The sequence below is a fragment of the bacterium genome (genome assembly GCA_035505375.1).
Taxonomy (GTDB): Bacteria; Hydrothermota; Tepidihabitantia; order Tepidihabitantales; family Tepidihabitantaceae; genus UBA2258.
The window spans coordinates 1-56,005 of sequence record DATJQV010000003.1 but is presented as its reverse complement, the minus strand read 5'-3'; the positions used below and the strand labels follow the sequence as shown (position 1 = coordinate 56,005).

61 protein-coding genes (1 of these 61 cut by a window edge) are annotated in these 56,005 nt (G+C 61.9%); 37 read left to right on the top strand and 24 right to left on the bottom strand.

Annotated features, from left to right (window positions below; genetic code table 11):
• The 5 genes from VMH22_00630 to VMH22_00610 all read right to left on the bottom strand — a co-directional run.
• Positions 1-192, bottom strand: the start of a protein-coding gene (locus VMH22_00630; protein ID HTW90200.1) for an ABC transporter permease. 576 nt of this gene lie to the left of the window's left edge; only the first 192 of its 768 coding nucleotides appear in the window; the start codon lies at positions 190-192; its stop codon lies off the left edge, out of view.
• Between the two features lie 5 nt (positions 193-197).
• Positions 198-1,139: an ABC transporter ATP-binding protein gene (locus VMH22_00625; protein HTW90199.1), complete on the bottom strand. Its 942-nt coding sequence runs from the start codon at positions 1,137-1,139 to the stop codon at positions 198-200.
• A 157-nt stretch (positions 1,140-1,296) separates the two neighbouring features.
• The gene (locus VMH22_00620; protein ID HTW90198.1) at positions 1,297-1,896 is read right to left on the bottom strand and encodes a class I SAM-dependent methyltransferase; all 600 of its coding nucleotides are present in this window, start codon (positions 1,894-1,896) and stop codon (positions 1,297-1,299) included.
• A gap of 155 nt (positions 1,897-2,051) precedes the next feature.
• Entirely contained in the window at positions 2,052-2,312 is a 261-nt protein-coding gene (locus VMH22_00615) for a type II toxin-antitoxin system RelE/ParE family toxin (protein HTW90197.1), read from the bottom strand.
• Positions 2,299-2,532, bottom strand: a complete 234-nt coding sequence (locus VMH22_00610; GenBank protein HTW90196.1) for a ribbon-helix-helix domain-containing protein — start codon at positions 2,530-2,532, stop codon at positions 2,299-2,301. Before VMH22_00610 ends, VMH22_00615 begins: the two co-directional genes overlap by 14 nt.
• A gap of 255 nt (positions 2,533-2,787) precedes the next feature.
• Here VMH22_00610 and VMH22_00605 point away from each other — a divergent pair, with 255 nt between their 5' ends.
• The 3 genes from VMH22_00605 to VMH22_00595 are packed head-to-tail and all read left to right on the top strand — an operon-like array spanning position 2,788 to position 3,566.
• Positions 2,788-2,985 (top strand): hypothetical protein, encoded by a 198-nt coding sequence (locus VMH22_00605; protein HTW90195.1) that lies wholly within the window; start codon positions 2,788-2,790, stop codon positions 2,983-2,985.
• A 1-nt stretch (position 2,986) separates the two neighbouring features.
• Complete coding sequence (locus VMH22_00600; protein ID HTW90194.1) at positions 2,987-3,235, top strand: hypothetical protein; 249 nt, start codon at positions 2,987-2,989, stop codon at positions 3,233-3,235.
• Complete coding sequence (locus VMH22_00595; GenBank protein ID HTW90193.1) at positions 3,222-3,566, top strand: type II toxin-antitoxin system PemK/MazF family toxin; 345 nt, start codon at positions 3,222-3,224, stop codon at positions 3,564-3,566. The genes VMH22_00600 and VMH22_00595 overlap by 14 nt, the downstream gene beginning before the upstream one ends.
• Positions 3,567-4,156: 590 nt before the next feature.
• Here VMH22_00595 and VMH22_00590 read toward each other — a convergent pair.
• Positions 4,157-4,468, bottom strand: coding sequence for a helix-turn-helix domain-containing protein (locus VMH22_00590; protein HTW90192.1), 312 nt, complete (start codon positions 4,466-4,468; stop codon positions 4,157-4,159).
• 899 nt (positions 4,469-5,367) lie between these two features.
• Here VMH22_00590 and VMH22_00585 point away from each other — a divergent pair.
• From VMH22_00585 to VMH22_00570, 4 genes are all read left to right on the top strand, one after another.
• Complete coding sequence (locus VMH22_00585) at positions 5,368-5,994, top strand: transposase (protein HTW90191.1); 627 nt, start codon at positions 5,368-5,370, stop codon at positions 5,992-5,994.
• A 138-nt stretch (positions 5,995-6,132) separates the two neighbouring features.
• A complete protein-coding gene (locus VMH22_00580) occupies positions 6,133-6,522 on the top strand; it encodes a type II toxin-antitoxin system VapC family toxin (GenBank protein HTW90190.1) in 390 nt (129 codons plus the stop codon).
• Between the two features lie 3 nt (positions 6,523-6,525).
• Positions 6,526-6,750, top strand: coding sequence for a type II toxin-antitoxin system prevent-host-death family antitoxin (locus VMH22_00575; GenBank protein HTW90189.1), 225 nt, complete (start codon positions 6,526-6,528; stop codon positions 6,748-6,750).
• Positions 6,747-6,947, top strand: a complete 201-nt coding sequence (locus tag VMH22_00570) for a hypothetical protein (GenBank protein HTW90188.1) — start codon at positions 6,747-6,749, stop codon at positions 6,945-6,947. The genes VMH22_00575 and VMH22_00570 overlap by 4 nt, the downstream gene beginning before the upstream one ends.
• 663 nt (positions 6,948-7,610) lie before the next feature.
• Here the strand turns inward: VMH22_00570 and VMH22_00565 are convergent.
• The 3 genes from VMH22_00565 to VMH22_00555 all read right to left on the bottom strand — a co-directional run bounded on the left by VMH22_00565 (position 7,611) and on the right by VMH22_00555 (position 9,338).
• Entirely contained in the window at positions 7,611-7,835 is a 225-nt protein-coding gene (locus tag VMH22_00565) for a hypothetical protein (GenBank protein ID HTW90187.1), read from the bottom strand.
• A 178-nt stretch (positions 7,836-8,013) separates the two neighbouring features.
• Positions 8,014-8,385 (bottom strand): hypothetical protein, encoded by a 372-nt coding sequence (locus tag VMH22_00560; GenBank protein HTW90186.1) that lies wholly within the window; start codon positions 8,383-8,385, stop codon positions 8,014-8,016.
• Between the two features lie 293 nt (positions 8,386-8,678).
• The gene (locus VMH22_00555; GenBank protein ID HTW90185.1) at positions 8,679-9,338 is read right to left on the bottom strand and encodes an RNA polymerase sigma factor; all 660 of its coding nucleotides are present in this window, start codon (positions 9,336-9,338) and stop codon (positions 8,679-8,681) included.
• Positions 9,339-9,725: 387 nt separating this feature from the next.
• Here VMH22_00555 and VMH22_00550 point away from each other — a divergent pair, with 387 nt between their 5' ends.
• The 4 genes from VMH22_00550 (at position 9,726) to VMH22_00535 (ending at position 17,245) form a co-directional block, all read left to right on the top strand.
• Positions 9,726-12,428 carry a site-specific DNA-methyltransferase gene (locus VMH22_00550; protein HTW90184.1) on the top strand — a complete coding sequence of 901 codons (2,703 nt, stop codon included), beginning with the start codon at positions 9,726-9,728 and terminating at the stop codon, positions 12,426-12,428.
• Positions 12,425-13,789, top strand: coding sequence for an HD domain-containing protein (locus VMH22_00545; protein ID HTW90183.1), 1,365 nt, complete (start codon positions 12,425-12,427; stop codon positions 13,787-13,789). Before VMH22_00550 ends, VMH22_00545 begins: the two co-directional genes overlap by 4 nt.
• A complete protein-coding gene (locus VMH22_00540; protein ID HTW90182.1) occupies positions 13,786-14,349 on the top strand; it encodes a hypothetical protein in 564 nt (187 codons plus the stop codon). Before VMH22_00545 ends, VMH22_00540 begins: the two co-directional genes overlap by 4 nt.
• Positions 14,350-14,452: 103 nt before the next feature.
• Positions 14,453-17,245 (top strand): DEAD/DEAH box helicase family protein, encoded by a 2,793-nt coding sequence (locus VMH22_00535; GenBank protein HTW90181.1) that lies wholly within the window; start codon positions 14,453-14,455, stop codon positions 17,243-17,245.
• Between the two features lie 835 nt (positions 17,246-18,080).
• Here the strand turns inward: VMH22_00535 and VMH22_00530 are convergent.
• Positions 18,081-18,398 (bottom strand): RNA-binding protein, encoded by a 318-nt coding sequence (locus tag VMH22_00530; GenBank protein HTW90180.1) that lies wholly within the window; start codon positions 18,396-18,398, stop codon positions 18,081-18,083.
• A 281-nt stretch (positions 18,399-18,679) separates the two neighbouring features.
• On the opposite strand from VMH22_00530, the gene VMH22_00525 reads away from it, so the two are divergent.
• From VMH22_00525 to VMH22_00515, 3 genes are all read left to right on the top strand, one after another.
• Positions 18,680-19,087, top strand: a complete 408-nt coding sequence (locus tag VMH22_00525; protein HTW90179.1) for a hypothetical protein — start codon at positions 18,680-18,682, stop codon at positions 19,085-19,087.
• A gap of 280 nt (positions 19,088-19,367) precedes the next feature.
• Positions 19,368-21,089 carry a PQQ-binding-like beta-propeller repeat protein gene (locus tag VMH22_00520; GenBank protein ID HTW90178.1) on the top strand — a complete coding sequence of 574 codons (1,722 nt, stop codon included), beginning with the start codon at positions 19,368-19,370 and terminating at the stop codon, positions 21,087-21,089.
• Between the two features lie 9 nt (positions 21,090-21,098).
• Positions 21,099-23,249, top strand: coding sequence for a PQQ-binding-like beta-propeller repeat protein (locus tag VMH22_00515; protein HTW90177.1), 2,151 nt, complete (start codon positions 21,099-21,101; stop codon positions 23,247-23,249).
• Positions 23,250-23,650: 401 nt separating this feature from the next.
• Here the strand turns inward: VMH22_00515 and VMH22_00510 are convergent, their stop codons facing one another.
• On the bottom strand, positions 23,651-24,256 hold the full coding sequence (locus VMH22_00510) for a hypothetical protein (protein HTW90176.1): 606 nt from the start codon (positions 24,254-24,256) through the stop codon (positions 23,651-23,653).
• An 85-nt stretch (positions 24,257-24,341) separates the two neighbouring features.
• Here VMH22_00510 and VMH22_00505 point away from each other — a divergent pair, with 85 nt between their 5' ends.
• The 8 genes from VMH22_00505 (at position 24,342) to VMH22_00470 (ending at position 29,797) form a co-directional block, all read left to right on the top strand.
• Positions 24,342-25,088, top strand: a complete 747-nt coding sequence (locus VMH22_00505) for a class I SAM-dependent methyltransferase (GenBank protein ID HTW90175.1) — start codon at positions 24,342-24,344, stop codon at positions 25,086-25,088.
• Positions 25,089-25,227: 139 nt separating this feature from the next.
• Positions 25,228-26,484, top strand: a complete 1,257-nt coding sequence (locus VMH22_00500; protein HTW90174.1) for an endonuclease Q family protein — start codon at positions 25,228-25,230, stop codon at positions 26,482-26,484.
• Positions 26,485-26,565: 81 nt separating this feature from the next.
• Positions 26,566-27,072: an HIT domain-containing protein gene (locus VMH22_00495; protein HTW90173.1), complete on the top strand. Its 507-nt coding sequence runs from the start codon at positions 26,566-26,568 to the stop codon at positions 27,070-27,072.
• A gap of 127 nt (positions 27,073-27,199) precedes the next feature.
• On the top strand, positions 27,200-27,895 hold the full coding sequence (locus VMH22_00490) for a TIGR02253 family HAD-type hydrolase (protein ID HTW90172.1): 696 nt from the start codon (positions 27,200-27,202) through the stop codon (positions 27,893-27,895).
• Positions 27,896-27,960: 65 nt separating this feature from the next.
• Positions 27,961-28,344, top strand: a complete 384-nt coding sequence (locus VMH22_00485; protein HTW90171.1) for a four helix bundle protein — start codon at positions 27,961-27,963, stop codon at positions 28,342-28,344.
• Positions 28,345-28,494: 150 nt separating this feature from the next.
• Complete coding sequence (acpS, locus tag VMH22_00480; GenBank protein ID HTW90170.1) at positions 28,495-28,866, top strand: holo-ACP synthase; 372 nt, start codon at positions 28,495-28,497, stop codon at positions 28,864-28,866.
• Positions 28,867-28,981: 115 nt separating this feature from the next.
• Positions 28,982-29,215: a type II toxin-antitoxin system prevent-host-death family antitoxin gene (locus VMH22_00475; protein ID HTW90169.1), complete on the top strand. Its 234-nt coding sequence runs from the start codon at positions 28,982-28,984 to the stop codon at positions 29,213-29,215.
• Between the two features lie 198 nt (positions 29,216-29,413).
• Positions 29,414-29,797 carry a type II toxin-antitoxin system VapC family toxin gene (locus tag VMH22_00470; GenBank protein HTW90168.1) on the top strand — a complete coding sequence of 128 codons (384 nt, stop codon included), beginning with the start codon at positions 29,414-29,416 and terminating at the stop codon, positions 29,795-29,797.
• A 361-nt stretch (positions 29,798-30,158) separates the two neighbouring features.
• Here the strand turns inward: VMH22_00470 and VMH22_00465 are convergent, their stop codons facing one another.
• From VMH22_00465 to VMH22_00440, 6 genes are all read right to left on the bottom strand, one after another.
• The gene (locus tag VMH22_00465; protein ID HTW90167.1) at positions 30,159-31,025 is read right to left on the bottom strand and encodes a GNAT family N-acetyltransferase; all 867 of its coding nucleotides are present in this window, start codon (positions 31,023-31,025) and stop codon (positions 30,159-30,161) included.
• A 618-nt stretch (positions 31,026-31,643) separates the two neighbouring features.
• Entirely contained in the window at positions 31,644-32,858 is a 1,215-nt protein-coding gene (locus VMH22_00460; GenBank protein ID HTW90166.1) for a hypothetical protein, read from the bottom strand.
• A gap of 537 nt (positions 32,859-33,395) precedes the next feature.
• Complete coding sequence (locus VMH22_00455) at positions 33,396-33,836, bottom strand: helix-turn-helix transcriptional regulator (protein HTW90165.1); 441 nt, start codon at positions 33,834-33,836, stop codon at positions 33,396-33,398.
• The gene (locus VMH22_00450; protein ID HTW90164.1) at positions 33,833-34,204 is read right to left on the bottom strand and encodes a type II toxin-antitoxin system RelE/ParE family toxin; all 372 of its coding nucleotides are present in this window, start codon (positions 34,202-34,204) and stop codon (positions 33,833-33,835) included. The genes VMH22_00455 and VMH22_00450 overlap by 4 nt, the downstream gene beginning before the upstream one ends.
• Positions 34,205-34,349: 145 nt before the next feature.
• Complete coding sequence (locus VMH22_00445; protein HTW90163.1) at positions 34,350-34,811, bottom strand: helix-turn-helix transcriptional regulator; 462 nt, start codon at positions 34,809-34,811, stop codon at positions 34,350-34,352.
• A complete protein-coding gene (locus tag VMH22_00440) occupies positions 34,808-35,188 on the bottom strand; it encodes a type II toxin-antitoxin system RelE/ParE family toxin (protein ID HTW90162.1) in 381 nt (126 codons plus the stop codon). Before VMH22_00440 ends, VMH22_00445 begins: the two co-directional genes overlap by 4 nt.
• A 231-nt stretch (positions 35,189-35,419) precedes the next feature.
• Between VMH22_00440 and VMH22_00435 the strand changes: the two genes are divergently transcribed.
• The 9 genes from VMH22_00435 (at position 35,420) to VMH22_00395 (ending at position 44,799) form a co-directional block, all read left to right on the top strand.
• Positions 35,420-35,722: a hypothetical protein gene (locus VMH22_00435; protein HTW90161.1), complete on the top strand. Its 303-nt coding sequence runs from the start codon at positions 35,420-35,422 to the stop codon at positions 35,720-35,722.
• 780 nt (positions 35,723-36,502) lie between these two features.
• Positions 36,503-38,971, top strand: a complete 2,469-nt coding sequence (gene topA, locus VMH22_00430; protein ID HTW90160.1) for a type I DNA topoisomerase — start codon at positions 36,503-36,505, stop codon at positions 38,969-38,971.
• Positions 38,968-39,390 (top strand): PPC domain-containing DNA-binding protein, encoded by a 423-nt coding sequence (locus VMH22_00425; GenBank protein HTW90159.1) that lies wholly within the window; start codon positions 38,968-38,970, stop codon positions 39,388-39,390. The genes topA and VMH22_00425 overlap by 4 nt, the downstream gene beginning before the upstream one ends.
• Before the next feature lie 261 nt (positions 39,391-39,651).
• A complete protein-coding gene (locus VMH22_00420; GenBank protein ID HTW90158.1) occupies positions 39,652-39,894 on the top strand; it encodes an acyl carrier protein in 243 nt (80 codons plus the stop codon).
• Between the two features lie 24 nt (positions 39,895-39,918).
• Positions 39,919-41,172: a beta-ketoacyl-ACP synthase II gene (gene fabF, locus VMH22_00415; protein ID HTW90157.1), complete on the top strand. Its 1,254-nt coding sequence runs from the start codon at positions 39,919-39,921 to the stop codon at positions 41,170-41,172.
• A complete protein-coding gene (locus tag VMH22_00410; protein HTW90156.1) occupies positions 41,169-41,954 on the top strand; it encodes an electron transfer flavoprotein subunit beta/FixA family protein in 786 nt (261 codons plus the stop codon). Before fabF ends, VMH22_00410 begins: the two co-directional genes overlap by 4 nt.
• 1 nt (position 41,955) lies before the next feature.
• Positions 41,956-42,600, top strand: a complete 645-nt coding sequence (coaE, locus tag VMH22_00405) for a dephospho-CoA kinase (GenBank protein HTW90155.1) — start codon at positions 41,956-41,958, stop codon at positions 42,598-42,600.
• A 30-nt stretch (positions 42,601-42,630) separates the two neighbouring features.
• The gene (locus VMH22_00400; protein HTW90154.1) at positions 42,631-43,680 is read left to right on the top strand and encodes a phosphoribosyltransferase family protein; all 1,050 of its coding nucleotides are present in this window, start codon (positions 42,631-42,633) and stop codon (positions 43,678-43,680) included.
• Between the two features lie 237 nt (positions 43,681-43,917).
• On the top strand, positions 43,918-44,799 hold the full coding sequence (locus VMH22_00395) for an HNH endonuclease signature motif containing protein (GenBank protein HTW90153.1): 882 nt from the start codon (positions 43,918-43,920) through the stop codon (positions 44,797-44,799).
• Positions 44,800-44,878: 79 nt separating this feature from the next.
• Here VMH22_00395 and hisS read toward each other — a convergent pair whose 3' ends face one another.
• Together hisS and VMH22_00385 are read right to left on the bottom strand one after the other, a co-directional pair.
• A complete protein-coding gene (hisS, locus tag VMH22_00390; protein ID HTW90152.1) occupies positions 44,879-46,135 on the bottom strand; it encodes a histidine--tRNA ligase in 1,257 nt (418 codons plus the stop codon).
• A gap of 148 nt (positions 46,136-46,283) precedes the next feature.
• The gene (locus VMH22_00385) at positions 46,284-46,625 is read right to left on the bottom strand and encodes a hypothetical protein (GenBank protein HTW90151.1); all 342 of its coding nucleotides are present in this window, start codon (positions 46,623-46,625) and stop codon (positions 46,284-46,286) included.
• Positions 46,626-46,963: 338 nt separating this feature from the next.
• Here VMH22_00385 and VMH22_00380 point away from each other — a divergent pair, with 338 nt between their 5' ends.
• From VMH22_00380 to VMH22_00370, 3 genes are all read left to right on the top strand, one after another.
• Positions 46,964-47,917, top strand: coding sequence for a DnaB-like helicase C-terminal domain-containing protein (locus VMH22_00380; GenBank protein HTW90150.1), 954 nt, complete (start codon positions 46,964-46,966; stop codon positions 47,915-47,917).
• Between the two features lie 124 nt (positions 47,918-48,041).
• Entirely contained in the window at positions 48,042-48,197 is a 156-nt protein-coding gene (locus VMH22_00375) for a hypothetical protein (protein ID HTW90149.1), read from the top strand.
• A gap of 102 nt (positions 48,198-48,299) precedes the next feature.
• Positions 48,300-48,443, top strand: a complete 144-nt coding sequence (locus tag VMH22_00370) for a hypothetical protein (protein HTW90148.1) — start codon at positions 48,300-48,302, stop codon at positions 48,441-48,443.
• Between the two features lie 46 nt (positions 48,444-48,489).
• Here the strand turns inward: VMH22_00370 and VMH22_00365 are convergent, their stop codons facing one another.
• The 4 genes from VMH22_00365 to VMH22_00350 form a co-directional block, all read right to left on the bottom strand.
• Positions 48,490-49,479 carry a radical SAM protein gene (locus VMH22_00365; GenBank protein ID HTW90147.1) on the bottom strand — a complete coding sequence of 330 codons (990 nt, stop codon included), beginning with the start codon at positions 49,477-49,479 and terminating at the stop codon, positions 48,490-48,492.
• Between the two features lie 108 nt (positions 49,480-49,587).
• Entirely contained in the window at positions 49,588-51,096 is a 1,509-nt protein-coding gene (locus tag VMH22_00360; GenBank protein ID HTW90146.1) for an HD domain-containing protein, read from the bottom strand.
• 103 nt (positions 51,097-51,199) lie between these two features.
• Positions 51,200-51,973 (bottom strand): cytochrome c biogenesis protein CcsA, encoded by a 774-nt coding sequence (ccsA, locus tag VMH22_00355; protein HTW90145.1) that lies wholly within the window; start codon positions 51,971-51,973, stop codon positions 51,200-51,202.
• On the bottom strand, positions 51,970-52,830 hold the full coding sequence (locus tag VMH22_00350) for a hypothetical protein (GenBank protein ID HTW90144.1): 861 nt from the start codon (positions 52,828-52,830) through the stop codon (positions 51,970-51,972). Before VMH22_00350 ends, ccsA begins: the two co-directional genes overlap by 4 nt.
• Before the next feature lie 328 nt (positions 52,831-53,158).
• On the opposite strand from VMH22_00350, the gene VMH22_00345 reads away from it, so the two are divergent.
• Together VMH22_00345 and VMH22_00340 are read left to right on the top strand one after the other, a co-directional pair.
• Positions 53,159-53,440: a glutaredoxin domain-containing protein gene (locus VMH22_00345; protein HTW90143.1), complete on the top strand. Its 282-nt coding sequence runs from the start codon at positions 53,159-53,161 to the stop codon at positions 53,438-53,440.
• Between the two features lie 42 nt (positions 53,441-53,482).
• Positions 53,483-53,653 carry a YHS domain-containing protein gene (locus VMH22_00340; protein ID HTW90142.1) on the top strand — a complete coding sequence of 57 codons (171 nt, stop codon included), beginning with the start codon at positions 53,483-53,485 and terminating at the stop codon, positions 53,651-53,653.
• A 73-nt stretch (positions 53,654-53,726) separates the two neighbouring features.
• Here the strand turns inward: VMH22_00340 and VMH22_00335 are convergent, their stop codons facing one another.
• Positions 53,727-54,728, bottom strand: coding sequence for an FAD:protein FMN transferase (locus VMH22_00335; GenBank protein ID HTW90141.1), 1,002 nt, complete (start codon positions 54,726-54,728; stop codon positions 53,727-53,729).
• Positions 54,729-55,534: 806 nt separating this feature from the next.
• Between VMH22_00335 and VMH22_00330 the strand changes: the two genes are divergently transcribed.
• Positions 55,535-55,867: a hypothetical protein gene (locus VMH22_00330; protein ID HTW90140.1), complete on the top strand. Its 333-nt coding sequence runs from the start codon at positions 55,535-55,537 to the stop codon at positions 55,865-55,867.
• Positions 55,868-56,005: the final 138 nt, after the last annotated feature.

Genomic DNA, 56,005 nt, shown 5'->3' with positions numbered 1-56,005 from the left:
CCAGTCCACCGCGCCAACCAGCAGACGTGACTTCGTAGTGAGGAGCCCGAAGCGCTGCGCGTCGGCAGGGTGCTTCTTGATAGCCATCATCAACCCAAGCATGACCGGCGGCAGCATCGCGAAGACGCCGACCAGCCAGGGCACAAGGGACCTGCGAGCTTTCAATGCTTCCGCGTAGAATGCCGCTGCCAACCCGCTCAAGCGTTCCTCTCTTCGGTGTTACTTGTAAGCCGCATGAAGTGCTGTTCGAGGTCCTCCTGCGCGACCGCCAGATGCGTCGGCGGGGCGCCCGCCTCGACGAGGAGCCTTGCGACCGAGTCAGGAGCATCAAGTGCTGTCGGTTCCCGGAGTTCGAGCAGCGGCGGGTCGGCATCACGTACCGGCTGCGGGTCAAAGCCTGCCTTCCGGAGCGCGGTGTCGGCGACGGCAAGGTTCCGCGCGCCAATGTTCAGGCGGCGATTGCGTCGCCGCTCAAGCTCATCCGCGGACTGCTCCTCAATCATCCGTCCTCGATGGACGATGCCGATGCGCGTGGCCAGGCGGTCGACCTCGGTCAGGATGTGGCTCGACATCAGGATTGTCGTCCCTCGCTCGCGCGCGAGTGTGCGCAGGAACTCCCTGATTTCGACCACCCCGGCCGGGTCAAGCCCGTTGGCAGGTTCGTCGAGAATCAGCAGTTCCGGGTCGTGGAGCAGGGCGCGGGCAAGTCCGAGCCGCTGGAGGTTGCCCATCGACAGCGTTCGTGCCGGGCGGTCCGCATACTCGCGCAGCCCCAGTTTCTCGATCGTGCGGTTCACGGCTCCCTGGTCGCGCGCACCCTGAAGCCGCCGCGCAACCTCAAGGTTCTCGCGCACCGTAAGCCCCGGATACGCGGTCGCACCTTCCACGAGGTGGCCGACCCGTCGCCACAGGTCAGTTGCCTCGGCGCGAACTCGCTGCCCGAACAGCTCAGCGTGCCCGGCGGTCGGGGAAATCATGCCGAGCAACAGACGTATGGCGGTCGTCTTGCCGGCGCCGTTGAGGCCGAGGAAACCGTAGATTTCTCCCCGCTCGATACGCAACTCGGCCCGGTCGAGCGCGAGCACCCCGCCGCGATAGCGCTTGCTCAGAGCGACAGTGCGGACAACGAAGTCACTCACAAGAGCTATTGAGTTTCGTGTAAGTAATGGCGCACGCGCCTCACCCTCACCCTTCCCTCTCCCTCAAGGGAGAGGGATAGAATGGAGAAGAGCGTTGCATTGCGCGTGCGAAGGTCAGTAGCAGTCTCCAAGTGCCGGTTATAGCACAGTCCGTGTTTCATGGTTTCGCGCTCAGCATCACCAGCACGTGCCCGAGAAATGTACGCTTCTGGGCCGCGACCGAGAGCCCGGCCGATTCGACAAGTGCCCGCCACGTCGCAAAGCTGTTTCCCTCCATGTGGTGGGTGAGTCGGGCCAACCACGCCGGCAGGGTGGCATCGGCCAGGCAGAATCGGCCGCCCGGACGCAGAACGCGAGCAATCTCGCGCACGCCCGCGGCCCGGTCCTTCCAGTGATGGAACGACATGGTGGTTATTACCACTTCCACCGACGCATCCGGCAGCGGCAGTGACTCGGCCGAGGCGGTGTGAAACGTCGCCTCGGGCATCAGTCGGCGGGCCACGTCTATCATGCCTTGAGTGGGGTCAACGCCGGTCAAGCTGGCGGCAGGCCAGCCCTCGCGGGCTTTGCGCAGCAACCGTCCCGTGCCGCAGCCGACATCGAGAACGCTGCCGGGCATGTGCTCACCATCCGGTTGCGACACCAGGGCCAGCGCGGCGCGATGCACACGGTCGAAGTACAGGTTCTGCATCCGCGACTGCTCGTAACTGCGCGACCACTCTTCGAAATCGTGCACGTCGCTGCTATCGTTCCGCATATGGTCGTCTCCTCTCGTGACTCATGCCGGCCATACCCATCAGCCGCAGCCTGCCGGCCGCTTCATCCGCTCGACCAGGCTCACCATCCGGGACCGGCCCTTCGGTCAATCTGCAATCTACAATCTGCAATCTGAAATGCCGCTGTGCCGCGCCGCTACCGGTAGACGTCCTTCCGATGACCAATCTTCACCACAAGCACTGTCCGGCGTTGGTCCTCAATCGAGTAGACGATACGGTACGCTCCACGTCGGATTCGATACTGGTCGGCTCCGGTCAGTTTCCTACATCCCTGAGGCCTGGGGTTGTCAGCAAGGGCATGAATGTGTTCAGCCAGGTTCCGTCGGAGCTTCCTACTGCCGACCGACTCCAATTCCTTCAGCGCCGACGGCTTGATGAAGACTTCATAGCCTGCCACGACGCTTCAGTTCCTTGACGGCGTCTGCAAACGGGATGTTCGGTTCGTGCGCGCGCTCCGCGAACGCAGCGATGTCCTCGGCGTCCTCCACAAGACTCGAGCTGACTGCCTCATTGATGAGTTCAGAGACGGACTGGTCTGTCTCGGCAGCCCTCAGGCGCAGCGCACGGTGCACGGCGGGGTTGAAGTATACCGTGGCCCTTCGTAAAGCAGTTCTCATGCCTCCATTGTAGCATCATAACGCCATAGCGTCAAACCGTCATCCGCCGGCCGTAGGCCGTAGGCCGCAAGCTATAAGCCGCAAGCCGTCGGCGGTCATCATCGTCTCGACCGAATCCGCTATCGGCTCACGGCTAACCGCTCCCACGTGTTTCTGATGCCGTATCCGACCGAGGCCGTAAGCTGCAGGCTGGCAGCCGTTAGCTCACCCTGCCGCGCCTTGACTCCAGTTCTCCCTGCAGCTACACTACCTCAGATGTCACCTGTGAGAACGGCCGGCCGATTGACCGAGCTTGAGACCGCGGTCGCGCAATTGTCCGAACCGGACTACGACAAGTTCCGCCGCTGGTTTCTCGAACGGGACTGGCTGGCATGGGACCGAGAGATAGAGACCGATTCGGCCTCAGGCAAGCTGGACTTCCTCGTACGCGAGGCGAAGGACGCCAGGACGTAGTATGACGCGGATAGCAGTCGAGACGACCGGCACCGTAGACAAAGAACACAAGCTCGTCCTGGACGAGCCGCTCCCCATCGAAGGGCCGAGCCGGGTCAGAGTGATTATCCTGCTCCCCGATGACACTGACATCGATGAGAAGCTCTGGCTCCAGGCCGCCCGCTCCAACCCGGCATTCGAATTCCTGACCGACCCGGCCGAGGACATCTACACCGCTGCCGACGGCAAGCCATTCAGTGACCAGCGGTAAAGTCGTCCTCATCCCGTTCCCGTTCGACGACCTCTCCGGAACCAAGGTGCGACCTGCAGTCTGCCTCACTGAACCCATCGGCCCGCACGGCCACATCGTCGTCGCCTTCATCACCAGCCGGGCTCAACCATCGAGCCTGGAAACCGACATCTCGCTCCGCCCCCAAGACCCGGACTTCGGCCGGACCGGACTGCGCGTTCCGTCCACCATTTGCCTGCACCGCCTGATGACTATCGCCGGCTCGACCGTGCTCCGCGAGCTTGGCTGGCTCACCGAATCGCGGCTCGCGGATATCCGACTGCGCCTCCGTCGGCTCTTTCAACTGGGCTAGACCGCAACCTCGCGGCCACGCCGCACCTGCGTTGGCCTCAGCGGCCTCTGTCGGGCAGTGTGGCTGACCGACTGCTCGTAGCCAATCGCCCGGCCGAGTTCATGGTGCTCTGCCAGTTCACCCCAAGGGGTCACAGGTGCACGTGCGACGACCAAAGGAAGTCGCGTACACCGCCTTAGGGGTGGAACCCCTGAGGTGCGGGGTTTGGGGTGAACTGCAGGCAGGTGCCGTCCGACGGCTCAACCGCGTGGGTGGCAGCGAGGAGTAGGGACGAGGGGCTAGGGGGCAGGGATTAGGGACTAGGGTTTGAGGACTGAGGATTGAGGATGAAGGACCGGGGACGAAGAACGAGGAACCAAGGACTGGGGACGAGGGACTAGGAACTGGGAACCATGAGCTTGGACCCGGGAACTGATAGTTCGCGTCCTCCGGCCGCGTCAATCTCGAATCGGAAATGGGTTGCCCGCGCCTAGCTGCTCACTGCTTACTGCTATCTCGCTGCTGCGGCAGCGTTACGTCAGGAATCGACTGTTGTGTCGCCGAGGATCCGCGGTTCATCTAAATGAACCGCGTGACTTTGCTCTGCAGTTCTAGCGGCGGCTGGCTGCAGACACGGCCTCCAACAGTGCCTTGAAGGCCTGCATCCTTGGATCGGCGAGGTTGGCGCGGTAGAACCGCCTTGGCCCGCGTTCCTCAGTCAGGACTACCAGTCCGACCTCGACCAGCGTGTGAAGCGCCTGGTTGACTCCGCCGCGTGACAGACCGGCGTCGTCCGAGAGTTCCACGCTGTAGTAGCTGCGCTCAGGGTCCTTGATCAGAAACGCCAGCACCGCCTGTTCCAGCGACGCGACAAACAACTTGCTCGAATCCGGCTTACGCTTGCGAATCGATAGCAGTTTCATGATGACCTCGGGTTCATTTTAGTGAACCGCGAGGTGCGGTCAACGGTGGTCATCACCTGGAAGACACATTGATGCGGACCGGAGGTGTTGCAGCAATGTCACGCGGTTCATTTCTATGAACCGCGGGGGATGGGCAGTGGGGATTGGGGACGAGGGGCTAGGGATTAGGGACTATGGATTAGGGTTTGAGGACTGAGGAATGAGGGATGAGGACAAAGGAATGGGAAATGAGGATTGAGAAAGAAGGACCGGTACTGCGGAATCAGAAGCTGGAAGATGGAAACTGAGGACGGGTTCATTTAAGTGAACCGCGTGGGATGGCCGTTGGGAGTAAGAAGCGGAAGATCGTAGGCAACAGCGCAGACTCCTGAAGAGGAACCCGCGCTTGGCCGCGTCAATCTCGAATCGGAAGTGGGTTGCCCGGGCTAATCTAGAATCTGGAATCTACGGGATGAGGACCCTATTTCTGTGTATGACAGGACGGCTTTCTTGTTGAATCTCGGTGCGTTAGCCTCGATTTTGAGGGACACTTCGCATGTATGTCTACAAGATATCCGAAGTGCCCCTATTGTCAGGCGCATGGGGTACGGTTTGGTGGACGTAGGAGACGCTGCAGCAAGTGCGGACGCACCTGGTCAGTAAGACCCAGACGTCGCGGTCCCAAACTCCGCACGGCTACCCGTGATTTGCCACGCAGAATACTCGACAAGAAACAGCCGACGAGCATGCTCGCAACGGCCTTTGGTTGCTCAGCCAGGGTTGTCCGCAAGAGACATCGCGCGGCACTTGACCGACTCAATCGGCGACCTGCGCCGCAGACTATCTTGGACGGGGATCTTGCACTACTGGCCGATGGGCTTTGGTTTGTCTTCAGGCGCAAGCTTTGGGTGCTCTATAACATGGCCGTGAAACCTGCTACGGGTGACTCCGTTTTCTTCCTGGATCCGCTTCTCATCCAGGGTAAGGAAAGCGCCGAGGGTTGGCGTTTGGCCTTCAGCACTATCCCGGAGCACATTCACGAGCATATCAGAGCGCTTGTTTCCGATGGATTCCAAGGCAGCAAGGCAATTGTCCGGGAGCACCAGTGGCTGCACCAGCGCTGTCATTTCCACATTCTCACGCGGCTATACAACCGACTCGGGAAGCGTAAGAAAAAGCTCCCCGGCCACAGAATCAGCGCGAGAATCTACCGGGCGGTGAAGGTGGTGCTCAAGACAACAAGCGAGCGTCGGGTGTTACAGAAGACAGCTCTGATAGGTCAACTCATCGCCGATCCGTGCTGTCGGCCTGGAGTCGCTGGCATCGCCCGAGAGTTCCTTAGGGATGAAAAGCTATACCGCACCTATCTGGACCATCCCGAGTTGCGGCTGCCAACGACTGACGGTGTCCTCGAGTCCTTGCACGGTCGACTCCGAGAGGTGGCTAGTCGCGTCAACCGCCCGACCGCCGTATTGCGACGCATCCGTGGCTACATCCGAGTGCATCCGACTTTCGTCTGCAAAGGGAGTGTTTATCAACAGAAATAGGGTCCTCATCCCGAATCTACAATCTGGAATCTTCAATCTTGAATGCCGTGGGGAGGTGGACTAGCCTCGCGACCCCGCCTGGTCGCAGTCCCCGCATTCTCACGTTGACAACTCGCTTGACGAGTTGTACAATAAGCCATGGACGTCGTTGCCGATGCCAGCGCGTTTCTTGCCGTGGTCTTGAACGAAGCCGCCCGCGACTCAACCATCCGGAGTACCACCGGGCGCGGAATCGTAGCCCCGGAGATCCTGCCGTATGAAGTCGGCAATGCTCTGGTCGTCGTGCGGAAGAAGGGACGTCTTACCGACAGCGAAGTGCTTCGGGCGTTCGACAGCGCGCAGCAAATCCCGGTAACACTGCTGCCGGTGACGATTCCCAGTGCTGTCAAACTGGCGATGCAGTTCGGCATCTACGCCTACGATGCCTACTACCTGCAATGCTGCATCGAAAACCGGCTGCCGCTGCTGAGCCTCGATGTCCGAATGTGCGAAGTGGCAAAGCGACTGCGGATTCAGATTGTGGAGTGAACGATGAAGACCTACACCTATTCAGAGGCCCGGAACCGGCTGGCTGAGGTACTCGATGAATCGAAACGGGGCGAAGTCATCATCCGCCGCCGCCGTGGCGAGACCTTTGCGGTGGTTCCAAAGACGCGGGTCCGCCGGTCGCCGTTCGACGTGCCCGGCGTGGGCCGGGGAATTGCGCGCCGGGAACTACTCGCCGCGATTCGCGAATCCCGAAGCCGCAAGCGATGAAGAAACAGCATTTCCCTCCCGGCTGGGACCAAGAGCGAGTTCAGCGCCTGCTGGCACACTACGAGAGCCAGACCGAACAAGAAGCGGTCGCTGAAGACGAAGCGGCATACGCGCAGCGCGGACTGACCATGGTTGAAGTCCCCAGCGCGCTCTTACCCAAGGTCCGACGGCTCATCGCGGAACACTCCTCCCGCTAGCCTGCCACGGCCGGCAGGCCGCGAGCTGCAAATTGCTAGCTGAGAGCTGTCGGCTGTCAGACCTCCCTCCCGCAACTCGACTCCTGGACTCCTGGACTCCTTGAATCCTGGAATCCTGCCCGTTCACTTAAATGAACCGCGTGGGATGGCCGTTGGGAGTAAGAAGCGGAAGATCGTAGGCAACAGCGCAGACTCCTGAAGAGGAACCCGCGCTTGGGCGAGGTCGATCAACAATCGACAATCTGGAGTCGGAAATGGGTTGCCCGCTTGGCCGCGACCAATCTGCAATCGACGATCTTGGACCCAGAATGAGAGGGTTCACTTAAATGAACCGCGTGGGGTGGGCAGTAGGATTGGGGATTGGGGGTTAGGGATTAGGAAGCAGGGACTGGGAACTAGGAACTGGGAACTGGGAACTATGTACCATGAGCCTGGACCCGGGAACTGACAGTTCGCGTCCTCCGGCCGCGTCAAACTCGAATCGGAAATGGGTTGCCCGCTTGGCCGAGCCCGGTCAGCTAGCTAACGGAGTCAGGCAGTACGGCGGTCGCCAGCGGCCTTTGGCGTTTCTATGGCGTCAGGAATCGCCCGTGTCGTCGCCGTGTCTCCAAAGCAGAAGGCCGCGCCGGAATGGCGCGGCCCTTCCTCCCTCACCAGCCCTGATTAGCTGACGGCAGCCGACCAGTAGCCGGTCCAGTACGTCTTCTTCGACGGCCCGGTGCCGCGCGAGATGGTCAGAACGGCCACCCCGCTCTGCACGACTGCCGTGGTACCCAGCAACGTCGCACCCGAAGGTGCAGACCCAGCAGCCGTGAGCGTCAGGTTAACCCCCGAAGCCCCCAGCGCCGTCTGAAGCAGGAACACTAGAGCCTGTACTATGAACAGCATAGCTATCACCTCCTTCCGCTTCGTACATCGTTCCTCATTTCTCGTTCTTCGTCAATCGGCGGGCGGAGTCGGTCGCCCGGCCCCGCCCGCTTCTCCTTCCCAACCGTCGTGAAAAATGGGGACAGTCCCTCAGAGCGCCGACGTCGGACTTGGCGCGGTACAGTCCCCATTTTTCCCGTTACGGCGCTATCGGTGCGCTGACGTTGAAGACGTCGGTGCGGATGGCCTGCAGCACCGGCCCCTGCAGGCCGCGTGCAGTCCACTTCGCGATGAGAATCGCGGCTTCCTGGGCGAACGACTCACCGGAGATGTCTTTCCGGGAGAGCGACCACATCTCGCGGCCGAAGCAGAGGTAGAACGGATACTGGATGGTCGGAACACCCGCGCCATCGCAGACCTGTTTCACCTGCAGCTCCATCGCCGCGATCATCGGGAACACGGCAGAGACGCTTGCGAGCATGTCTGCCCGCTTAGCGTCCAGCGTCGCCTTGATGCGAGTCGTATCGTACTTCGCATTCCAGTTGGCGATTCTCTTAGTAGGATCAGTCATGATCCCTTCCTTCCCGCGGGTTTCCCCGCATTCAGTCATTCTCGGATTCTGTGGGGCCTGGCCTCAGCCAAACCCCTTCACGTAGGAATACGGTAGTGACGACAGTTCTTACACGATAAAAGCCCCGGCCGTGTGGCCGGGGCGATACCGTCAGTTCAGGCTACTGCTTGCGCCCTACGCGCTTCACAGCTTGGAGAAATAGCATACCATCGAAGACGGGCAGCAGGCGACGCGCTATCCGAGGATGACGGGCAAGATGCGCGGCGACGTCCGGCTTCCGACCGGACGCAAGCTCAGCCTCGAACTCCATCATTGCCGCGATTTCGGCCCTTCCGGGAACGCGCTTCTTTCCATGAGAAGTCACTGCCATAGTAGAGCCTCCTCAGCTCGCGGATTCGGCCCAGAGCATCCCTTCCTTCGTACAGCCACTGTCGCAGCCGACGAACTGGAATGCCCATCTGCGCCGCGGCATCTTCGTGGGGGACCTCGTCGAGGTCGCAGAAGCGGACCGCGTCTCTCTGCCCCTTCGGAAGAGCATCGACCGCCGCCGTCAGCCGCTCGACCAGTCTCTGCCGCTCGTATGCCCGTGCCGGGTCCTCGATCGTAGGGAGGGACTTTGCGATGCCAGGTTCGTCTATCCAGACCATCTGCGGGGCGTTCTTTACAGAGCGGAAGTGGTCTACGGAGTAGTTCCGGGCTATCCCAATCAACCACTGCAGGGGTTCGCCCTTCTGGGGACAGTACGTATCTTTGTTCGCGACCGCCCGCTCGAGCACCGCATCCACTGCCTGCGTAAGCACTTCGCCGTGCAGCCCGAACCTCACCAGCATTGTGCGTACTACCCTGCGGCATGAGTCGTAGTTCTCCGATATGTAATCCTCGATACTCTGATAGGAATAACCGCCACTTCCCTTCGGGCACGCGGACCGGCGACGGTTCTGAGACATATCCATAACAGCACCTCTTCGCGTTTGCGAAAACTGAGCTTCTCATATCGCAACGGCTATTATGGATGTTCTTCACCTTCACCGTATCAATAAATGCCTACTCCAGTGTACCATCACCGAACATAGACGCGACATGTGTGAGCCGCCGTTGCCGGGTCATTCACAACACTGCTACGCCGCTGGGCGTTCGCACCTGGTGGGTAATACACCCAGTGCGGGTCTACCTTAAGTGTACGTAATTCCGGGCAAAGTTTACAGCGAAATATGCAGACGCCGCCGGTTCTCGGGCCGCCAGCTTGACTCCGGGTCGTTTTCTGGCTATAACCTCCCGGTGAATTCAGGCCGGAGCGCGGCTATCAGGGACATGTACCCACGCGGTTGGAGGTGAGCGATATGCCCAGAGGACGCAAGACGGAAGGTCAGGACAATGTCGGTGACTATCGGCACAAGCAGGCGAAGCGGAAGAACAATCCGCCCGCCGGAATCGCGCCGACCTATGAAACCCACGAACGTCAGGTCGAGAAGTACGCCTACGACCCGCACCTTGACCCACAACTGGTCTGGGCAGGCAAGGTCGAGCACACGTCCTTTGAGGTCGACACGGTATCGCTCCATATCCACGAGCGCGTCTCGACCCGCGCCATCCTGGAGGCGGTAAAGAAGCCCGAACCACAACTCGCCCTGTTCGGCAACAACGAGCTACCCGCTGACCAACAGATTGAGTTCTACAAGCACGACGTCGGCTGGGCCAACCGGCTGATACTCGGCGACTCTCTCCTCGTCATGAACTCGATGCTCGTGAAAGAGGGAATGGCGGGCAAGTTCCAGTGCATCTACATCGACCCGCCCTACGGCATCAAGTATTCCTCCAACATGCAGGCCCGCACCGACCGCCGCGATGTTAAGGACAAAGACGACGACCTGACCCGTGAGCCAGAGCAAATCAAAGCCTACCGTGATACATGGAAGCTCGGCATCCATTCCTATCTTGCCTACCTCCGCGACCGGCTCCTCCTCGCCAAAGACCTTCTTACCGAATCCGGTTCGGTCTTCGTGCAAATCAACGACGAGAACCTGCATCTCGCTAGAAACCTCATGGACGAGGTCTTTGGACGTGAGAACTGCGTTGCCATTGTACCGTTCGTCAAGACAAGCGGCTTCGCGGGCGAGCTAATCGATACCGTCTGTGACTACCTACTTTGGTACGGAAGGGCACGGGAGGAGCTACGGTATCGCCAAGTCTACTCGTTCAAGGAGTTCGGTGAAGAGGGCGCAAAGGGGTACGAGTGGGTCGAACTGCCTGGCGGGGACAGGCGAAGACTGACCGCACAGGAATTGACGGATAAGGGTCTACTTCCGCAAGAGAGTAGGGTATTCAAGCCAGGAGGGACGGACTCCCAAGGAGCTACCAAGACGGACGCGCACTTCGAGTTTCAGGGTGAGGTTCTTCACCCTAGCAAGAACAACCACTGGAAGACAACAGTAGATGGCTTGCAGCGTCTATCTAGGGCAGAACGACTCATCCTCATCGGAAAGACACTTTCCTATGTTCGCTACATGGACGACTTCCCCGTCTTCCCTCTGACGAACATGTGGACTGATACGGGGATCGCCGGCTACGGAGATCCGAAGCTCTTCGTCGTCCAGACCAATTCCAAGGTCATCGAGCGCTGCATCCTCATGACGACGGACCCCGGCGATCTGGTGTTTGACCCGACGTGCGGGAGCGGGACAGCCGCGTTCTGTGCAGAGAAGTGGGGTCGAAGGTGGGTAACTTGCGACACATCAAGAGTGGCATTGCAGATTGCGCGGCAGCGGTTGCTGACGGCGAAGTATGACTATTTCGAGTTGCAGGACACGGAGCGCGGGCCTGCGGCCGGGTTCAAATACGAAACGGTGCCGCACATCATGCTTGAGTCAATCGCGAAGAATCCCGAGATAGACGCGATTGCGGCCAAGTACCAGCCAGAGATAGACGAGGCGCTGAAGGCGGTGAGCAGGGCGCTGCGCAAGAAGTGGCAGGAGTGGGAAGTGCCGCGAGAGGTCGACAAGGCATGGGACAAGGACGCGAAGGAAGCGTATCTGGAGTTCTGGGACGTAAAGAGAAGCAAGCGCAAGGACATCGATGCGACGATTCGGCGGAACGCGCCGCAGGAGACTCTCTATGACAGGCCGTTCAAGAAGTCGGGCGTCGTGCGCGTGAGCGGGCCGTTCACGGTCGAGGCGATACCGGCTCCGGCGGTCGAAGCGCCGGGCGCTGCCACGCCAGTGCCGCAGTTTGAGACGAGTGAGGCTGAGGGACGTATCTCGGACAAAGCCGGCGACTACCTATCGGACATGATAAACCTGCTGAAGCAGCAGGGCGGCGTGATATTCCCGAAGGGCCGGAAGATGGAACTGACGAACATCAGGGCGGTGAGCCTCGGGTTCGTGCACGCCGAGGCGGAGACGGGGCGGAACGGGAAGACGCAGAAGGTCGCCATCGGCTTCGGCCCTCAGCACGGGCCAGTGACTGCATACCAGGTGCAGGAGTCAACGCCGGCTGCGAAAATGAACGGCTACGATGTGCTGCTATTCTGCGGGTTCAGCTTCGACCCGGAGGCGCGTGCGTTGATTCAGAAGACACCGGTGAAAGGGCTGACCGTAGAGTTCGTCAACGTCGCGCCGGATGTGCTGATTGGCGACCTGCTAAAGACCGGGCGCGCTAGCCAGATATTCACGGCCTACGGCGAACCGGACGTGCGGTTGGCCAAGGGTAAGGACGACACCTATGTTGTAGAGCTGGCAGGCGTGGATATCTACGACCCGCTGACCGGCAAGGCCGACTCGTCACCGGGCGAAGATGCGGCGGCATGGTTCCTCGACACCGATTACGACGGGATGACGTTCCACGTCTGCCAGGCGTTCTTCCCCGGCGACAAGGACGCGTGGGACAAGCTGCAGCGGGCACTGAGAGCGCAGATTGAGCCGGAGACGTTCGAGCAGATGCGCGGCACCAAGTCGTTCCCATTCCAGCCCGGCAAACACAAGCGGATAGCGGTGAAGGTCATAGACTTCAGAGGGAACGAGGTTCCGAGAGTTGTGGGGCTGAAGTGAACTTCAGCCGGCAGGTTCGGGACTCGGTCCACGGCTTCATTCAATGGTCCAAAGAGGAGCTCGACTTGGTGGAGACTCAGGCGTTCCAGCGACTCAGGAGGATTCACCAGCTCGCCTGCGCCCAGTATGTCTACCCAGGTGCCACCCATACTAGGTTTGAGCACTCCCTCGGTGTATTCCACGTCGCCGGCAGGCTGGGCCGCGAACTCAAACTGACCGAGGACGAACTGAAGCTCGTCCGTTTGGCCGGGCTACTGCACGACATCGGGCATGGCCCATTCTCGCACGTCTCTGAGGATACGCTGGAGCGATACTGCGACCGTGCCAAGCTCTGCATCGGCGAGAAGGACAAGATCCACGAGCGCGTGACTGCAGACGTGATACGCTTCGACGCCGGAATCGCCAGGCACCTGTCGGGCGCGCGTAGAGATGAGGTGGTCCGACTTCTAGACCAGGGTCACGGCGACCGTGTCCTGAAGGACATAGTCTCCGGGACACTCGACGCAGACAAGATGGACTACTTGCTGCGAGATAGTCTTTACTGCGGGGTTCGGTACGGGATGTATGATCTCGACCAACTCATCATTTCCTTAACCACAATGCCAGGTGACCGTGGTCGGGAAATGGTCGTGGACGAGGACGGCACTCACGCGGTTGAGCAGTTCGTACTCGCCAAGTACTACATATACTCGCAGGTATACGCGCACAAGGTGCGCCTAGTGACTGACGCGATGATCAACCGTGCGCTGCGGTTGGGTATTGATGAGGACGAAGTCGAGGAGTTGCGGCAAGTCTATGCTTACGATGGTTCTGAACGCTACATTGCCGAGTATCTGCAGTGGGACGATGAAAAGCTCCTGCGTGACTTCACCAACAAGGAGAAGTACGACGGGACGAAAGTCTGCGAGTTGCTTACAAGGCTCCGGCAGAGGCGTTTATACAAGCAGGCATACCATATGCAGGTGGCCAACGTTCCGGATGCGGCTACGAGGGACGCACTAGATGGCGTCGAGCCAGACGACAAACGACTTGCGGCGCTGGAGGAAGCGGTCGTCGCGGCACTTGCAAAGAAACCCCACGAGGTCATAATCTCGGTGTACGAGATCAAGAACGTGAAACGGGCAGCACATTCCGAGCGGAGCGTTCTAGTCAAATCGGAGGCCGGGCCGCGTCCGCTCGAAGAGGAGTCTGTGTTGTTCAAGTCCATAAACGAGAAGATGGCGGAGAAATATCTCGACTGCTACGTAGCGGCCGATTACTTGGACGAACATGACAAGTCCGAACTGCGAAAGAAGGTCCGAGGCGTAGTCGACGCAGAGCTCCCTCGGGTATTTTGCGAACAGGAGGAAGGTGTAAAGTGAATGCCAGTGCCAAGGCGGTGGTGCTCTTGATGATAGACGAACTGGGAGGGCGCGTCCGCTCCAAGACTCTGGTCATGAAGTACGTTTACTTCCTAAAGGAGAAGCTCGGCCTAGAGGATCTCGAGTTTCGGCCCCATTACTACGGCCCGTATTCAGAAGAGGTGGCAGATACTGTCTCACAGTTGGCGCAACTCGGGTTTGTGGATGAGAAGTGTCAGTTACTGGGCTATGACGAGCGCGGTTTCGAGCGCTGCAGATACAGCTACTCTTTGACGGAGGACGGCAAAGTCGTGGTGGAAGCAACCAAGAAGCGCCTTGGTGAGGCTGCCCGAGGGCTTACAGAAGTGATCGACGAACTCGACAAGGCGGCAAATGGCATGAACTATATGGATGTGTCGTATGCAGCCAAGACACATCTTCTCCTCAAGGAAGCTAAGAAACCGATGACCGTGGATGAGATACGCGAAGAGGCATCAAGGCTTTCTTGGAGGATGGCTGCTCACGACGTGGAGAAGTCGGTTCGGTTCCTGAAAGAGATCGGGCTGGCCTCCACAACTTGACTCCAGTAGCGGCTGCTCACGGCTGTCTGCAGTGCAGTCGCGATTGAGCCTGGCAATGCATTGATGCCAGGGTTATCAGCTTCCCCGAGGGAGTAGCAGAACAATGTCACTTCTCGTCGACAATCCAATCCTCAACTCCCCGTTCGAGAAGCCCGGCCGGTATTGGACGTACAAGGAAGGCCAGCCGGTGCTGATGGATGGGCGAAGGCCAGCCGGGTACTACCTGAAGCCGCGCACGCAGGGCGGGCAGACCGCCTTGTTCGAGGAAGAGTTCGTCCCGCTCGACACGGTGAATGGCATTCGCGACAAGGTATCAGCATGGCGGGACAAGGGCTACCCGGGCGTGACAAGTGGCATCACGCGGCAACTGCTGGGTCACTGGAAACGAACGGAGCGCGAACGGAAGCTGTTCTTCTGTCAGCTTGAGGCCACCGAAACCATGATATGGCTGACAGAGGGCCCGCAGGCTGACAAGCAGGGTCTAAGCCTGCCGAAAGACGAGAATCTCATACGCTACGCCTGCAAGATGGCGACCGGGTCAGGCAAGACCGTTGTGATGGGAATGGTAATCGCTTGGCAGGTCCTGAACAAGCTCGCGAACCCGCAGGACAAGCGGTTCTCAGACGCGGTGCTGATGCTCTGCCCGAACCTGACCATCCGTGAGCGGCTGAAGGTGCTGTTGCCTTGGCAGAAGCAGAACTACTACGACAAGTTTGACCTGCTGCCGGGCGGGATGCTGGAGCGGTTGCAGCAGGGACGGTTCTTCATTACCAATTGGCACCTGTTCAGTCCGCAGGACGACAGCCGGAAACGGAGTGTCGTTCAGCGCGGTGCCGAGAGCGATGCGGCATTCTGCCGGCGCAGCCTAAAGGAACTCGGGACCAAGAAAAACATCCTGGTAATAAACGACGAAGCCCACCACGCCTACCGGCCCAAGCCGCTAGCCGAGGAGCAGCGTGCACGGTTGTCGGCGGAGGAAGCAAAGGAACGTGAGGAGGCGACGGTTTGGGTTGGCGGCCTAGACCGCATCAACCGTGACCGCGGCATCAACATCTGCGCCGACTTCTCGGCCACGCCCTTCTTCATTCAAGGCAGCGGCTACGCGGAGGGCGAGCCATATCCGTGGATAAGTTCGGACTTTGGACTCGTGGATGCCATCGAGTGCGGCATCGTGAAGATTCCGTGCGTACCCGTAGACGATAACACCGGAGCGCCCGACCCTAAGTACTTCCGGCTGTGGCAGTATATCAATGAGCACCTGCCTGAGTCGGAGCGGGCCACGGCCCGGCGACGAGCGAAGCCTGAGTCGGTGCTGCGCGAGGCGCAGGGCGCGCTGGCCATGCTTGCGTCGCAGTGGCAGAAGAAGGCAAAGCAATGGCAGGAGGATGGCCAGCCGATTCCGCCGGTGATGATAGCCGTCTGTGACAACACTGACCTGGCCAAGCTGGTGCACGAGCACGTTGCGACCGGCGGCGTCTTGAAGGAACTGGAGAACCGTCGAGGCGGGGACGTGACCATCCGTATCGACTCGAAGCTCCTGGCCGAAGCCGAGAGCGCGGTTGAGGGGCAGTCGAAGGACGATGCGGCGGAGTCGGTACGGAAAACCGTGGACACTGTCGGCAAGACCGAATGGGAGGGAGAAGGCGACCCGCCCGGCAAGAACGTGCGCTGCGTCGTGTCGGTCTCAATGCTCTCCGAAGGCTGGGACGCGCAGAACGTCACGCAGATTCTTGGACTGCGAGCGTTCGGCTCGCAACTGCTCTGCGAACAGGTCGTAGGGCGAGGATTGCGCAGGATCAACTACGACGACTTCTCCGAGCCGGAGTACGTGGACGTGTACGGTATCCCATTCGAGGTCATACCGGTTACGAAGAAGCCGGTCAGGCAGGGCATTACCGAGAAGACGTCCACGCTTGTGATGGCGCTCAAGGAACGAAAGGGCTTTGAAATCACGTTCCCGCGAGTCGAGGGATTCGTGTTCGACGTGAAGAGCAGGATTCGGGCGAAGCTCGACGACATACCCTACCTGATGGTCGACCCGTCCAAGGAACCAACGTGGGTGGCCGTGAAGCCTGCGGGCGGGTATCGCGTCGGCCGACCTGACCGTTCTGGGCCTGGCAAGGTGGCACTGCACGACCGCAATCCGTTTCACCAGGAGAAGCGGCTCCAAGCAACCGTTTATGAGATTGCCGCTGAGCTGGCCATGCGCCTGAAGAGCAAGCACGACGACTGGGGATCACGGCAGAATCTGTTCCCGCAGGTGCTACAGATTGTGTGGAACTACGTGGAGACCAAAGTTGCGGTCGTGGATATCGATACGCCCCTCGAAGACATCGCGCTGAAACGCTACAAGCAGGAGATGGTAGACCGGCTCTCCGCAGTCATCGAACCCGACGAGGAAGCCGGAGAGCATCCGATGCTGCCGGTGATAGAGAAATTCCGGCCGGTCGGCAAGACCGGGGATGTGCTGTTCAGAACGGTGCGCCCGGCCAAGGGAACGACAAACAGCCACGTCAGCCATGTCGTGCTGGATAACGAGCGATGGGAGCAGAGCGTGGCCTTCCGCCTGGAGAAGTTGGCCGGAGAGGGCGGCATAGTGTCGTACGTGAAGAATGACCACTTGGACTTCACTATCCCATACGAATGGATGGGCCAGAAGCATGAGTACCGGCCGGACTTCCTCGTGCGCTACAAGGTAGCCGGCGGCGAGGTGAAGATCATCCTTGAAGTGAAGGGTTACGAGGACGAGCAAGACCGGCAGAAGGAAACTGCTGCCCGTCGTTGGGTCCGGGCCGTGAACCGGCACGGCGAGTTCGGCAAGTGGGCGTTCGCTTTATGCACGCAGCCGGGCTGGACCAAAGAGAAACTTGCGCAGGCAGCGGCGCAGATTCCGTGATCGCTCTCAGCCCTGTAACAAGATAGGACTTACGCCCGATGGTGCCGCGGAGTTGGTCCACGGCCAACCCGGATGCTTCGCCAAGCACCCAAGATCGCGGATTCCGCGTCAATGATCAGCCGGGGCTGCGGCCGGGCAATACTACAACGCTGTGTGATGGCGCGGGAGAGGGCATGGCGGCCATCTTGGATTGCAGATTGTCGATTGGCGATTGGGCACAGCTGCGGACGGGCACAATGGTCATTTTAGATTTTAGATTGACGATTGTAGATTGGACACGACCGCGAACGGGCACACTGGCGATCTTAGATTCTAGATTGACGATTGGGGATTGGGCGGGCTTGTATACAAATACGGCTAGAAGACATCGGGGCGGTCTTCGGGGCTATCTGCTTGTGGCTTAGGACGTTAGGCTTGAGGCCGCGCGGATGACACCCCTACCCAGGGGATTACCCCGCGGATAGTAGACAGGATTCAGTAGACAGTAGACAGGGAGGTTACCTCCACCGCAATTCCCGGATGAACCTCCACCGGAATTCGACGGGTTGGTCTACCGGTTGCCCTCCGACTTGCTCTCAGGGTTAGTCTACGGGTTGCTCCACCGGTTCCTCTCCGGGTTGGTCGGAACGTTGCGGCCCGGGTAAGTCCGCGGGTTCCTGTCCGGGTTGCTCCCGAGTTAGCTCCGGCCGTTGCTCTCCGGTTTGCCCGGAGAATTACTTTCCGAGTTGCTCTGCCCGCTGCAGCGTCTGTTTTCGACCGGCGCGGGCCGGAGGCACGATGGGCCTGAAAACGAAGCGGGCGGGTTGCCCCGCCCGTTCAGTGTGGCCTGTCGGTGCTACCAGCGGTTGCCGCTGGGGCCGTCGTTCGAGCGACCGCGACCATAGCCGCCGCGCGAACCACCTTCGGTGCGCTCGCGCGCCACGTTGACGGTGAGCGGCCGGCCGTCCATCGGATGCTGGTTCAGGGCCGCAATCGCCGCGGTCGCTGCATCGGCAGCGCTCATCTCGACGAACGCGAATCCCCGGGAGCGGTCCGTGAACTTGTCTTTCACTATACTGACTGCCGCGACTTCGCCATGCTGGGCGAACAGCTCGCGGAGCTGGTCTTCGGTTGCGCTGAAGGGAAGATTCCCTACGAAAATACGCGTACCCACTATCGAACCTCCGAACTGGTTTTGCTTGGGTCGTTGCGGGTTCTAGGAGACAGGTGAAACGAAGCTCACGAACTCATAGGCCTGAACGGGACACAAGCGGTTATGGGGCCATGTCTGGCATCATGCCGGCGGCGAGACCCCTTTGCGACCGGCACAGGATACTAGCCGGAAGACAGTCTGTGTCAACGTGGGCTCTGTCGGCTGCTTCCTCCCCGCGGGCAAGTTACTTGACAAGAGAGGCTCGGGCTGGTAAAACAATCGGGAACCCGAGGAGCGTAAGCATGAGCACATTCTGTCATTTGCGCCGTCTTGTCCTGCCGGTCGTCGTCGTCTTCATCGGCGGCATGGTAGTGAGCTGCAACAGCCGCACCGTTCATCAGGCCGAGCAGGTCGCGAGCGAGGAGGCCGCCTATGCCGCGCTGCAGTCCGCGCTGAGCCGGGCGGGCATCACATCAGCCGGCAGCATTACGGACGCGTTGCGGTCGGCCGTTGAGAAGAGAGACTTCGGCGGCGCCGCCGCAGCCCTGACCGTTGCCCTGAACGAGCACAACATCCACTCCACCCAGAAGCTGACGTCGGCCCAGGCTATCGGGCTCATGCGCCAGGCCATCCCCACCGTCCGCAACATCAGTCCGAAGGTCGGCTCCGGGCTGCAGAGTTTCTGCGACTACGCATCAGGCAAACACTAGTCGGATTCCGGCGGCACCATGCCGGCCGGCGCGCACCGGCCGGGTCCGGGGTGAGTCGGGGCGGCACAGTGTGAGAAATGGCGTCAAGGTGCAGCTTGACATCGGCCGCCGGCGGATTAACATAAGAACGACCGCAGTCAGGGACAACACCGGCGGACCGTCAGCGCCGCGTCCGCTCCGGCACCACACCTGACCAGCAGGAGAAATGCGCCACGCCCGGACGAGGTTATCCGCCCGAATGCCGGCCATGCCCGGCTCGACCCGGCAGCGGAGGTCCGGATTGACGAAGCTTGAGCGTCTAAGGAGATACATGGCCCGACATCGCACGCGACCGTTTATCCTGCCGCCGGTTGTTCTGGCGCTGGCGGCGTTCGTTTCGTGCCACAAGGCGCCCGACGCGCCGACCGTCCCGGCCGGCCCCCAGTATTGCTTCAAGGACGTGAACTACACATTCAGCACCGTTGCGACCGACCCGAACGGCGACAGCGTGGCAGTCCGCTTTGACTGGGGCGACTCCACCGGGATTGACTCGTCCGGCTGGTTCCGGAGCGGAGATACGATTGCCATGACCCACGCCTGGCAGGATACCGGCGCGTACGTGGTCCGCGCCTGGGCGAAGAACCGGAAGCAGGTCACGTCCGGCGTGTCCGGCTCAGTCGAGGTGCGGGTGGTGATACACCGGCCGCCCGCCACCCCCGCGGAACCGTCCGGGCCGGATGCGGGCGTGCAGGACTCTTCCTACGCGTTCACCGCCGTCGACTCCCAGCCCGACGGCCTTCCCATCGCGTTCCGGTTTTCCTGGGGCGACGGCGACACCTCGGACTGGAGCGTCTTCGTCGCCTCCGGTGCGTCGTCGCAGACAAGTTACAACTGGTCTTCGTCCGACACTTTCTCGGTAACCGTCCAGGCGAAGGACAGCGGCGGAGCATTGTCCCAGTGGTCCGCCCCGCACCGCATCTTCGTCCGCCCGGATACTGTCCGGTGGCGTTATCAGACCGGCCACGAGATAAAGTCCAGTCCGGCAATCGGGCCGGACGGCACGGTTTACGTCGGGTCGTACGACAGTTGCCTCTACGCAGTGAGCCCGAAGTGTATACTCAAGTGGCGGTACCGGACCGGCGGACAGGTTGATCTCTCGCCGGCCGTCGCGGCCGACGGCGCCGTGTACCTCGGATCGGATAACGGCTACCTGTACGCGTTCAATCCCGCCGGCACGCTCAAGTGGAGCCACAAGGTCGGAACGCGCGCGGACAATTCCCCGGCCGTCGGTTCAGATGGCACGGTCTATATCGGCTCAGACGACACCCTGCGGGCGTTCAGCGCGGAAGGCGCCCTGCAGTGGCAGTTTCCAACGTCGTGGCCCATTGCCAGCTCCCCGGCCATCGCGACGAACGGGACGCTCTATTTCATTTCGTACGACACGGTCTACGCGGTGAATGCCGACGGAAGCGCTCGCTGGCGCCACCGCGTCAGCCGTTTTCCCGGTCCGCCCGCAATCGCGACCGACGGGACAATCTACGCCGGGTCACGCGACACGGGCACCCTCTACGCCATCAACCCGGACGGGACCGCCAGGTGGGGATGCCCTTTGTCCGGCAACGTGAACAACGAGCCCGCGATCGGAGCGGACGGCACCGTCTACGTCGGATCCTCCGGCGGCCTGCTGTACGCGGTCAATCCCGACGGCACACTCAAGTGGTCCTACGCAACCGGCGGTTCGGTGTCGACGACGCCGGCCATCGCCGCGGACGGCACGCTGTTCTTCGGTTCGGACGACGGGTATGTCTACGCGCTCAACTCCGACGGTTCGCTGAAGTGGAAGTACCTGACCGGAGGCGCGGTCAAGTCGTCGCCGGCCATCGCGGCCGGTGGGGTCATGTACGTCGGGTCATCCGACTTCTATCTCTATGCTCTGTGGAGTCCGTCCCCGCTGGCCAGTTCGGCCTGGCCCAAGTTCCACCACGACCTGAAGAACACGGGTCGCGTCGGTGGAGGAAAGTGAGTAGGAACGATGCACAAGACAAGAACTCTGCTTGCGACCGCCCTGGCGCTGGTATTGGCCGCCGGTCCCGCGTGCAAGAAGAACCATCCGCCCGACGTCCCGGCCGTCCCGACCGGACCCCAGTTCTGTTTCGCGGACTCGGTCGGCACGTTCAAGACGGCCGCCGTTGACCCGGACGGCGACAGCGTGGCGATCCGCTTCGACTGGGGCGACTCGAAGACGTCGTTCTGGTCCGACTGGGTCGCCAGCGGCGAGACGGTCGCGCAGTCCCATTCGTGGTCCGACAGCGGGACTTTCAAGGTCCGCGCCTGGGCGATGGACAAGGGGCAGCTCACTTCCGACCTGTCCAGCGCGTCCCTGATACAGATCGCGCTGCGCCGGCCGCCCAACGCACCGGCCAAGCCGGCCGGTCCGCGCCGGGCGGTACAGAATACGCCCGACACTTTCACGACCGTCGCCATTCACCCGGACAGTCTCAACGTGGCCGTCCGGTTTGCGTGGGGCGACGGCGATACGTCCGCCTGGAGCAGCTTCGTCGCTTCCGGCGAATCGGTGCGGATGAGCCATGCCTGGTCGACGGCGAACATCTACGCGGTCACGGCCCAGGCAAAGGACACCGGCAACGCGCGGTCGCTGTGGTCGGTGCCCTGCAGCATCGATGTCCGGCCGCCGGATACGCTGCGGAAGTGGCGCTACTACGTGGGCGCGGGCGACGGGACCTACCCGGCCTCCTCGCCGGCCATCGCGGCCGACGGCACCATCTACGTCGGTTCCCTCGACAGTTCCCTTTATGCGGTCAACGCCGACGGTACGCTCAAGTGGCGCTACAAGACCGGCGGGAAGGTCCGCGCATCCCCGGCCATCGCGGCGGACGGTACGGTTTACGTCGGCTCCTACGACAGCAGTCTTTACGCGCTCAGTTCCGACGGGTCGCGCAAGTGGAGGATCATCTCCAGCCACAGGATAACGGGCGCGCCGGCGATTGCGGCCGGCGGCACAATCTACTTCGGGACGTGGCAGGGCAACTTCTATGCGGTGAACGCCGACGGTTCCCTCCGGTGGTTCCACGCGACCGGCGGCAACGTGTACGGATCGCCGGTAGTTGCCGAGGACGGCACGGTCTATGTCGGGGCCGGCGGCGTGCTGTTTGCGTTCAACCCGGACAGCACGGTCAAGTGGACCCACACCACGAGCGGCGAGTTCCGGTCCGCTCCGGCGATCGACACCGACGGCGCGGTGTACATCGGGTCGACCGACGGCGCCCTGTACGCGGTCAATCCGGACAGCACGCTCAAGTGGCAGCACCAGACCGGCGGTTCGGTGTTGTCGGCCCCGGCCATCGGGACCGGCGGGACAATCTACGTCGGGTCGCTGAACGATTCCTTCTATGCCTTCAACGCCGACGGCAGCCGCAAATGGCAATATCCGACGGGCGGGCCGGTCTACTCCGGGCCGGCCATCGCCGCGGACGGCACCGTCTACTTCGGCTCGGGCGACTCGTGCCTCTATGCGCTCAATTCCAACGGTACGCTCAAGTGGCAATACCAGGCCGACGGGATGGTGCAGTCGGCGCCCACCATCGGGGCCGACGGCACCGTCTATTTCACCTGCGAAGACGGCTACCTTTACGCGCTCAAGGGGACCAGCCCGCTCGCGACCTCACCCTGGCCCAAGTTCCACCATGACCTCAGGAACACGGGCAGCATCAACGCCGTGGGGTGGAAGCACCTGGTGATGATCGGCCAGGCTCAGCACGTATCGGACAGTTCAGGCTTCACGTTCAACATCGGCAATGACGGGACGGTCGAGGACACCATCAACTGGCTCGAGATGGCAGCCATAACCCCGGATTCCGCCTACTTGAGGGACTTCCAGATAGCCGGAAACGAAGGCATCGGCTTCCCCCTGCCCGGCGGAACGTCCGGCAAAGGCGCCGGCGATACGCTCTACTTCGCGCCGGTGACGATAGCGCCCGGACTGACGCAGCAGATCCACCTCGTCCTGCTCGACTTCCACGTCAGCCCGGTGGGCACCAGCGCGAAGGCCAGCGTCGTCGGCAAGTCATTCCAGTTCCGTTTCAGCGACGGTTCGACGATAACGACGGCCGTGCCTGCCCCGTTCCTGAGCCGGGGCCGGCCCGCGCCGCGCCGCAGCCAATAGCGATGACCGCGGCGTTGCGCTCGCGCCGGCAGCGGCCCGGGCGTCCCACCGCGGTCTCTCCATAAAAGCCATGCCGCCGCGACGTGCGCAGCGGCATGGTCGGCGGTCGAAGACTACTTCTTCTTGGCCTTTTTGGCTGTCTTCTTGACCGCCTTCTTCGCTTTCTTCACCATTCGCACCTCCTTTGGTTAGTGCATAGCCCACGCCAGCCGATCCGACGCGGACAGGTTACGGAACGGACAAATGTCATGCAGTGGAGGCAGCAGGAGGTTCGTCAAGCTGACCCGCGATTGCGGAGTCATACGATCCATCGCCAATAGCATACGAATCTCGAGTGCGATGTCAACCGATTCAGCGCAAGAATGTGGGCCGGTTCCACTGGCGCCGGCCGCGACGGCGCCTCAGCGGCGAACCCGCTCAGCCACTTCGAAGCGCGATGCCGAGAGGCGGCGCGTCCAGCGGATGACGCCCACGTCGGGCGCAAGCCAGAAGTCCGTCAGGTACGGTTCGTCCGCGTGAATCCGGATGCGGAAGCAGTTGCGGGCGCGGCCGGCCGCGGTTTCCACATCCGTCCGCTGCAGCACCTCGAACGAGACCGAGCGTTCTGCGTCGCCGTACCAGAGGGCGCCTTCGCGCGGCGGCAGTTCGATGAGCTTCAGCCAGTCCGAGCTCGGCTCGATTTCGTCCGGCTGAGCCCGGGGCAGCACGAACACCGCGTTGGTGGTCTTGCGGAGGAAAAGAGAGAGGTATGGTTCAGCGTTCCGGGTGACGCGGATTTCCCAGACTCGGCCGAGACCGGGTTGCGTCGTCGAACCCGCCACCGCAATCGCGTAGGTCAGGCTCTCGGTCCGGACGGAGTCGCTCCCGACGACTTCGTATCCGGCGGCCGCAAAGCGCAAATCCAGGTTGTCCCTGAGCGGGAAGTAGTCCGGCTTGCGGCAGGAAAGCAGCGCGAGACCGCCGAGCAGCAGCGCAATCGACCGACCGCGGGTTGGCTCGCGCGCCATCAGTGACTGATTATGGATGCAGGAAGGCAGAGAAGCAATCCGTGCGCTTGACTTCAGGGTGGTTCGGTTTATATTGGCTCCGGCCATGATGCGCGAGCCATTCAGCCGTTTCCACCGCCACTACGACAAGTTCATGGCCAAGTACGTTGACTACGACGGGTGGGCGGACTACGTCGTACGTGTCCTTGGACACTTCCACTCCGACCCGAAGACCATCCTCGACCTTGCCTGCGGCACGGGCATCCCGACCCTGATTCTCGCCCGGCGCGGATACCGGATGACCGGAGTGGACCGCTCGCCCGAGATGCTGGCAATGCTGGAGTCGAAGCGTGGGAATCTGCCGGTAGCGACAATCCACGCCGACATCCGCGACTTCGCTGTTCCCGAGCCGCTGGAAGGAGCAATCTGTCTCTACGACAGCATGAACTACCTGCTGACCGAGGATGACCTGGTCCGGTGCTTCCGTTGCGTGAGGGCGGCGGTCTTGCCCGGCGGGCTCTTTATCTTCGACATGAACACGGTCTACGGGCTGGCCGACTACTGGGGCACGCGGACGACCGCCCGGGACGTCGGCGAGATCCACTCGATATGGCAGCACGAGTACGACCAGGAGACCCGTGTCTCAACCCTGCACCTGACGTTCTGGGAGCAGCCGAAATCGGGAGGCGCACCCGAGCGGTTCGAAGAGATTCACCAGGAACGGGCGTACCACCCGGAGGAGGTCGAGCGCTGTCTCAGGGCCGCCGGTTTCACCGAGGTCCGTTTCTTCCAGCACGGTTCCTTCATCAAGCCGGGGCCGCACACCACGCGGATGATGATTGCGGCACGCTAGAAGCGAATGATCAATTGCCAATTCCCAGTGACCAATCAAGTCCGAATGCCACAAGGCGCCAATCCGACGCGTGCAACCGTAGACATCGCCCACATCCTCTTTGACTTGGCCATGCCCGAGACTAGAATGGCGAGCACAGATGCAATTCATCGCTGACCTGCATATTCACTCCCGCTTTTCGCGCGCGACGAGCCGCGACATGGACATCCCGGCCATCGCGGCTGCGGCCAAGACCAAGGGCATCAAGCTGGTCGCGACCGGTGACTTCACTCACCCCGAGTACATGCAGTCGCTCAAGCAGCACCTCAAGCCGACCGGCGCCGGCCTTTTCACCTACGACGACACGTACTTCATCCTGAACGTGGAGCTGAGCGGCATCTACAGCGCCGGCGGCAGACTGCGCCGGATTCACAACATGGTTTTCGTTCCGGGCTTCGAGACCGCCGACAAACTGACGGCCTGGCTCGACGGGTACGGCAAGCTTGCATCGGACGGCCGCCCGACGCTCGGCCTCTCGAGCTACGACCTGCTGGCCAAAGTGCTTGAGATCGATGGCCGCGCGTTCCTCGTGCCCGCGCACATCTGGACCCCATGGTTCTCGCTCTACGGCTCGAACTCGGGGTTCGACTCAATCGAAGAGTGCTTCGGCGACCTGTCCAAGGAGATATTCGCGGTCGAGACCGGGCTCTCGAGCGACCCGCCGATGAACTGGCGGCTCTCCGCGCTCGACAGCCGCACGCTCATCTCCAACTCGGACGCGCACTCGCCGGGCCGGCTGGGCCGCGAGGCCAACGTCTTTGACTGTGAGCTCTCCTACGATGCCATCCGCGACGTCCTGAAGACGAAGGACCGGAAAAGGTTCCTCTATACCATCGAGTTCTTTCCCGAAGAGGGCAAGTATCACTACGACGGCCACCGCGCCTGCAACGTGAGCTTTGCCCCGGCCCAGTCGCTCGTGAACGACAACCTTTGCCCGGGCTGCGGCCGGCAACTCACCATCGGCGTGCTCCACCGGGTCGAGCAACTCGCCGACCGGAAGCCGGAGGAAGTGCCGACCGACGTGATCCCGTACAAACACGTCGTTCCGCTTGAAGAGGTCATCGGCGAGGCGCTGGGCGTCGGTCGGGACACGGCGCAGGTGCGCAAGCTGTACGAGACGATGGTGGCCGCGCTCGGCAGTGAATTCGAGATACTCCTCAACTCACCGATTCCCGATATCGAGAACAACTCAAACGACAGAGTCGCACTGGGCATCGAACGCATGCGACGCGGTGAAGTGCAGGCGACCGCCGGCTACGACGGCGTTTTCGGTGTCATCCAGGTCCTGCCCGGAGTGCCACCGACTCCGGCCGCGCGTGACGCAGCACCGGGAACGCAGATGGGGCTGTTCGGATAATTGTGAATACTGAATTATGAAGAGTGAAAGCAGGCTGCGGGACTTTTCTCTACTCACTATTCTCTATTCACCATTCTCCTTGTGAAGACGCTCTGGGCGCCCTGGCGAGCTGAGTACATCTACTGCGCGGGCGGACAGGACTCGACCGGGCGCAAGCATTGCCTCTTCTGCAACCTGCTCAAAGCGAAGGACGACCGGGAGAAACTGATCCTGCATCGCGGCCGGCACGCATTCATCGTTATGAACCGATTCCCTTATAACAACGGGCACCTGATGGTGGCGCCGAACCGGCACGTCGCGACCTTCGAGAAGCTCAGCGCCGAAGAGGGTGCGGAGCTGTTCCGGCTGGTGCAGAAGTCACTCGCCGCTCTGCGCCGAGGGCTCAGGCCGCAGGGCTTCAATGTCGGCGCGAACCTCGGCCGCGTCGCCGGTGCCGGTGTGGCCGGACACGTCCACGTCCACATCGTTCCGCGGTGGCTCGGCGACGTCAACTACATGCCGCTGCTGGCCGAGACCAAGGTTATCAGCGAACACCTGTCTGAGACATACGGCCGGCTGCGCCGGCAATTCCGAAATCCGAAGTCCTAATGACGATTGAAGCCCGAATGACCGACTGGTACAAGTAGGAGCGGCCTTGTCGAAGACGGGCAGGCCTGGACACTTGTGGCTTTGAGCTTGATTCGGATTTCGGGCTTCGTGCTTCGGGTTTGATGCCGTGATCAAGGCCGTAGTGTTCGACGTCGACAACACCCTCGTCGATTTCCGGAAGTGGAAGAACGCAGCCGTGGATGCGGCAATCGTTGCGATGATCGACGCCGGACTCGACCTGACGGCGGAGCAGGCGCACAAGAAGATATACGAAATCTACGACCGGGAAGGCATCGAGTATCAGGAGGTATTTGACGACCTGCTGCACGAGGTCCTCGGCTATGTCGACTACCGGATACTCGCCGCCGGCATCGTCGCCTACCGCCGCGCCCGCGAGGGAGCCTTGGTCTCCTACCCGCACGTCAGCCTGGCGCTGCTCAGGCTCTTCCGCATGCACCTCAAGCTGGCCGTGGTGTCGGACGCGCCGCGGATGCAGGTCTGGATGCGGCTGGTTCAACTCGGCGTGGACATGTTCTTCGACGCGGTCGTGACCTTCGATGATACGGGCGTGCGCAAGCCGGCGCCCGAGCCGTTCCGCAAGGCGCTGGAGCTGCTGCAGGTGCGGCCCGATGAAGCAGTCATGGTCGGCGACTGGGCCGAGCGCGATATCACCGGCGCCAAGACCCTGGGCATGACGACGGTGTTCGCCCGCTACGGCGACGAGTTCGGGACGAAGGTCTCGGGTGCTGACTTTGAGATTAGTGATGTGCTTGAGCTGATACCGGTTGTGGAGAGGCTGAACTCCAGTGGAAGTCAGATGTAAGATGCTAGATGAGAGATGTCAGAAGCGCGGATGGGACAGAACCGAAGTCAGATGTAAGACGTAAGATGTTAGAAGTCAAAGGACCCGGCAAGGAAATCAGCGGCAGGCTGCTCGACTTCGCTACCAACGTCCTCGCCCTGTCCAACCGCATGGGGCGAACGGCCTCGGGTCGTTACTTGGCGAATCAGCTTGTTCGAGCTGCCTGTTCGGCAGGCGCAAACTACCAAGAGTCGAGAGGAGCGGAGAGCCGAGCCGACTTTGTGCACAAGATGCACATTGTCTTGAAGGAGCTTCGTGAGGCACACTACTGGCTCACGCTGGTGGAACGTTCCCGTCTCGTGACCGGCGAGTGCGTCACGTCACTTGTAGGCGAAGCCAACGAACTGGTCAGCATACTCGTAAGGGCCTTGGTGACTGCGAAGTCGAGAGGTGCCACTTCTGACATCTAACATCTCATATTCGAAGCGTACCCCCTGTCACCGCGAGCCTCTTCGGGAATCCGCACTTCTCACATCGAACATCTCTCATCTGACATCATACATCTCCGGCTCCTTCCGTCTTACATCTCACATCTTCCATCTCTCATCCTACTTCTCCTGATGGCCATCTTCGGAGTTGGAATAGACCTGGTTGACGTAGCGCGTGTGCGGGCTGCGCTCGAGCGGTACCCAGACCGGTTCCGCAATCGGGTGTTCACGCCTGCCGAGGTCCGGTTCTGCGAAACGCTCGGCGACAAATACCCATCCTATGCGGGCCGGTTCGCGGCCAAAGAGGCGTTCTCGAAGGCCCTTGGCACCGGGCTGCGCGGAGCAATCGGCTGGACTGAGATTGACGTGGTCGACAACGAACGGATGCGGCCGACCATCAGAGTCACCGGCCGCGCCGAGAGAATACTCGCGGGCCGAAAGGTCCACGTTTCCATCTCTCACCTGCCGGACTACGCCACCGCAATTGTGGTAATCGAAGACTAGCCGCCACGGGGCGGATTCCTACCACAAGGGCACCAAGGCGCAAAGAACTCGGGCATCCGTAACGCTGGCGGGCGCTGCGCTTGACCCAACCAACCAGTTCAATAGACTAGTTCATATGAAGACCAAGACAATCGGGGCCTTTGAAGCCAAGACGCGCCTGTCCGAACTGCTGGAGCGAGTTCGACAAGGGCAGGTGTACCGCATCTCAAAGCGTGGCCGCCCGGTTGCGGAACTGCGTCCGCTGGCGCGGCCGGGCGGGCGCCCCCGATTCGGTTCCGACAAAGGGCGGGTGACGGTTGGGGCCGACTTCGATGAGCCGCTGCTGGAAATGGAACCGTACACGAAATGAAGCCGGCAGCTCAACCTCCAAGAACGCCAAGGTGCGGACAGGACAACCGCAGATGACGCAGATGGCTCGGAGAGGAACGGAGAAACAACCGCCAAGGCCGAGGCCGGGCCGCGCCATTTCTCGATTCGTCCTTCATCCCTCATCTTTCACCTTGGTGTCTTCGTGCTCTGGTGGCGAATTCCTGTCTCGGGACTCGGAATGAAGCTTCTGCTGGACACGCATGCGTTCCTGTGGTTCGTGACTGGTGACCCGCGCCTCAGCCGACGTGCCCGCCGCGCCCTTGAGGCCGACGGCGCGGAACTCTACTTGAGCGCCGCCAGTGTCTGGGAGATGGCGATCAAGGCGAGCCTCGGGCGGCTCGTGCTGCCGGCCTCGGTTGAAGAGTACGTGGCCGAGAAACTGACTGACGGGTTCAACCTGTTGTCAATCGACTGGCCCCATGCCGCAGCGGTCGAGAAGCTCCCGTTCCTCCACCGCGACCCCTTTGACCGGCTGCTGGCAGCGCAGGCGCTTACCGAGCGCATATCGCTTGTCTCAGCCGACCCGGTATTCCGGGAATACGGCGTCAAGGTTATCTGGTAGCGCCTCGCAGTCGGGGAGGCGTGCTCGGAAGTCCACGGCAACATCTCACATCTGCTTGACTACGCCACGGCAATAGTGGTAATCGAAGACTAGCCCGCCCGCGCGTTGGCAGTCTCCTGCCGTGTCGCTGGGGATTTGTGGTTCACGATAATGAACCGCGCGAGATGGTCGGAGCCCGGTTCGCATCACAAGACGGCTGCGCGAGACCGGGGAACGGAAAACGGAGGCCCGCATTGGACAATGGCAACTGGTAACTGGACACTCGCGGCCCTTGGCCGCGCCTAACTCCTAACTGCCCTCTGCTAGCCGCGGCTGCCGCTGGCAGTCCACGCCGTCGTCTACAATCTGGAATGACGTCGCGTCAGGAATCTCTTATTGCGTCCCCGGAATCACACAGGTACTTCCCATACACCCGTTCAGCGCTTGAGTAGTGGTGATCCCGGCGGAGAGTCGGCACCATCTCCTGCCAGGCAGAGCGAACGGTGCGTTTCCATTCCAGCGGGTAGTTCACGACGATCCAGTTTCGGCCTTGAGCAAAGGCGAGCAGACTTGCCAGCAGTCGCTTCGGGTCAGGCGGAAGCTCAAGCAGGTTGATGGTCGCCGACTTCTTGTGTTCTGGATGGGTGCGGCGGGTTACGTGCAGAGGGATGCCATGCAGGACATAGCCGTTGGCATTGACCCACTCGCGTCGGGCCGGGAGTAATCTGGACCAGAACCAGCCGGGCGCGTCGTGGAAAACCGTGGTCCGGCCCCGTTTCAGGAATTCACCAAAGATGTCAGGATGATGCCTGAGCCGCGGGACGGCGAGCCGGCGACGCAGAGACCAGAGGCCGTCGTTGCAATAGATGCCCTCCAGCTTCATGCCCAGTTTCTCCGCGATTCTAAAGACCGGTCGGTGAGAAGCTCGATCATTGGTATTGAGTCCCACCCAGGATCTGCCGTCGCGGCCGGCTGTCGTTATCAGCGCCCGCGTGAACCGGGTGGCAATTCCGCGGTTGTGAAAAGACGGGGCGACCCGCATGCCATAGAGCCAGGCGTCGTCCGGGTTCAGGTAGTTGAGGCCGCAGAATGCGGCGATGCGCCCGTCGGTTCGCCAGACATAGCAGCCGCCCGGACGCTTTTCATCGAGATGCAGGCGCACGATCGTCTTCACGTAGTCGAAATTCGGCAGGCGCCGGGCAAATCGCGCGACGTCGGGCCAATAGGCACGTGTGAAAGGCTCAAACATCGGGGACATGGTAATGGGACAGATGCAGATGTCAAATGGGCAGAGCGGGCTCGCGGAGTACGGCTTGCGGTCTACGGCTCGCGGCTCATTACAATGAACCGCGTGACATGGGCAGCGGAGACGAGGTTAGAGGTAAGTGGTACGAGTCCGATACTGCCAACTGGAAACTGGGAACTGGTCACTCGCGCCGGAGGCGCGTTACGGCTCACGGCTAGGTCAGGAGTCTGGGCCGATGACTGCCAACTGCAAACCGAGCGAAGCGTCGCCCTGAGTCCCACCGAAGGACGTCTTCAGCGCTGAGCCGCCCTGCCCGCCAATCTACAATCTGAAATCCACAATCTAGAATGCTGTTGCTGATGGCCGGCAAACGCCCGCGCGTCAGGAATCTCCTGCTGCGCCATCCTGATTCGGGGGCCGCGAGCGGCTAGCTGTAAGCCGACAGCCGTAATCCCGCTCGATCAACTCGACCGTCCGGTAATGTCGCGCCTTGACGCAGTCATCTAATAGGGTGACTGTCCCTGATTCCCCCGGTCGTTTCTACCCCGCTAAGCCTATGGCCGTGCCGCGTCGCGGTGGTCTCATTGCAGCCGAGTTGGCTTGAGCAGCCGGCTCTCCGGGTCACAGTAGCCGTCGAGGCGGGCGGGAACGCACTTGCTCACTCAAAGCCCGCAACAACTCAACCCTGACTTGTGTTCTGCGCACTGCACGGGACAGGAGTGGAAGTCGCGCTTCGTTATTCAACAACTGGACCAGTGCGGCTGTCAGTCGTCGCTCCTGGGCCTCAGTGAATGACATGTCCCAGTCCTGGATGCCGCAGAGCAGGTTGTCGAGTTCCCTCTCACGTTCATGATCCTCATCGTCTTTAAGTTTGCCGCGCTCGAACATGTTACTCACGATGTCACTCACTTCGTCGAAGCGCACGCCGTTCGGCACCATCTGGTCGAGAGCAGGTTTCACATGCCGTTCGTATGCGAGTCCCAAAGGGTCTGCCGGGCACAGACCTTGCTTCGCCAGCAGCGAGTAGACAACCGCGCCGAGCATTTGACGTGCGACCATGGCGTGGTGGCGACCCTTTTTCTTCCCCAGCGCCAGGAAGTCATCCTCGCTCACCGTGCGGCCGTGGGCAATCCGGCTGCGAAGATCGTAGAACGCGTTCCACCACTTCTTCAGCCCCCGTTCATAGTACCGCTCGCGCCTGCCATGCAACAGGAGGCCCTTCAGTTCTTGCCGCACGGTTGCGCTGATTCCGGGCGTCTCGTCTGACTTCGGCCGACGCGCGGGAGTGAAGAGGGCCTCGAACGCCAGCGCGAGAGTCAGCACGAAGAAGACGGTGGAAACGGGGCGTTCGGTGTCCCAAAGCCAGTACGCCTCGTTGTGTAGAATGATGGCCCGGCGGATCCGCGGGAGCAATTCACCTTGGTCCAGGCTTGGCGCTTGGGCGAAGACCTTTGACAGCGCCACCAGTAGGTTTTCATTCCATTCTATTGCGTGAAATGGTGCGGCGTTGACTTTGCGAATCCGGGGGAATCTCTGGGGTCCCGGCAGGCGTGCGCGCACCTCTCTGTAGATGAAACTGTCACGGGTGCAGGAGAACCTGCTGTGGAGGGATAAGTGGCAATACATCATGATTGTCGCGAGGTCATCCAAACTGACTGCCGTGTCAGCCTCACGTACCGCCGCATGCGGCTCGCCAAAGCCCCTGCGGCTCCACGGGTACTTGTCCAACCAACGCAGATACCGGGGCCGCAGTTTGACCGGTATTCTGTCCTCGACAGCTGCTTCCCACTTCACGAAGCGCCAGCCGCCTACCTGCCCCGAAGGCGCAGAGGCCATGAATGGGAACATCACCAAGGTGGGAGATTTCGGAGTCACCTTACGCACTTCGGGCGGGGTTGCGGACAGGCGAGGCAATAAGCTTGCGGCGGGACCGGGGCCTTGCCGCACTTAAGCACCACATGCTCGATTATCGCTTAGTTAGATCATGCTGTCAACTAGCCAAAAACCCCGCTAGGACGCGCGGACCGACGAACGCTATGGCCCCTTCGGGGACAACTGCTCTCGTGAGTTCGGAGATGCCCTACTCATCTCGGGCGGGGTTGCGGACAGGCGAGGCAATACGCTTGCGGCGGGGCGCGGGTCGAGAAAAGGACTGAGGACGGAGGTAAGAAGAGGGAGGAGGTAGGAAGTAGGATCGAGGACCGAGGTCGGAGGATGGAGGATACACGTCAGGACCTTAGGACGGAGGACGAGAAAAGGAGTGAAGATGGAGGAATGAGGAGGGAGGAACCGGAGGAGTGCGGAGTAAGGAAGATAGAGGACGGAGGATGGAAGAAACGCCGACTTCGCTCCTCACTCCTCAGGCCTCATTCCTCAGCCCTCATTCCTCTCTCCTCGATCCTCCCTCCTTGGTTTGTCGGAGGCGACAAACTCATTCCGCTTGGCGCGAGCAGGTCGGTCAGCGGCAGCGAATTCGGGCCGGCGTTCGCGGCGGTGGGTTGCTGGGGCCGCAACTGCGCGCTTGCCCGAAGGAGCATCTCTGGGAACCAACTTGAGATCGACTCGCGCGTCGAACGCCAGCGCAATCTTGGCCAGGGTCTCGATGGTCGGGTTGAACGTGATGTTGAATATCTTCGTGATGTACGCACGCGAGCAGCCGAGCTTCGTCGCGAGGTCGGTCTTGGTGAGTCCGCGTTCGTCCATCAGCCGGCTGAGTTCCTCGGCAAACTCCAGCTTCAGGTACTCCGTCCAATAGACCGGGTTCTGCTCCAGCTTCTCGCCGAGCCTGCGGATCCACTCTGCCCGTTCGGTCAATCTAGAACTCCTTCGTCAATGCACATCTGATGCAGCCGTTTCACCTTGTCTATCTCAGTTCGATACGCCGCCTTGCCCGCGGGCTTCCGGGTGCCGTGGGTGCAGACCACCACGCGGGCGCCGTGGAAGAAGCCGGACAATCTCGTGCTGGATTCGCGTTCCTTCAACTCGAAGACGTTGCCTTCCAGACGTCGGACGAGGTGCTGCTCGCGGCCGACCTGTCCATGCTCGGCCAGTCGTTCCAGCATCCGGTATACGCGTGCCTGCGAGCGCGTCTGCAGGTCGCAGATGCAGTCCCGGGTAGCACAGCGTTCGTTGACCGCCAGCGCGTACACGTCTCGTGCAGCCCCGCCGAACAGCAAATCCAAGCTCAGCACAGATTAACCTTAAGGTTTACAAGGTCAAGTTCGGCTTTCGCGTGAAGGAGCGAGGAAGGAGGACGGAAGATGGAGGAATGAGGATGGAGGAAGGAGGAGTGAAAATAGAGGAAGGAGGAATCACGGACTTAGGTCCTCATTCCTTGCCGCCCTGACGCCGGGCGCGGGCTGGTTTGTCGGAGGCGATGAAGTCATGCTGCCTGGCGCGAGAGGGTCGGTCAGCAGCCACGCTCTGCGCCGGGTGGGGCGAAGCCAACTCGCTCCGTCGCACGCGCCTGCGGGTTGCGGGAACCACGGCCACACGCCTGCCGGAAGGAGCGTTCTTGGGCGCGAGGCTGAGATGAACCCTGGAGCCGAATGCCAGGGCGATCTTGGACATGCTTGTCAGGGTCAGGTTCGCAGTCCAGTGCAGAATCTTCGTGACGTAAGCAGGCGAAGTGCCGAGTCTGCGCGCAAGTTCGGCTCGGCTGACCTTCTGCTCTTCCATCAGCCGGCCCACTTCCTCGGCAAAGTCGAGCTTCAACCCCTCAGCCCAGTAGTCAGGGTCGTTTTCGAAGCCCTTCCTCATTTCCTCATACCACGCGGCCTTTTCTATCATGGCAGTACTCCTTCGGCCAGGCACAGTTCGTACAGGCGCTGAACTTTGTCTATCTCGACCTGATACCGGGCGTTGCCCGCAGGCTTCCGGGCAGCGTGTGTGCAGACAATGAGCCGGTGTCCTGATGTGAAACAGAACAGCCTTGTATTCGTGCGGTGCTCCTTTATCTCGCAGACCACGCCCTCAAGCCGTTTGAGCGTCTCATCACGAAACCCGGCCTGGCCGAGCTCGGCGAGCCGCCGGAATACATAGTCAAGCCTCTTCCGTCCCACCGGCGACAGGGCGGTAAGATACTCAGCAGTCTCGTTTCGTTCATTGACGACCAGAGCACAGACCACGAGCGCCGGTCCGGTTTTCAGTTCCTCAAGTCTCACCATGATATTAACCTATAGGTTCATACGGTCAAGTTCCGAGTTTCGGGCCGGCGACGACGGAGTCATCGGGTTTGGCCGGATTTGGCCTTGCATCAGGAGGGATGTTATGCGCGTGCCGTGCATAGTCAAGCCCGCGCGCGGAGCACGGTTGACCGTCGGGCTGGGGGAAATGCGGGGCAGATACGGGACTGAGGCCCGTTCCGGGAGCAGGTCCGCGGACAGGAGCGGAGCCTGGTGCATGGGCTGGAGCTGAGGCCGGACATCGGCCTGGAGCGGGGACTGGACCGGCGGCTGTTGCGGATGCCGGAGCGAAGCGAGGAGCGGGGGCTGGTCAGGGCGAAAGAGCAGAGCCCGGAGCAGATGCTGTTCCGTGCCACGGAAGAGGGGCCGGAGCGAAGGCCGTTGCCTACGCCGAAGCAGGTGCCGGAGCGCGGGACGGAGCGGATGTCGTTGCCGGAGCCGGTGCAGCGGCCTCAACGGGCGCTGGAGCGAGGGCCGGTCTGGGGGCAGGAACTCCCCCAACCGTCCAGGGGATAGTGAGAACTCGGACAAAGCAGAAACCAGAATTCAGAGACCAGAAACCAGAACTCTCAGCAGGAGAAAGAGTTGGGACACGACGGCGGGGGCGAAGTCAAGAGGCAGAAGCCAAGAGCCAGAAGTCAGAACCGGGGACGTGGAACGATGAACGAGTGGACTCCGGGTTCACCGAGACGGCAAAAAGAACTGAAGGTTTAGTGACACTCGCCAATCGAGCGTAACTCAATAACTCCTGGTCGGTTAAGCACTGTCGGGTCGCGGAGAATCCGCATATAGGGGTCGCCTGGGGGCTAGCCCTTTGAGGAGCATTCGAAGAAGCCATGAAACGAGCCTTGAAATGAACTTTGAGTTGAGCTTTCGGACGAGCTTTAACCCGAGCTTTCGACTGAGCTTTGAAGCAAGCGATGAAAGAAGCGATGCGCTGAACTTTGAGATGAGCAATGCACGAAGCGATGAAGTGAGCTCTGTAATGAGCAATGGAAGAAGCTGTGAAGTGAGCTTTCGAGTGAGCTTTCTTTGGTGCTTTCCGGCGAGCTCTGAGACGAGCTTTCCAGCGAGCTTTGAAGGGAGCCTTCAATGGCATTCTAGATTCAAGATTGATGATTGTAGATTCCCGAGCAGCGAGAGACAATCGCGAATCTACATAGTCTGCGCTTATGTCTCTCCGGGCTTGGCGCTCTTGTCGGTGCGTCTAGCCGGGGAGTTCCGAGGGCAGATTCCACGCGCACTCTTGTGCCCCGTAGTTGACAGTCCTTACTTTCCTATTATTCTACACGCGCAATGCCAAAGAAAAACGCGAATGCCCCGAAGCGGGCAAAGGCCGGCCGGAAGGTCGGAGTCTTACCACCAAGACACCAAGACACGAAGGCTAGGACGAAGTCAGAAGCTAGAGGCGAGAAGCTAGAAGCTAGAAGTCGAGGGACCGGCAAGGACCTGTTGATTGTCGAGTCGCCGACCAAGGCGAGGACAATCGGGAAGCTGCTCGCCGGGAAGATGCAGGTGCTCTCGTCCAGGGGGCACATTGCCGACCTGCCGAAGTCGCGACTCGGCGTGGATATCGAGCACGGGTTCGAGCCGGATTATATCAAGATCCGCGGGAAGGCGGCGGTCATCAATGAGCTGAAGGCCGCGGCCAGGCAGGCGCGAGCCGTCTACATCGCGACCGACCCGGACCGCGAGGGAGAGGCGATAGCCTACTCGGTGGCTTTCGAGCTGGGCGGGGCGAGGGGTGAGGGGCAGGGGACGGCGGTTCCGATGAAGCGCGTGCTGGTGTACGAAATTACGGCCAAAGGTCTGAAGGAAGCCTTGGATAAGCCGATCGAAATCGACCAGAGGAAGGTCGATTCGCACCGCGGGCGGCGCGTGCTCGACCGGCTGGTCGGCTACCTCGTGTCGCCGCTGCTCTGGAAGATCGTGCGCGGCGGGCTTTCCGCGGGCAGGGTGCAGACGGTGGCCCTGCGCATGATCGTGGACCGCGAACGCGAGATTCAGGCGTTCAAGCCCGAGGAGTTCTGGACCATCAAGGCGCTGTTCGAAAAGGAGGGGGACAAAGGGATAGAGGGAGCAAGGGATAGAGTGGAGGAGCGGGAAGGCGGAGGCGCGACGTTCGAGGCGCAACTGGCGAAGATAGCCGGCAAGGACTTCAAGATTACCAGCGCGGCCGAGATGGAGGCGGTGAAGAAGGGCTGCGCTGCGGCCGAGTTCCGCGTGGCCGATGTGAGGTCGCGCGACCGGGCGCGAAGGCCGCTGCCGCCGTTCGCCACCGCGACGATGCAGCAGGACGCGGTGCAGCGTTTGAGCATGCCGGCCCGCAGGGCGATGCAGGTGGCGCAGCAGCTCTTCGAGGGCATTGACCTGGAGAAGGAAACCGCCGGTCTCATCACCTATCCGCGTACCGATTCTTTCCGCGTGGCCGACGCATTCGTGGGCGATACGCGCGAGTTCGTGGCCGCAAGCTTCGGCCCGGAGTTCCTGCCCGAGAAGCCGCGCCACTATCCGGACAGGGCCGGGGCGCAGGGGGCGCATGAGGCGATTCGGCCGACGCGGGTTGACCGCACGCCGGAATCGGTGAAGCGGTTCCTGACGCCGGAGCAGTTCAGACTCTACGACCTGGTCTGGCGCCGGTTCGTGGCCAGCCAGATGGCCGACGCGGTCTATGCGCTGACCGAAGCGCAGGTCGCGGGCGGTGACTACCTGTTCAAGGCGGACGCGGTGAAGTGCAAGTTCAGCGGATTCGAGCGTGTCTACGGCGACCCGGACAAGGAGAAGGTCCTGCCCGCGCTCGCCCCGGCCGAGCCGCTGACGATGAAGGAGTTCCGGCCCGAGCAGAAGTTCACCCAGCCGCCCGCGCGCTACACCGAGGCGACGCTCATCAAGCGGCTGGAAACGAACTCCATCGGCCGGCCTTCGACCTACGCGACCATCGTCTCGACCCTGTTCGACCGGAAATACGCGGAGCGGCGCGAGGGCAGGCTCTGGCCGACCGAGCTCGGGATGGTCGTCACCGACGTGCTGGTGCCCCGATTCTCGGACATCTTCGAGCTCGGGTTCACCCGCGAGATGGAGAAGGAGCTCGACCTCGTGGAAGAGGGTAGCGAGAAGTGGCAGGAGGTCATCGGGCGATTCTACAAGCCGTTCAAGCAGGACCTGGACAAGGTCGCGGAGGGCGCGGCCGACATCAAGCAGGAATTGCGCAAGGAACTGGAGGAGAAGTGCCCGGAGTGCGGCGCGAACCTGGCCGAGCGCTGGGGCAGATTCGGCAAGTTCATCGCCTGCTCGCGCTACCCGGAGTGTAAGTACATTAAGAAGGAGAAGGCGAAGCTGCTCGATGAGAAGTGCCCGCAGTGCGGCAAGCCTTTGGCCGAGCGGTCGGGAAGGTTCGGGCCGTTCAAGGCGTGCTCCGGATATCCCGAATGCAGGTACATCAAGCGCGAAGAGCCGGGGCCAAACCTGAAGCCGGGCGAGCCCTGCCCGAAGTGCGGCAAGCCGCTGGCCGAGAAGCGTGGCCGGTTCGGGGTTTTCGTGGGCTGCACCGGATACCCGGAGTGCAAGTTCATGGTCCGCGGCGCGCGGCCGGAGCCGAAGATGCTTGAAGAGAAGTGCCCGCAGTGCGGGAAGAACCTGGTCGAACGGCGAGGCCGTTTCGGGCCGTTCGTCGCCTGTTCCGGATACCCGAAGTGCAAGTACATTAAGAAGGATAAGAAACCAGGGACCGGGGATCAGGGTTCAGGGACCAGGGAGGAATCATGAGGGCCGTGAGGAATGGGTCGTACTGGCAGCTTCGGCTGATGCCGGGCGAGGAGATAATCGAGACGCTCGCCGGTTTTGTGCGCAGCCGACGCATCAGGTCCGGGTTCCTGACCGGCATCGGGGCGGCCGACAATATCACCCTCGGGTGCTTTGACCCGAAGACCAGGACCTATCACAAGCGGTTGTTTGAGGGCGACCACGAGGTGGCGGCCGTGGTTGGGAACGTGGCCTGGGTCGGCAAGAACCCGGCCTGCCATATCCACGCCGTTATCAGCAATCCGCGGCTCACGACCTTCGCCGGCCACCTTTTCTCGGGTAAGGTTACGGTTACGCTCGAAGTTACGCTCGTGCCCGGGACACGCCGCCTCGTCCGCAAACCGGACCCGCTTTCCGGCCTGAACCTGCTCACCCTGCCGTAGGACAGGGTTCCGGGGTCCCGGGGTTCAAGGGTTCGAGACGGAGTCCATGCTGAACCCGTGTTCACCGGTGTTCGTCCGTGGTTGGTTCTATCCTGGTTCGGAACTCCGGATTCTGGATTCTGACCTGTCCCAGTGGGTCTGCGGCTCCCCCTGCCTGAATTGACTTTAGCGGGCTTATTGATACACTACTCTGCCAGTTTTCGGCTAGCGTCCGCCAAAGACGGCCTGTTCTGATGGCCGGCATCCTTAAGGAGGAAGTTGATGGCGCTGATAGACGATGTAAAGAACATAATAGTTGAACAGTTGCACGTCGCTCCGGAGAAAGTCACCGACACCGCTCACTTTGTTGACGACCTGGGCGCGGATTCGCTCGACATCGTCGAGCTGGTCATGGCGTTCGAAGAGAAGTTCGGGGTCGAGATCCCGGACGAGGATTCCCAGCAGTTGATAACTGTTGGCAAGGCCGCCGAGTACCTGCAGAAGAAGCTGGCCGAGAAGAAGTAGCCGGGTTCCTTACCCCAACCGCCGATGAGCACCCAGAGCGGTCGCCGACGGGTAGTTGTCACCGGGCTGGGCGCGGTGACGCCGATCGGCAACGACGTTCCCACATACTGGCAGAATCTGCTCGCCGGGAAGAGCGGCGCGGCCCGCTTCACCGCGTTTGACTCGTCCGACCTCGAAGTGCAAATCGGGGCCGAGGTCAAAGGCTTCGACCCGGCGCAGCGTCTGGACCCGAAGCTCGTGAAGCGCACCGACCGGTTCACCCAGTATGCCCTTTGGGCTGCGGATGAGGCGGTCAGGGACGCGAAGCTGGACTTTGAGAAGGAAGACCGCGACCGGGTCGGCGTAATCACCGGCTCGGGCATGGGCGGCATCCAGACCTGGGAGGCCCAGTTCGCGCAGTTCCTGCAGAAGGGGCCGCGCCGGGTTTCCCCGCTGTTGGTACCGATGATGATCCCGGACATGGCCAACGGCCAGATTGCCATCAACCACAACCTGCGCGGTCCGAACTACGACACCACGTCAGCGTGTGCCTCGGGCGCGCACGCGACCGGCGTTGCCTACCGGCACATCGTGAACGGCGAAGCCGACGTGATGATCACCGGCGGCGCCGAGGCGGCCATCACCAGGTTCACGGTCGCCGCGTTCAACAACATGGGCGCGCTCTCCAAGCACAATTCGGAACCGGAGAAGGCTTCCCGGCCGTATGACAAGGACCGGGACGGGTTCGTCATCGCCGAGGGCAGCGGCATCTACGTGCTCGAGGAGCTTGAGCACGCCCGCCGGCGCGGCGCGCAGATCTACTGCGAGTTCGCCGGCTACGGAGCGACGGCCGACGCCTACCACATCACCGCCCCGGACCCGGACGCCAGGGGCGCGGCCGCGGTGATGCGCCAGGCGCTCGCCGAGGCCGGCATGAAGCCGGAGGAAATCGACTACATCAATGGCCACGGCACGTCCACGCCGCTGAACGACGCCTCCGAGGTGAAGGCGGTTCTCGACGTCTTCGGCCCGCACGCAAGCAAGCTCGCGATCAACTCGACCAAGTCGATGATCGGCCACGGGCTCGGGGCGGCCGGCGCAATGGAGTTCGTGGCGATGGTTCTGCAGCTCAAGCACCAGAAGGTACACCCGACGATCAACCACCAGACGCCGGACGAAGGCGTGGCGCTCGACTTCATCAAAGGCACGGCGCGCGACTGCAAGATCCGCGCCGCGCTGTCCAATTCGTTCGGGTTCGGCGGGCACAACGCCTGCCTGCTGGTGAAGGCGCTGTCGTGAACATAGTCGTCTGCGTCAAGCAGGTCCCGTCCACCGAGACCAAGATCCGTGTGAACACGTCGACCGGTTTCGTGGATACGACCGAAATCGAGTGGGTCGTCAATCCTTACGACGAATACGCGATGGAAACGGCCCTGCGCCTGAAGGAGAAGGCCGGTGCCGGTACTATCACTGTCGTCGCGCTGGGCCCGGAACGGGTAAAGACCGCGCTCCGGACCACGCTCGCGATGGGCGCGGATGCGGCGGTCCAGCTTACCGACCCGGCGTTCGACGGTATCGATGCCCTTGCGGTCGGGCGCCTGCTCGCCGCGGCCGTGAAGCGACAGCCTTTCGACATCGTGTTCTGCGGCAAGCAGGCGGTGGACGATGACTTTGCGGCAGTACCGCCGGCGATCGCCCACTTCCTCGGGATTCCGCACGTTTCGGTCGTAGCCGAGGTGACGGCGGACACGACCGCCCGAACGATCGTTGCCCGGCGCGAGATCGAGGGCGCGACCGAGGTGGTTCAGGCTCCCATTCCCTGCCTGGTGACGATACAGAAGGGGGCATACGAACCTCGCTACCCGACCCTCAAGGGGATGATGGCGGCGAAGAAAAAGGAAATCCCGGTGCTGGGCGCGACCGTGCTCGGAATCGACTCGGCAGCCCTGACCCGGCGAGTCATCTACGTTGATGACCGGCTGCCGCCGGGCCGAAAGCCGGGCCGCGTGCTCGAAGGTGCGGCCGAAGAGGTCGTGCCGGAACTCGTGCGCCTGCTGCGCGAGGAAGCGAAGGTGATCTAGGATGTTCGACAGGAAGCTCTCACAGGACCGGCTGCTCGTCGGAATCGGCGGTAACATGGGTTCGGGCAAGTCGACCGTTGCCAGTGAGCTGAAGCGCTACGGAGCCAAGATCATCGACGCCGACGAGATGGGCTGGTCGATCCTGGCCAAGGGTACGCCCGAGTATCACCGTTTGGTCAAGACCTTCGGCCACGGTATCCTCACCAAGACCGACAACATCGATCGCCGGGCGTTGGGGAAGCTGGCCTTTGCCAGCAAGGCGAGTCTCGCCAAACTGAACGCGATTGTCCACCCGGCCCTGCTTGATCGCGTGCGCAAGGAGATCGACCGGAACCGGAAGGGCCTGGTGGTGGTCGACGCGGCGCTGCTCTTTGACTGGAAGCTGGACAAAGAGGTCGATGTGGCCATCCTCGTCACTGCCGCTGACCGCCTGAAGACGGAGCGGCTGGTCGATGCCGGCATGAAAGAAGAGGACATCGTGGCCCGCCTGAAGCTCCAGGTACCGGACGCGAAGATCTGGAGCAGGGCGGACTTCGTCATCGACAACAAGGGCTCGTTCGCCGAATTGCGCCGCAAGTGCCGCGCGCTCTGGAATTTCTTCTACAGCGCGAAGTTCCAGGCGTTCAAGGTGGCGCGCGAGCGCTAGCGGTCGGCGAGAGCCCGCCGCCCGGCGGCAATGAAACTCACCCAGGTCCCCCTCAAGGAGATTGAATGCTCGGGCCCGGTGATGCGGGCGAGCACTCCTTACATCCTCGAATACGAAGAGGTCGCGTCGCTCGCCGCAGACCTGTTTGAGACCTACCGCGCCAAGATCAACCATTCCGCGACGAAGCTCGGGCCCCGGCAGCGCGAGTCGAACGCCGAGAGCTACGCGCTGCTGGGCCGCGACCGCGAGCTCGGCCGTTTCCACGTCGTCTACGACATCGACGAGACCCGGCTCGCCATCGAACTTGACGAGGAAGAGTCCGACAAATTCTACCGCCTGATGCGCGACCAGCGTATCATCACGCCCGACCTCGGGCTCATCCGCCGCGTGATGTCGGGCAACATGGCCGAAACCGTGGCCGCCATGCTCTGGCAGATCGGCGCCATCAAAGTCACGCTTGGCGACCTGCACCCGCTCTACAAGGTCGACGAGGGCCGGAACTACAGCCCGATCTACATCGACGTCAAGGGTCTCGCCAGCTATCCGGCGGTGAACGACTTCGTGCTTTCCTCCGCGGCGCTGCTGGTGCGCAACCTCGACTTCGACGTCATCTGCGGCATCGAGTCCGGCTCGATCGCCATCGCCGCCGTGATGGCCCAGAAGCTGGCCAGGCCGATGTTCTACGCCCGCCGCGCCAAGCGCTATCCCGAGGCGAGCCCGTTCGAGGGCATCAAGAACCACGAGCTGTTCCGTAAGCGAGTGCTGCTGGTGGATGACACGCTCGTGCACGGCTGGACCAAGACGCGCGTCATCCGGGAAATCCGCGAGTGGGGCGCAAGGGTCGAAGCCTGCTTCGTGGTCTTCGACCGGCAGCAGCAGGGCAGCACGGATCTTGAGCAGGTCGGGGTGAGGCTCGACTCGCTCACCAATCGCGACGCCGCCCTGTCGCCGAAAATACCGCGCGAGATCAGTTTCCTGACCGACGACGAGTATGAAGAAGTAGTCCGCTACTTCGCCGACCCCGGCGCGTGGCACGCGGCGCGCGGGCTCTCATTCCACGAACCTTCGCCCCTCGAGTAGGCTCGCACAACTTCCGTTAGCTGGCCGTCATTGTCGGTCGGCATTCCGCGTGGCGTGCCCGGCAGTACGGTCGTCATGCCCCGGTTCTCAGACGATTACCCGGAACGATGCACGGTGAACGAGAGACACCATTCGCGGGCTTGCTTGACAGACGGCCAGCCAGTAGCCATTATCTTATCAGAGAAACTATGCCCGTGACGAACCAAGACGCCGATCCGACTACTGACGGAGGGAACCATGCTATGGAACTATGACTGCCCGGAATGCCACAAGCCTACTTCGGTCGACTGGAAGCTGCGTGAAGCCGAAGCCACCTGTCGCCGCTGCTCGCGTGTTCACTACCCGCCGACGCCGCACGAAGACCATTATGGCTTCGTCGACGACCTGAAATGGCCGAAGGAAATGGAGGAGGCGGTCCTCTCCAAGCGCGGCGCCATCTGCGGCGTGCCCGGCTGCTACGGCGAGCACACGACGCTGGTGTTCCGTCAGCCTCCGTCGGCCGGCGGCCGGACCTCGGTAGACAATCTGATGCCGGTCTGCGCGCGCCACGCCGCCTCGAAAGGCGACCGGCCCTGGGAGGAGTGGATAGTCGAGGCACGGCAGGAAGTCGCCGCCCAGAACAAGGATGCGCCGAAGTTCGAGGTCACCATCACCAAGCACGACTTCAAGCCGGACGTGCCGGCATCCGAACTTACCGCGCCCGCGCCGGGATTGATGCTGCCGCTTGCCGCTTTCCGCTCACCGCGTACCCCCAAGACCGCGGTCCCCGGCGAGCGGCCGCTGGCCGAGCTGAAGCTGGCGGTGCCGTTCATGCGCGGACCGGCGGGCAAGATAGCGTTCAGCTACGACTGGGAGATGAAGAAGAGCGGGCGCTGCCGCCTGTTCCTGCTTGCCTGGCCCCGCGGCGAAGAGCCCGACATCTCGCTGCTTGGCGGTCCGAAATACACCGGCCCATCGGCCGGAAGAGATCACCTCGGCGTCAAAGACGAGAAGGGGTCTGCGGATCTGGAGCTGACGTTGCCCGCGTTACCCGCCGGCCGCTGGACTGCGGCCGTGGCGGTGCTCGACCAGGGCTGCGATATCCAGCTCACCGACTACGCGCTGGCCGCCACGAAATAGAAACGGAATCTTGGGATTCGAGGATTCAAGGGGTCGAGCGTTCGGACCTGGAACCCCAGAGTCCCACACCCTCGGCGTCCTACGGAGCGAACAACTTGCGGAGTTCGGCGCTGACGGCAGCCGACGAGACTTCCCGCTGCTCGCCGGTCGCCAGGTCCTTCAGCGAGTAGACTCCCTTGGCCAGTTCGTCCGGTCCGATGATCACGCAGCAGGTTGCCTGGGCCGCATCGGCCGACCGGAACTGCCCCTTGACCTTGCGCGAGTCGTAATCGACCTGCGCGGCGATGCCGTCCGCCCGCAGCCGGTCGGCGAGTTCCACCGCTGCGCCGACCTCGGCGTCGGTCAGCCAGACGACAAACGCGAGCTTGCGTCGAGTCGGAAGCGGCACAGCCGGCGCTGCGAGCAGGGTTCGCTCCAGCCCGATGGCAAAACCGGTCGCCGGTGTATTCGACCCTCCGAATTCCTCAATCAGATAGTCGTAGCGTCCTCCTCCGCCGAGGCTGTCCTGCGCACCCAGCGAGGTCGATACGTACTCGAAGGTAGTCCGGTTGTAGTAGTCGAGCCCGCGCACCAGCCGGTCGCTGGCCTCGTGGCGCAGCCCGCGCCGGTTCAACTCGGCCAGGACCTGTTCGTGATGGGTGTTGCACGCCGGACACAGGTAGCGCCGCGGCGTCGGCGCGTCCTTGACCGCTTCCCGGCAGGTCTCGACCTTGCAATCGAAGACGCGCAGCGGGTTGCGGTCGATGCGCAGCCGGCAGTCCTCGCATAGCTGCTCCTTCCGCGCGAGCAGAAACTCCCGGAGGGCGTCGCGATGGGCAGGGCGGCACTCGCGGCAGCCGATGGAGTTGACCTGAATGGTGCAGTCGCGGATGCCGAGGCGTTCGAAGAAGGCGCTGCCGACGGCGATGACTTCGGCGTCGGTCAGAGGACCGGCCTCGCCCAGTGCCTCGATACCGAGCTGGCCGAATTCCCGGTAGCGTCCCTTCTGCGGGCGGCTGTACCGGAAGTATGGGCCGATGTAGTAGAGCCTGCAGGGCAGGCGCAGACGGTTCTCCAGCACCGCGCGCACCACTCCGGGTGTTCCTTCGGGCCGGAGCGTCAGGTCCCGGCCGGCGCGGTCCTTGAACGAGTACATCTCCTTCTTGACGATGTCCGAGGTTTCGCCGGACGACTTCACAAACACGGCGGTGTGCTCGAACGTCGGCGTTATTATCTCGCGGAAGCCGTGAGTCTCGGCCAGACTGCGGAACGCCGCCTCGGCCTGCCGCCGTCGCTCCGAGTCCGGCGGCACGAAATCCTGCGTGCCCTTCGGGCGGGATTGCTTCAATTCAGACATAGTGTCAGGTCCAAACTCGAAGGACGAAGCTCGAATTCCGAATGAAGCCCGAAAGCCGGGAAATAACGAATTGGAGAATTCGGATTTCGTGCTTTGAGTTTTGCCCGCATGCAATCGTCATTCTGGTTTCGAGTTTCGGGTTCGCCGGTCATCTTGAGAGCCGGGTTGAGAGTTCGTACGCGAAGATGCCGAGGAGCATGCCGGTAGCGTTGGCCATCATGTCAACGATATCGTAGTGGCGTGCCGGTATCTTCTTCTGGATGAGCTCGAGTCCGACCGCGAGCGGTGCGGCTATGAGCAGTGAAGCCCACGGTATTGCCGCCTGCGCCGACAGGCCCATCACCGTGAAGAGCGACGTGTGAATCACCTTGTCGTAACCGCGCCCGATGATGCTCGGGCCGCCGCGGAAGGGGTAGGTCATGAGAAAACAGGTCAGCGCAATCCAGCAGATGAGGAACACCCAGGCCCGGCCTCTTCCTCTCTTTGCCATCACCGCTACCCGGCTTCACCGCGAACGAGCAGTTCCGAGGTCCTCGTCGCTGGACTGATACAGTCAAACAACATGCGGCCATATTCTACCACCGGCGGCCCCCCTGTAAAGTCGCTGCAGACAGGTGCTGCAAAGGCCGACACTTGACCCTGCCGATTCGCGGTACCGGCGAGCCGGGGTGCTGGGGTATGTGGCGATTGAGGCAGAATTCCGCTCTGAACCGACACGGAGCAGTGCGAGCGGGTTCAGTCCGCTTCACTGGGGATTTGACACCGTTGCTGAGCCGCCTAGAATCGTGCGATGACCGAGCGGCAGTACCGTTCAGATGGAGGTTCGTGATGCGGAGTACGCCAGACCAACCGAGGAACCAGCTCCGGAACCTGAGTTCGTACCGGCTGAGAGACTTCCAGGCCGAGCTTGCGAAGACTCCAGAAGGGCTCAAGACCGGCTTTGCCAGCCTGGATAAACTCGTGACCATTCCTCAGGCGGCGGTTACGATTGTGTGCGGCAGAACCGGTCACGGCAAGACCACCATGATGTTCAATCTGCTCGTGAACATGAGCCGTATGTACAAGGACAAGGCTTTTGTATTCTTTTCCTATGAGGAGCCGCGGCGACAGCTCGGTTTGAAGCTCCTCAACATCCTGTGCGGCACTATCGTCGACCCGGAAAGTTTGGGATACAACCTGGCTGCGCTTGAGGATTACGTCCGAAAGGGCAGGACGGACAACCCGACGCTGGAAAAGGGCAAGGCAGAGCTCGGCGAGCTGCTGAACTCAGACCGGGTCCTCCTTGAGGACGAGCCCTATGCCGTGGGGGACTGGGCGGAAACCGTTGCCGCCATCTGCGGGCAGGTCCCGGTCGGGGCGGTCTTCGTGGACTACATGCAGAAAGTCAGGATACAGGGTGAGTTCATGAGCCGGCAGCGGGAGCTCGAACGCATCTCCGAGCGGATACTGGATACCGCGAAGAGCCTGAGCGTACCGGTGATACTCGGCGCGCAACTGGTCAGGAGCCCGGCGCACCCGGACCGGGTGGCCTTGGACGACCTGCACGGCGCCGGGGACATCGAGCAGGACGCCCAGGTCGCGCTGGGGCTGTTCAACCGTGTGATGGAGGAAGCTCAGGAAGAGTCTGTGCCGGACACGGATTCTGTGACGGAGCTTGAGGTGACGGTGCTGAAGAATCGCAACGGACCGGCAAACGGCAGGGCGCTCTTGGACTTCAACCGCGCGCTTCTGACCTTGAGCGAACCCGAGGCCAGCCCAGCCCCGCAACCCGCTTCAGATTGACACACGGGGTTCGCGCACACTTGACCCAGTGGGCTAGTGCTCCTAGAATTCCGCCCGTGCCCGTATCTGTGCCGGCTTCTGCAAACACGGAGTCCGAGTCGTCCGGATTCCTGTACTGCGTCGCATGAAGAATAGCACGCGGCAGATGCTGATCGTCTTGCTGCTGCTCGCCCTCGCGTTTTTCCTGTACTTCACCGTCACCCTGCGGCCTTCGATGCAGCAGCCCACGCCGCCGGTCCCGCCACAGTCGACACAAACACCGACCCCGGCGGGCCCTTAGACCCGGACCGCTTGAGCCCACTCATGCGCGAGTCAATGAGCCGTTCCTGTACGCCTTTTCCGGTTTGACGAAGCGGCCTGTCCGGCTTACAATTGTGGTCTGATGAAGAACTTCGCGCGGGCGCTGCTACTGGTGGTGATCGTGGCCGTCGCCGCCCTCGTCCTGTATGTCAGCTTTGCCGGCAACCGTGCGAAGCCGCAGCCAAACGGCGAGTTCCCCACCGAACAGACTCCGGCCCCGACGTGAGGGGTCAACTAGCGGCCGTTGGCCGCTGCGCGAGGGTCTCCGGTTTTCAAGTTGAACTGAACGTTTTCGTGCGCTCCGGCTGGGTCGCTTCGTAGAACGTCTTCCCGCTGAAATCCACCGGCATGATGCGCTGCGACCGCAGCAGGCGGCGCAGCGCCTTTTCGATCTCACGCGGTTCGACCGCGAGCGAACAGACAAGGTCCAGTTTCGTTACCGGCCGACCCTGGACGGTCGCAAGAATAGCGGCATCCGGTCGGGCCTGTCTCTGGTACTTTGCCTTTCGTATCCGATCCTTGGGTTCGCCGATGATGTCGGTATCGGGGCCGAACAGACATTGGATCTGCTCAAGGTCGTCGAGCGACACCGGCTTGGCGAACCTCTCGGCCGGCGGGCGGATGACTGTGTTGAGCTGAACCCGATCGGGCCGGATTTCGTATGCCGCCTTGCGCAGAGCGACTACGTGCTCGACCGAGTCGTTGACGCCTTTCACCAGCATTATCTCGAGCCAGATCCTGCCGCGAAAGCCGCGGCGGAAGAGTTTGAGACCCGCGATGATATCCTCGATGCGCAGGTCGCGGTGGCAGCGATCCACCCTGGCGAAGTTACGCGGGTCGGCCGCATCGAGCGACGGTATGACGAGGTCGGCCGCGGACAGGTCGCGCCGAACCTGCGAATCGGTCAAGAGCGTCGAGTTGGTAATCACCGCGACCGGGATGGAGAACTCGCGCTTGAGCCGGCGGATGATGCGGCCGATGTCCTGGTTGAGCGTCGGCTCGCCCTCGCCGGAGAAGGTGAGGAAGTCAGGGGGCGAGGAGCGAGGGACGAGGGACGAGGGGCGGACAGCGGAGCGGATGGCGGAGAGGATGTCGTTGATTGGGAAGAAGGAGCGGCGTTCCAGCGTTTTCTTGGTGGTCTTGCCGCACTGGCAGTAGATGCAGTCGAGCGTGCAGGTCTTGAACGGGATTATGTTGATGCCGAGCGAGAGGCCGAGGCGGCGACTGGGAACAGGGCCGTAGACAAAGCTGTGGACCAACATCGAATTCCTAATACTTAATTCCCAATGACCAACTAAGTTCTAATGACACAATGGCGAGGGCCGGAGCGAATTCCCCGCTTTGGGCATTCGTTAGGAATTGGCAATTGGTCATTCGGGTTTTCCGGCCAGAAGGCCGGGCAAATGGGCTTTGAGGTAGTCCAGCCCCTGCTCGGTGCTGGATATTACGCCTTCAAGCTGCAGGTCTTCGAGCTCCTGCAGGATGACCTTGAAGACCGGGCCTGGTTTAAGGCCGAGCGCAATCAGTTCGTTCCCGGTAACGAAGCGTTTGACCTTGAGCTTCGCGGCCTCGGCCCGGCGCTGGTCAGTCATTCGCGTTATCGTGTCTTCCAGATGCCCGGTACGGCCGGCAGTCGCCCAGCCGTCGGCAAAGCAGAGAATCATCAGGCCGAACGCCTCTTCGCCGAGGTCGCGGAAGAAGCGGCGTACCGCGCGGTCAGTGAGGTCGGGCGCGGTGGCGAGCAGGTGAAGCCGCATGTGCTCGGCAACTAGTGTTGAAAGCATGGCGGTCTGGGCGCGGGACAGGCGCAGGCGGTCGCGACCCATACGGTTCGCGGCCCGCGCGCCGAGGCTGTCGTGGCCATAGAAGTGCATCTCGCCTTGGACATTGATGAACCGGGTTTCGGGCTTGGCAGTGTCGTGCAGCAGGCCGGCGAGCTTGAGCAGGCCGCGGCGGAAAGGCAAAGGAGAGGATTCCAGGATTCGAGGATTCGAGGGGTCGAGTGAGGCGGCCCCGGCATCTGAAGACTCGGCGGGTTGGGCCACTGGAATCCTTGAATCCTCGGCCCCTAGACCCCATCTTTCAAAGTACGCGGTCCATTCCGGGTCGAAGCGGCGGAAGAAGGAGTCGTCGGTGACGATTTCCTCAATCTTGTAGTAGGTGCGGAGTGAGTGCTCGCGCAGGTCCTCGTCCTCGAGCAGCGGCACGAGCTCGGGCAGGATGTCCTGCAGCCGGCCGAGGTCGACCAGCTTCCGGATGAAGGTGTAGGAGCCGGGGCATTCCATTATCCGGAGCAGTTCCGCGCCGATGCGCTCCGGCGCCGTCTGTTTGAGCGAGACATTTCGGCCGAGGTCGAATACCGTTTCATCAATGCGGAAGTCGAGCTCCAGCGCAATGCGGATGGCGCGGAGCAGTCGGAGCGGGTCGAGCTTGAGCGAATCGGCAGACACCGGCCGCAGCAGTCGTTCCGTGATGTCTCTTCGGCCGGCGACGATATCCAACAGGTCGTCGACGCCGTCGGGCAGGATTTCGACCGCAAGGGCATTGGCCGTGAAGTCGCGGCGACGGATGTCGTCCTCGATTGCCCGGCCGCCGAAGCCGTTGAAGTCGAAGGTCAGGTCCCGTTGATAGACGACCCGGGCTTCGTCGTCGGGTTCGGAGAGGACGACCAGACTGCCGTGGACCTTGCGCGCAAAGGCAGTCGCGAACTCGAGCCCGGAGCCCGACACCGCGAAGTCGAAGTCGGTCGGCTCGCGGCCGAGGATGATGTCACGAATCGTGCCGCCGACCAAAAACAGCCGGCGTGCTCCCTTGAGTTCGAGCAGGCGCTCATAGGGACGGCCGAGGCCGCGCAGGGTTCGCTCAAGCGCTTCTTTCACGTTCAGGCGTAGGATAGCACTCGCCGGGGCAGAGGTCAAATGGCGGGCGCTGCCAATTATCGGTGGTCGCGGGTCCGTATTCTGACCTCGGCTCGGATTCGTCCTAGTACCGGTGCAGGCCCCAGCTCAACAGGTTGATGCCGATGAACGTGAACAACATTGCGGCAAAGACCAGACCGAAACCGAGCGCCGCTGCCCAGCGCCGTGGTCTATTGCCACTCAGGTGCAGCCAGGCCGCCATCAGTGTCCACGTGAGCAGTGCCCAGGATTCCTTGGGGTCCCAGCTCCAGTAGGTGCCCCACGAGGAGTCGGCCCACATCGCGCCGGTCAGGATACCGGCCCCGAGCAGCAGCAGACCGGCGAGAGCGAGCCGGCGCGGCACCGTCGGGTTGAGGTCGAGCTTGCGGTCAAAGAGCCACGCGATGCACCAGGCGAGACCGGCGGTGAAACAGCCGTAGCCGCCGAATGCTACCGCGATGTGGAACGCGAACCACGGGCTATTGAGAATCGGATTAAGGCCGCCGCCCGGGGAGAACCCGTGTGGCATCAACGTCCCGAGTAGCAGCAGGACGCTGACCGCGTCAGTGCCGAGCTTGGCCGAAAGCCGTCGAGTCGCGAGATAGACGACCAGCCCCGTCGCCTGCGACACGAGCGCGAACAAGGCCATCGACTCGAATCGAGAGGCGAACGGCAGGAAGCCGACCGCGACCGTGCGTGCTGTCGTGAAGGCGAGCTGCAGGCACAGGCCGACTGCTGAGGCGGCCACGCTTGCGCCGGACAACAGTCCGGCCTGATGCCGGCTCCGGGCGATTCCGGCCGCAACCGCGGCGACCACGTACGCGGCAAGCGCGGCAAAGAGGAGCGCAGGGCCGGTCACGGTCTTTCCCTTCTGAACAGCGGGGGCAGCAGCCCGAGCAGCACGAATCCCAGGCCGATGAAGATGGGGAACCGGTATCGGGTGTCGCTAACGATGAAGATCGCGCCGGGACTTGCGGCAAAGGTCGCGGACCTGAGCCTCAACATTCTACCACCGACCAGCGCGCTGTCGCCCGTTCCGAGCCACTGCTGTTCATTGCCGACCATCAGGCCAACCTTGTTCGCAGCCGCGTCAAAGGCGAAGCTCCAGAGGCGGAGTCCGGGTGAGGGCTCGACCGACTGGTTGTGCAGTAACAAATACTCGGCTCCGTCCAACGTGATCTCGTACTCGCTGAGGAATCCCGGCGCCACAGTCAGCGAGAGGAGTACCTGCCTGCCGGCTACCTTCAGTGGACGGTTGTAGGTCACCGGGCGGGAACGCCCATCGGCGACGGTAACCCATGCGACCGGGGCGGGCCGGAATGCCTTCGCGCTGAGCGATGTCAGCGAGTCCAGGGCAAGCGGCACGGGTAACTCTTCCACCCGGCGCAAGTCATGGCCCAAAGCGAAGTTGCTTGCCCCGGCCCCCTGTTCCAGGAAGAGAAAATCACTGTGGGCGGCTTTCTGGTTGACGGCGACACCGGTGAGCGCGACTACGAGTCCGATGTGCTGGAGTACACCTGACCAGGAACGTCGCGAGACAGCGGCGACCGCCGCAAGGAGGCTGGCGAGCGCCACAATGCCGGCTCCGGCAAGAAACCAGGCCGAACCGACGAGCCGCTGCTCCGGCTCAAGCCCAAAGAGGCTTCCCACTGCGGCGGACAAGACCAGCGCCGAGGCGAGCAGGGCCGAAGCGGCAGCGAGCGGAGACCGGTTCACCTCTCAGACCCGCTTGCCGCACCCGCGACAGAGGCGAGCATCGGGGATTCCGCGCCTCAGACAGTTCACGGGCTGATTCTAGGGCGCCGTGACGGCGGGGTCAAGCTGCCAGGCCTGAGTCCATCCCCCGTCGCCGCCATCGGCGGCGTCAAGAGATTGGCATACTCTGAAGGTCGTCTTGAAAGGCGGCTTCAGGCGGAGGCGGATACAAGAGCGGCGGACGTCGGCTTGCGGGTGGGACGCGGTTGACGGACTTACGGGATAAAGACTATTGATTTCGCCCGCAGGGGGAGTAACTTTCAATCTCGTTGCACAACCGGAGGACAAGTTGAATTTTCAGGTTTTTGCTAAAGAGAATTGTGAGCTCTGCAAGAAGGCCCAGGACGTGTTGAGCCGGGCCGGCGTCACGCCTGAAGTCAGGTACGTCGAAGGGACTGCTGCTACACCCGAGAATCTGGCCGACTTCGCGTGGTATGATTGGACAGATACCCCGCCGCTGGTGGTCGCCACCGACGGGAATGACATCGTGGGCCGCTGGGTCGCGGCCGACATCAAGACCGCCTGGCTGCCCGAGGTCAAGCGCTGGCTCGCGGAACACCAGTCCGCGTGAACCGGAAGCCGCTCAGGGTGGTCGAATAAGACGGAGGTAAGCATGAACCATGAGCACGACAGCAAAGAGGGAAACCTAGACCCGGTGTGCGGGATGACAGTAACCAAGGAAAACGCCGCCTGCAGCTACGACTACAAGGGCAAGACGTACTACTTCTGCGCGGCAAGCTGCAAGGCCGAGTTTGCGGCTGACCCGGGTAAGTATCTGAAATAGAAGCGGTTGAAAGTTCAGCGGCGGCGCTCTCGCGCCGCTGTTCTGCTATTGGGCATGCCGCCCTGCCGGAAGCCTAACGGGAATCCGGTTTCTCACACGCTGAAGCGCCAACAAGGCTCGGATTCACGGAGCCCTTCAATCCTTCGGACGTTATCGCTTTCATGCTGTCGGTTATCAGCAGCCAGTCAACATACCCGGCGCTGTCGCAGAGCTTGAGCGCATCGGGCCCGAGGATAAACAGCACCTTGGCAAAGCCTTGCGCCAGTAGCGGGTCCCGCATCAGCACGGTCGCACTGCAGTAGCCGCGCGCGGGCCAGCCGGTGTGCGGGTCTATGATGTGGCAGTAGCGGACGCTGTCGCGAGGGACACGACCAGATTCCCGCGAGGAATCGGGATCGTGTCCCGAGCCTTCCCCCGGCGGGCCCCAGAAGTACCGTTCGTAGTCGCCTGAAGTCACTGCGGCCATGTCGGTGAGCGGGACGATGCCGACTACGCCATCGCCTCTTGGGTTGCGGATGCCCACCCTCCACGGTTGGTCTCCCTTCCTGCCGATGGCGTAGATATCGCCGCCAAGGTCGATGAGCGCCGAATCTACTCCCGCCTGCCGCAACACGCGCGCGGCCTCGACCAGGCCGAAGCCTTTGGCGATGCCGCCGAGGTCAATGCGGGTCGCCGAGTTGCGCTTGGTCACCCGGCCGCTGTCGATGACAAGGTTCTGATACCCGACGAACTTCAGGCAGGAGTCAATCTGCCGCTGCGACGGCAGGGCCGGATGGTCGCCATAGAAGCCCCAAAGTCGAACCAGGGGCTCGACCGTCACGTCGAACGCCCCGCCGGAGAGAACGCTGATGCGCTGAGCCGTCGCGAGCACGTGGATGATTTCCCGGTCGGTAATCGGGACGTTCCGCTCATTGAACGCGTACAGCGGGCTCGCGCTGTCCAAATGATTGAACTTGCGGCTGACCTCATCAAGCCGGGCAAAGGCGGCATCAATAGCCTTGTCGGCCCTCGATGCCGGCCCGACCGCCTGAATCGTGACATAAGTGTCCATCATCAGGCGCGTCTCTTTCCGCACCGCGGATTGGCTCCGGCGGCAGGCAGAAGGAAGCAGGGCGACTGCGAGGCAAACGAGAAGGATTGTCTTCGAGAATGACGAAGTGGGACGCCGGACGGCTTCGGGCCTCATTCTTCTTGCCTGGGACAGGTTGCGTCGGCCCGGGCCACAGACGAGTTCACCCGCTGATTGTATTTCTCCGGCCCGGAGGCGTCAAGGAGGTCAGCGCGGAACTGCATCACGTCGCAGGTTCGACAAGGGCGGAATTCTGCTCTACCGCTGACCGGCCCGGACCGGCCCGCAGGCCCGACCGCCGCTGGGATCCGTTTCACGCTTCAGTGGCCTGTCCTCAGGTCGGCGGATACCGTCTTCGATACATTCCTGCTCATCGACACCGACAGCACTGGCCCAATCACTCGGCGAACTACTCGGGAAGTCACTCAGCAAGTCATTCGGCAAGTGACTCGGAGGGTCACTTGCCAAGTCACCGGGCAAGTGGCTTACCGTCTCACTCAGTAAGTCACTCGGCAACTCACTCGGCAAGTAACTCGGTATGTCACTTACTAAGTAAGTCGGTAAGTCACCGGGCAAATCACTCGGTAGGTCACTCGGTAAGTGACTGGGTGAGTGACTGGGGGAGTCACTGGGGGAGTGACTCGGGGATTGACTGGGGGACTGACTTACGGAGTGCTGATGCCAACTGTGCTGCATGCTGGTTATCATCTTAAAAGCCAGTAGGTTACGTCTGCTGATAACGGAAGGGTAAGCCTCTAACCTGACTTGTGATGATGGCGTTGCTGCAGGAGGAAGGCGACTGGAGGAAGGTCATGAATGATCCGAAGAAGAGAGCCGAACGACACAAGGTAAAGTGCAACAACGGTCGTGTGTTAGCTACGCCTGGCGACCTCCACGAAGACATGGCCGCGCGTTACGAGGCAGCTATTTCCCGGTTGTACGCGATGGAGACCAAGGTCAAAGAGGTCAGGGGTCTCGACCCCTCAGTGTCGCCCGCGCTGGGGACACATCCGCGACGCGTTCTACGCGGCGCTCCGTGGACGTGTCCCCTGCCCCCAAAGTCGCAAAGGCAGGTATGGCAGTCAAGCTGTGCGTTAGCTGTCTCGCTTTCGTTTGAGTTGTCTGCTGCCGCTGACTCGATTTGAGTCGGCGGCTCCTTTTCGCTCGGTCGGCAGTTCAATCAGTCTCACCAGTGGGTTACCCCCACTTGCGGGCACTCGCTTCGCGCACAGGTACTTCCAGAGCTCCCCAGAACAGGACTCAGTGCAGTGCTTCATTCAGAA

Bases quoted from the DNA above. Each gene is read 5' to 3' on its own strand.
- VMH22_00620 (HTW90198.1), bottom strand. From the start codon at position 1,896: ATGCGGAACGATAGCAGCGACGTGCACGATTTCGAAGAGTGGTCGCGC.
- VMH22_00610 (HTW90196.1), bottom strand. From the start codon at position 2,532: ATGAGAACTGCTTTACGAAGGGCCACGGTATACTTCAACCCCGCCGTG.
- VMH22_00605 (HTW90195.1), top strand. From the start codon at position 2,788: ATGTCACCTGTGAGAACGGCCGGCCGATTGACCGAGCTTGAGACCGCG.
- VMH22_00600 (HTW90194.1), top strand. From the start codon at position 2,987: ATGACGCGGATAGCAGTCGAGACGACCGGCACCGTAGACAAAGAACAC.
- VMH22_00590 (HTW90192.1), bottom strand. From the start codon at position 4,468: ATGAAACTGCTATCGATTCGCAAGCGTAAGCCGGATTCGAGCAAGTTG.
- VMH22_00585 (HTW90191.1), top strand. From the start codon at position 5,368: ATGGCCGTGAAACCTGCTACGGGTGACTCCGTTTTCTTCCTGGATCCG.
- VMH22_00580 (HTW90190.1), top strand. From the start codon at position 6,133: ATGGACGTCGTTGCCGATGCCAGCGCGTTTCTTGCCGTGGTCTTGAAC.
- VMH22_00575 (HTW90189.1), top strand. From the start codon at position 6,526: ATGAAGACCTACACCTATTCAGAGGCCCGGAACCGGCTGGCTGAGGTA.
- VMH22_00570 (HTW90188.1), top strand. From the start codon at position 6,747: ATGAAGAAACAGCATTTCCCTCCCGGCTGGGACCAAGAGCGAGTTCAG.
- VMH22_00565 (HTW90187.1), bottom strand. From the start codon at position 7,835: ATGCTGTTCATAGTACAGGCTCTAGTGTTCCTGCTTCAGACGGCGCTG.
- VMH22_00560 (HTW90186.1), bottom strand. From the start codon at position 8,385: ATGACTGATCCTACTAAGAGAATCGCCAACTGGAATGCGAAGTACGAT.
- VMH22_00555 (HTW90185.1), bottom strand. From the start codon at position 9,338: ATGGATATGTCTCAGAACCGTCGCCGGTCCGCGTGCCCGAAGGGAAGT.
- VMH22_00550 (HTW90184.1), top strand. From the start codon at position 9,726: ATGCCCAGAGGACGCAAGACGGAAGGTCAGGACAATGTCGGTGACTAT.
- VMH22_00535 (HTW90181.1), top strand. From the start codon at position 14,453: ATGTCACTTCTCGTCGACAATCCAATCCTCAACTCCCCGTTCGAGAAG.
- VMH22_00525 (HTW90179.1), top strand. From the start codon at position 18,680: ATGAGCACATTCTGTCATTTGCGCCGTCTTGTCCTGCCGGTCGTCGTC.
- VMH22_00515 (HTW90177.1), top strand. From the start codon at position 21,099: ATGCACAAGACAAGAACTCTGCTTGCGACCGCCCTGGCGCTGGTATTG.
- VMH22_00510 (HTW90176.1), bottom strand. From the start codon at position 24,256: ATGGCGCGCGAGCCAACCCGCGGTCGGTCGATTGCGCTGCTGCTCGGC.
- VMH22_00505 (HTW90175.1), top strand. From the start codon at position 24,342: ATGATGCGCGAGCCATTCAGCCGTTTCCACCGCCACTACGACAAGTTC.
- VMH22_00500 (HTW90174.1), top strand. From the start codon at position 25,228: ATGCAATTCATCGCTGACCTGCATATTCACTCCCGCTTTTCGCGCGCG.
- VMH22_00485 (HTW90171.1), top strand. From the start codon at position 27,961: ATGTTAGAAGTCAAAGGACCCGGCAAGGAAATCAGCGGCAGGCTGCTC.
- acpS (HTW90170.1), top strand. From the start codon at position 28,495: ATGGCCATCTTCGGAGTTGGAATAGACCTGGTTGACGTAGCGCGTGTG.
- VMH22_00475 (HTW90169.1), top strand. From the start codon at position 28,982: ATGAAGACCAAGACAATCGGGGCCTTTGAAGCCAAGACGCGCCTGTCC.
- VMH22_00470 (HTW90168.1), top strand. From the start codon at position 29,414: ATGAAGCTTCTGCTGGACACGCATGCGTTCCTGTGGTTCGTGACTGGT.
- VMH22_00465 (HTW90167.1), bottom strand. From the start codon at position 31,025: ATGTTTGAGCCTTTCACACGTGCCTATTGGCCCGACGTCGCGCGATTT.
- VMH22_00460 (HTW90166.1), bottom strand. From the start codon at position 32,858: ATGGCCTCTGCGCCTTCGGGGCAGGTAGGCGGCTGGCGCTTCGTGAAG.
- VMH22_00445 (HTW90163.1), bottom strand. From the start codon at position 34,811: ATGATAGAAAAGGCCGCGTGGTATGAGGAAATGAGGAAGGGCTTCGAA.
- VMH22_00440 (HTW90162.1), bottom strand. From the start codon at position 35,188: ATGGTGAGACTTGAGGAACTGAAAACCGGACCGGCGCTCGTGGTCTGT.
- topA (HTW90160.1), top strand. From the start codon at position 36,503: ATGCCAAAGAAAAACGCGAATGCCCCGAAGCGGGCAAAGGCCGGCCGG.
- VMH22_00425 (HTW90159.1), top strand. From the start codon at position 38,968: ATGAGGGCCGTGAGGAATGGGTCGTACTGGCAGCTTCGGCTGATGCCG.
- VMH22_00420 (HTW90158.1), top strand. From the start codon at position 39,652: ATGGCGCTGATAGACGATGTAAAGAACATAATAGTTGAACAGTTGCAC.
- fabF (HTW90157.1), top strand. From the start codon at position 39,919: ATGAGCACCCAGAGCGGTCGCCGACGGGTAGTTGTCACCGGGCTGGGC.
- coaE (HTW90155.1), top strand. From the start codon at position 41,956: ATGTTCGACAGGAAGCTCTCACAGGACCGGCTGCTCGTCGGAATCGGC.
- VMH22_00400 (HTW90154.1), top strand. From the start codon at position 42,631: ATGAAACTCACCCAGGTCCCCCTCAAGGAGATTGAATGCTCGGGCCCG.
- VMH22_00395 (HTW90153.1), top strand. From the start codon at position 43,918: ATGCTATGGAACTATGACTGCCCGGAATGCCACAAGCCTACTTCGGTC.
- hisS (HTW90152.1), bottom strand. From the start codon at position 46,135: ATGTCTGAATTGAAGCAATCCCGCCCGAAGGGCACGCAGGATTTCGTG.
- VMH22_00385 (HTW90151.1), bottom strand. From the start codon at position 46,625: ATGGCAAAGAGAGGAAGAGGCCGGGCCTGGGTGTTCCTCATCTGCTGG.
- VMH22_00380 (HTW90150.1), top strand. From the start codon at position 46,964: ATGCGGAGTACGCCAGACCAACCGAGGAACCAGCTCCGGAACCTGAGT.
- VMH22_00375 (HTW90149.1), top strand. From the start codon at position 48,042: ATGAAGAATAGCACGCGGCAGATGCTGATCGTCTTGCTGCTGCTCGCC.
- VMH22_00370 (HTW90148.1), top strand. From the start codon at position 48,300: ATGAAGAACTTCGCGCGGGCGCTGCTACTGGTGGTGATCGTGGCCGTC.
- VMH22_00365 (HTW90147.1), bottom strand. From the start codon at position 49,479: ATGTTGGTCCACAGCTTTGTCTACGGCCCTGTTCCCAGTCGCCGCCTC.
- VMH22_00340 (HTW90142.1), top strand. From the start codon at position 53,483: ATGAACCATGAGCACGACAGCAAAGAGGGAAACCTAGACCCGGTGTGC.
- VMH22_00330 (HTW90140.1), top strand. From the start codon at position 55,535: ATGAATGATCCGAAGAAGAGAGCCGAACGACACAAGGTAAAGTGCAAC.